The sequence below is a fragment of the Helicobacter magdeburgensis genome (assembly GCF_000765825.2).
Classification (GTDB): domain Bacteria; phylum Campylobacterota; class Campylobacteria; order Campylobacterales; family Helicobacteraceae; genus Helicobacter_C; species Helicobacter_C magdeburgensis.
The window spans coordinates 1-57,671 of record NZ_JRPE02000009.1; the positions used below are offsets into that span (position 1 = coordinate 1).

Annotated in this window: 61 protein-coding genes and 1 tRNA gene (1 of these 62 running past the window's edge); 30 read left to right on the top strand and 32 right to left on the bottom strand. The window is 39.8% G+C overall.

The genetic code is table 11. The features are described from left to right. Positions 1-237: 237 nt before the first annotated feature. From miaA to ccoG, 7 genes are all read right to left on the bottom strand, one after another. Positions 238-1,245 (bottom strand): tRNA (adenosine(37)-N6)-dimethylallyltransferase MiaA, encoded by a 1,008-nt coding sequence (gene miaA / locus LS74_RS06780; RefSeq protein ID WP_034588493.1) that lies wholly within the window; start codon positions 1,243-1,245, stop codon positions 238-240. 19 nt (positions 1,246-1,264) lie between these two features. Next, positions 1,265-2,410 carry a pyridoxal-phosphate-dependent aminotransferase family protein gene (locus LS74_RS06785; protein WP_034588489.1) on the bottom strand — a complete coding sequence of 382 codons (1,146 nt, stop codon included), beginning with the start codon at positions 2,408-2,410 and terminating at the stop codon, positions 1,265-1,267. Positions 2,411-2,460: 50 nt separating this feature from the next. Then, positions 2,461-3,480, bottom strand: coding sequence for a pseudaminic acid synthase (pseI, locus tag LS74_RS06790; RefSeq protein ID WP_034588487.1), 1,020 nt, complete (start codon positions 3,478-3,480; stop codon positions 2,461-2,463). Then, on the bottom strand, positions 3,477-5,027 hold the full coding sequence (gene pseH, locus LS74_RS06795) for a UDP-4-amino-4,6-dideoxy-N-acetyl-beta-L-altrosamine N-acetyltransferase (RefSeq protein ID WP_034588484.1): 1,551 nt from the start codon (positions 5,025-5,027) through the stop codon (positions 3,477-3,479). Before pseH ends, pseI begins: the two co-directional genes overlap by 4 nt. Before the next feature lie 123 nt (positions 5,028-5,150). Continuing rightward, the gene (locus tag LS74_RS06800; protein WP_034588482.1) at positions 5,151-5,558 is read right to left on the bottom strand and encodes a hypothetical protein; all 408 of its coding nucleotides are present in this window, start codon (positions 5,556-5,558) and stop codon (positions 5,151-5,153) included. A gap of 9 nt (positions 5,559-5,567) precedes the next feature. Continuing rightward, a complete protein-coding gene (locus LS74_RS06805; RefSeq protein ID WP_034588480.1) occupies positions 5,568-6,260 on the bottom strand; it encodes a Bax inhibitor-1/YccA family protein in 693 nt (230 codons plus the stop codon). Between the two features lie 130 nt (positions 6,261-6,390). Next, on the bottom strand, positions 6,391-7,767 hold the full coding sequence (gene ccoG / locus LS74_RS06810) for a cytochrome c oxidase accessory protein CcoG (RefSeq protein ID WP_034586746.1): 1,377 nt from the start codon (positions 7,765-7,767) through the stop codon (positions 6,391-6,393). 228 nt (positions 7,768-7,995) lie between these two features. Between ccoG and abc-f the strand changes: the two genes are divergently transcribed. Both abc-f and LS74_RS06820 read left to right on the top strand, forming a co-directional pair. Further along, entirely contained in the window at positions 7,996-9,606 is a 1,611-nt protein-coding gene (abc-f, locus tag LS74_RS06815; RefSeq protein WP_034586748.1) for a ribosomal protection-like ABC-F family protein, read from the top strand. A gap of 3 nt (positions 9,607-9,609) precedes the next feature. Beyond that, positions 9,610-10,359: a hypothetical protein gene (locus LS74_RS06820; protein ID WP_034586751.1), complete on the top strand. Its 750-nt coding sequence runs from the start codon at positions 9,610-9,612 to the stop codon at positions 10,357-10,359. Positions 10,360-10,456: 97 nt separating this feature from the next. Here the strand turns inward: LS74_RS06820 and LS74_RS10915 are convergent, their stop codons facing one another. Together LS74_RS10915 and LS74_RS06825 are read right to left on the bottom strand one after the other, a co-directional pair. After that, positions 10,457-10,618: a hypothetical protein gene (locus LS74_RS10915; RefSeq protein ID WP_167480471.1), complete on the bottom strand. Its 162-nt coding sequence runs from the start codon at positions 10,616-10,618 to the stop codon at positions 10,457-10,459. A gap of 114 nt (positions 10,619-10,732) precedes the next feature. Continuing rightward, complete coding sequence (locus LS74_RS06825) at positions 10,733-11,260, bottom strand: hypothetical protein (RefSeq protein WP_052086393.1); 528 nt, start codon at positions 11,258-11,260, stop codon at positions 10,733-10,735. 129 nt (positions 11,261-11,389) lie between these two features. Between LS74_RS06825 and LS74_RS06830 the strand changes: the two genes are divergently transcribed. From LS74_RS06830 to LS74_RS06870, 9 genes are all read left to right on the top strand, one after another. Beyond that, positions 11,390-11,797, top strand: a complete 408-nt coding sequence (locus LS74_RS06830) for a helix-turn-helix domain-containing protein (RefSeq protein WP_034586755.1) — start codon at positions 11,390-11,392, stop codon at positions 11,795-11,797. Between the two features lie 139 nt (positions 11,798-11,936). Further along, positions 11,937-12,566 (top strand): class II aldolase and adducin N-terminal domain-containing protein, encoded by a 630-nt coding sequence (locus tag LS74_RS06835; protein WP_034586776.1) that lies wholly within the window; start codon positions 11,937-11,939, stop codon positions 12,564-12,566. A gap of 8 nt (positions 12,567-12,574) precedes the next feature. Then, a complete protein-coding gene (locus LS74_RS06840; protein ID WP_034586759.1) occupies positions 12,575-13,942 on the top strand; it encodes a zinc-binding metallopeptidase family protein in 1,368 nt (455 codons plus the stop codon). 2 nt (positions 13,943-13,944) lie between these two features. After that, complete coding sequence (gene argC / locus LS74_RS06845) at positions 13,945-14,991, top strand: N-acetyl-gamma-glutamyl-phosphate reductase (RefSeq protein ID WP_034586761.1); 1,047 nt, start codon at positions 13,945-13,947, stop codon at positions 14,989-14,991. A gap of 6 nt (positions 14,992-14,997) precedes the next feature. Beyond that, positions 14,998-15,894: a metallophosphoesterase gene (locus LS74_RS06850; protein ID WP_034586764.1), complete on the top strand. Its 897-nt coding sequence runs from the start codon at positions 14,998-15,000 to the stop codon at positions 15,892-15,894. A gap of 20 nt (positions 15,895-15,914) precedes the next feature. After that, a complete protein-coding gene (locus tag LS74_RS06855) occupies positions 15,915-16,844 on the top strand; it encodes a chemotaxis protein CheV (protein WP_034586778.1) in 930 nt (309 codons plus the stop codon). A gap of 43 nt (positions 16,845-16,887) precedes the next feature. Continuing rightward, positions 16,888-19,260, top strand: coding sequence for a hybrid sensor histidine kinase/response regulator (locus tag LS74_RS06860; protein ID WP_034586767.1), 2,373 nt, complete (start codon positions 16,888-16,890; stop codon positions 19,258-19,260). A 2-nt stretch (positions 19,261-19,262) separates the two neighbouring features. Further along, complete coding sequence (locus tag LS74_RS06865; protein WP_002955773.1) at positions 19,263-19,760, top strand: chemotaxis protein CheW; 498 nt, start codon at positions 19,263-19,265, stop codon at positions 19,758-19,760. A 25-nt stretch (positions 19,761-19,785) separates the two neighbouring features. Continuing rightward, positions 19,786-20,952 carry an FkbM family methyltransferase gene (locus tag LS74_RS06870; protein WP_236096851.1) on the top strand — a complete coding sequence of 389 codons (1,167 nt, stop codon included), beginning with the start codon at positions 19,786-19,788 and terminating at the stop codon, positions 20,950-20,952. Here the strand turns inward: LS74_RS06870 and LS74_RS06875 are convergent. From LS74_RS06875 to LS74_RS06880, 3 genes are all read right to left on the bottom strand, one after another. Further along, on the bottom strand, positions 20,949-21,707 hold the full coding sequence (locus LS74_RS06875) for a glycosyltransferase (RefSeq protein ID WP_236096852.1): 759 nt from the start codon (positions 21,705-21,707) through the stop codon (positions 20,949-20,951). The genes LS74_RS06870 and LS74_RS06875 overlap by 4 nt on opposite strands. Beyond that, on the bottom strand, positions 21,695-22,030 hold the full coding sequence (locus tag LS74_RS11360; RefSeq protein ID WP_236096853.1) for a glycosyltransferase family protein: 336 nt from the start codon (positions 22,028-22,030) through the stop codon (positions 21,695-21,697). Before LS74_RS11360 ends, LS74_RS06875 begins: the two co-directional genes overlap by 13 nt. 88 nt (positions 22,031-22,118) lie before the next feature. Further along, positions 22,119-22,931 (bottom strand): methylenetetrahydrofolate reductase, encoded by an 813-nt coding sequence (locus tag LS74_RS06880; RefSeq protein ID WP_034587685.1) that lies wholly within the window; start codon positions 22,929-22,931, stop codon positions 22,119-22,121. A 92-nt stretch (positions 22,932-23,023) separates the two neighbouring features. Here LS74_RS06880 and serB point away from each other — a divergent pair, with 92 nt between their 5' ends. The 16 genes from serB to LS74_RS11365 all read left to right on the top strand — a co-directional run bounded on the left by serB (position 23,024) and on the right by LS74_RS11365 (position 39,496). After that, positions 23,024-23,674, top strand: coding sequence for a phosphoserine phosphatase SerB (gene serB, locus LS74_RS06885; RefSeq protein ID WP_034587687.1), 651 nt, complete (start codon positions 23,024-23,026; stop codon positions 23,672-23,674). 22 nt (positions 23,675-23,696) lie between these two features. Beyond that, positions 23,697-25,124 (top strand): mannose-1-phosphate guanylyltransferase/mannose-6-phosphate isomerase, encoded by a 1,428-nt coding sequence (locus LS74_RS06890; protein WP_034587689.1) that lies wholly within the window; start codon positions 23,697-23,699, stop codon positions 25,122-25,124. A gap of 11 nt (positions 25,125-25,135) precedes the next feature. Beyond that, a complete protein-coding gene (locus LS74_RS06895) occupies positions 25,136-25,972 on the top strand; it encodes a DNA ligase (protein ID WP_034587691.1) in 837 nt (278 codons plus the stop codon). Positions 25,973-26,107: 135 nt separating this feature from the next. After that, entirely contained in the window at positions 26,108-26,521 is a 414-nt protein-coding gene (gene ndk, locus LS74_RS06900; protein WP_034587693.1) for a nucleoside-diphosphate kinase, read from the top strand. Between the two features lie 30 nt (positions 26,522-26,551). After that, positions 26,552-26,914: a DUF177 domain-containing protein gene (locus LS74_RS06905; RefSeq protein ID WP_034587695.1), complete on the top strand. Its 363-nt coding sequence runs from the start codon at positions 26,552-26,554 to the stop codon at positions 26,912-26,914. A gap of 2 nt (positions 26,915-26,916) precedes the next feature. Next, on the top strand, positions 26,917-27,066 hold the full coding sequence (gene rpmF, locus LS74_RS06910; RefSeq protein WP_002955785.1) for a 50S ribosomal protein L32: 150 nt from the start codon (positions 26,917-26,919) through the stop codon (positions 27,064-27,066). Positions 27,067-27,088: 22 nt separating this feature from the next. Continuing rightward, a complete protein-coding gene (gene plsX / locus LS74_RS06915) occupies positions 27,089-28,087 on the top strand; it encodes a phosphate acyltransferase PlsX (RefSeq protein ID WP_034587697.1) in 999 nt (332 codons plus the stop codon). 26 nt (positions 28,088-28,113) lie between these two features. After that, positions 28,114-29,190, top strand: a complete 1,077-nt coding sequence (locus LS74_RS06920; protein ID WP_034587699.1) for a beta-ketoacyl-ACP synthase III — start codon at positions 28,114-28,116, stop codon at positions 29,188-29,190. After that, positions 29,187-31,436: a heavy metal translocating P-type ATPase gene (locus tag LS74_RS06925; RefSeq protein WP_034587701.1), complete on the top strand. Its 2,250-nt coding sequence runs from the start codon at positions 29,187-29,189 to the stop codon at positions 31,434-31,436. The genes LS74_RS06920 and LS74_RS06925 overlap by 4 nt, the downstream gene beginning before the upstream one ends. Before the next feature lie 9 nt (positions 31,437-31,445). Continuing rightward, positions 31,446-31,646: a copper ion binding protein gene (locus tag LS74_RS06930; RefSeq protein ID WP_138128946.1), complete on the top strand. Its 201-nt coding sequence runs from the start codon at positions 31,446-31,448 to the stop codon at positions 31,644-31,646. Between the two features lie 19 nt (positions 31,647-31,665). Further along, entirely contained in the window at positions 31,666-33,378 is a 1,713-nt protein-coding gene (locus LS74_RS06935; RefSeq protein WP_138128948.1) for an ABC transporter ATP-binding protein, read from the top strand. Positions 33,379-33,600: 222 nt separating this feature from the next. Further along, entirely contained in the window at positions 33,601-34,371 is a 771-nt protein-coding gene (locus LS74_RS06940) for a fumarate reductase cytochrome b subunit (protein WP_034586927.1), read from the top strand. Next, positions 34,372-36,348: a fumarate reductase flavoprotein subunit gene (locus tag LS74_RS06945; RefSeq protein WP_034586931.1), complete on the top strand. Its 1,977-nt coding sequence runs from the start codon at positions 34,372-34,374 to the stop codon at positions 36,346-36,348. Beyond that, positions 36,348-37,091 carry a fumarate reductase iron-sulfur subunit gene (locus tag LS74_RS06950; RefSeq protein ID WP_002955796.1) on the top strand — a complete coding sequence of 248 codons (744 nt, stop codon included), beginning with the start codon at positions 36,348-36,350 and terminating at the stop codon, positions 37,089-37,091. Before LS74_RS06945 ends, LS74_RS06950 begins: the two co-directional genes overlap by 1 nt. Before the next feature lie 52 nt (positions 37,092-37,143). Continuing rightward, entirely contained in the window at positions 37,144-38,706 is a 1,563-nt protein-coding gene (locus tag LS74_RS06955) for a phospholipase D family protein (protein ID WP_034586934.1), read from the top strand. Between the two features lie 160 nt (positions 38,707-38,866). Then, entirely contained in the window at positions 38,867-39,496 is a 630-nt protein-coding gene (locus LS74_RS11365) for a hypothetical protein (RefSeq protein ID WP_236096854.1), read from the top strand. Positions 39,497-39,745: 249 nt separating this feature from the next. Here the strand turns inward: LS74_RS11365 and LS74_RS06965 are convergent, their stop codons facing one another. The 6 genes from LS74_RS06965 to LS74_RS06990 form a co-directional block, all read right to left on the bottom strand. Further along, positions 39,746-39,967 (bottom strand): YdcH family protein, encoded by a 222-nt coding sequence (locus LS74_RS06965; protein ID WP_002955800.1) that lies wholly within the window; start codon positions 39,965-39,967, stop codon positions 39,746-39,748. A gap of 112 nt (positions 39,968-40,079) precedes the next feature. Next, positions 40,080-41,291: a bifunctional glutamate N-acetyltransferase/amino-acid acetyltransferase ArgJ gene (gene argJ, locus LS74_RS06970; protein WP_034586936.1), complete on the bottom strand. Its 1,212-nt coding sequence runs from the start codon at positions 41,289-41,291 to the stop codon at positions 40,080-40,082. Then, positions 41,284-42,411 carry a potassium channel family protein gene (locus tag LS74_RS06975; RefSeq protein WP_034586938.1) on the bottom strand — a complete coding sequence of 376 codons (1,128 nt, stop codon included), beginning with the start codon at positions 42,409-42,411 and terminating at the stop codon, positions 41,284-41,286. The genes argJ and LS74_RS06975 overlap by 8 nt, the downstream gene beginning before the upstream one ends. Before the next feature lie 20 nt (positions 42,412-42,431). Beyond that, complete coding sequence (gene rpmB / locus LS74_RS06980; protein WP_002955803.1) at positions 42,432-42,620, bottom strand: 50S ribosomal protein L28; 189 nt, start codon at positions 42,618-42,620, stop codon at positions 42,432-42,434. 65 nt (positions 42,621-42,685) lie between these two features. Next, on the bottom strand, positions 42,686-43,672 hold the full coding sequence (locus LS74_RS06985; RefSeq protein WP_034586941.1) for an HlyD family secretion protein: 987 nt from the start codon (positions 43,670-43,672) through the stop codon (positions 42,686-42,688). A gap of 9 nt (positions 43,673-43,681) precedes the next feature. Next, on the bottom strand, positions 43,682-45,058 hold the full coding sequence (locus LS74_RS06990; RefSeq protein ID WP_034586943.1) for a TolC family protein: 1,377 nt from the start codon (positions 45,056-45,058) through the stop codon (positions 43,682-43,684). Between the two features lie 109 nt (positions 45,059-45,167). Here LS74_RS06990 and LS74_RS06995 point away from each other — a divergent pair, with 109 nt between their 5' ends. After that, the gene (locus tag LS74_RS06995; RefSeq protein ID WP_138128950.1) at positions 45,168-46,028 is read left to right on the top strand and encodes a TIGR02757 family protein; all 861 of its coding nucleotides are present in this window, start codon (positions 45,168-45,170) and stop codon (positions 46,026-46,028) included. Position 46,029: 1 nt separating this feature from the next. Here the strand turns inward: LS74_RS06995 and LS74_RS07000 are convergent, their stop codons facing one another. The 5 genes from LS74_RS07000 to fabD are packed head-to-tail and all read right to left on the bottom strand — an operon-like array spanning position 46,030 to position 49,096. Then, on the bottom strand, positions 46,030-46,455 hold the full coding sequence (locus LS74_RS07000) for a type II secretion system protein (protein WP_034587727.1): 426 nt from the start codon (positions 46,453-46,455) through the stop codon (positions 46,030-46,032). After that, positions 46,442-46,927, bottom strand: coding sequence for a prepilin-type N-terminal cleavage/methylation domain-containing protein (locus tag LS74_RS07005; protein ID WP_268903683.1), 486 nt, complete (start codon positions 46,925-46,927; stop codon positions 46,442-46,444). The genes LS74_RS07000 and LS74_RS07005 overlap by 14 nt, the downstream gene beginning before the upstream one ends. Beyond that, the gene (locus LS74_RS07010; RefSeq protein ID WP_034587725.1) at positions 46,924-47,457 is read right to left on the bottom strand and encodes a SixA phosphatase family protein; all 534 of its coding nucleotides are present in this window, start codon (positions 47,455-47,457) and stop codon (positions 46,924-46,926) included. The genes LS74_RS07005 and LS74_RS07010 overlap by 4 nt, the downstream gene beginning before the upstream one ends. Further along, positions 47,458-48,153 carry a 5'-methylthioadenosine/adenosylhomocysteine nucleosidase gene (locus tag LS74_RS07015; protein WP_034587723.1) on the bottom strand — a complete coding sequence of 232 codons (696 nt, stop codon included), beginning with the start codon at positions 48,151-48,153 and terminating at the stop codon, positions 47,458-47,460. It lies immediately after the preceding gene. Between the two features lie 13 nt (positions 48,154-48,166). After that, a complete protein-coding gene (fabD, locus tag LS74_RS07020) occupies positions 48,167-49,096 on the bottom strand; it encodes an ACP S-malonyltransferase (protein WP_034587721.1) in 930 nt (309 codons plus the stop codon). A 193-nt stretch (positions 49,097-49,289) separates the two neighbouring features. Here fabD and LS74_RS07025 point away from each other — a divergent pair. Further along, positions 49,290-49,380 (top strand) — tRNA-Ser (locus LS74_RS07025). A gap of 49 nt (positions 49,381-49,429) precedes the next feature. On the opposite strand, the gene LS74_RS07030 is transcribed toward LS74_RS07025, so the two are convergent. From LS74_RS07030 to LS74_RS07065, 8 genes are all read right to left on the bottom strand, one after another. Next, positions 49,430-49,795, bottom strand: coding sequence for a hypothetical protein (locus LS74_RS07030; protein WP_034587718.1), 366 nt, complete (start codon positions 49,793-49,795; stop codon positions 49,430-49,432). Continuing rightward, positions 49,792-50,727, bottom strand: coding sequence for a 16S rRNA (cytosine(1402)-N(4))-methyltransferase RsmH (gene rsmH, locus LS74_RS07035; protein WP_034587716.1), 936 nt, complete (start codon positions 50,725-50,727; stop codon positions 49,792-49,794). The genes LS74_RS07030 and rsmH overlap by 4 nt, the downstream gene beginning before the upstream one ends. A 14-nt stretch (positions 50,728-50,741) precedes the next feature. Continuing rightward, on the bottom strand, positions 50,742-51,323 hold the full coding sequence (locus tag LS74_RS07040) for a PIN domain-containing protein (RefSeq protein WP_034587714.1): 582 nt from the start codon (positions 51,321-51,323) through the stop codon (positions 50,742-50,744). Next, a complete protein-coding gene (locus tag LS74_RS07045) occupies positions 51,316-51,864 on the bottom strand; it encodes a hypothetical protein (protein ID WP_034587712.1) in 549 nt (182 codons plus the stop codon). The genes LS74_RS07040 and LS74_RS07045 overlap by 8 nt, the downstream gene beginning before the upstream one ends. Before the next feature lie 3 nt (positions 51,865-51,867). Beyond that, positions 51,868-52,893: a hypothetical protein gene (locus tag LS74_RS07050; protein WP_034587711.1), complete on the bottom strand. Its 1,026-nt coding sequence runs from the start codon at positions 52,891-52,893 to the stop codon at positions 51,868-51,870. 99 nt (positions 52,894-52,992) lie between these two features. Beyond that, complete coding sequence (locus tag LS74_RS07055; RefSeq protein ID WP_034587710.1) at positions 52,993-53,643, bottom strand: lysophospholipid acyltransferase family protein; 651 nt, start codon at positions 53,641-53,643, stop codon at positions 52,993-52,995. Then, positions 53,630-55,003, bottom strand: coding sequence for a tRNA (N6-isopentenyl adenosine(37)-C2)-methylthiotransferase MiaB (gene miaB / locus LS74_RS07060; protein ID WP_034587707.1), 1,374 nt, complete (start codon positions 55,001-55,003; stop codon positions 53,630-53,632). The genes LS74_RS07055 and miaB overlap by 14 nt, the downstream gene beginning before the upstream one ends. A 27-nt stretch (positions 55,004-55,030) precedes the next feature. After that, positions 55,031-55,282 carry an HP0268 family nuclease gene (locus LS74_RS07065; RefSeq protein ID WP_002955821.1) on the bottom strand — a complete coding sequence of 84 codons (252 nt, stop codon included), beginning with the start codon at positions 55,280-55,282 and terminating at the stop codon, positions 55,031-55,033. A gap of 18 nt (positions 55,283-55,300) precedes the next feature. On the opposite strand from LS74_RS07065, the gene LS74_RS11625 reads away from it, so the two are divergent. Continuing rightward, complete coding sequence (locus tag LS74_RS11625) at positions 55,301-55,435, top strand: hypothetical protein (protein WP_268903684.1); 135 nt, start codon at positions 55,301-55,303, stop codon at positions 55,433-55,435. Positions 55,436-55,439: 4 nt separating this feature from the next. Here LS74_RS11625 and LS74_RS07070 read toward each other — a convergent pair whose 3' ends face one another. Then, positions 55,440-57,671: the 3' portion of a molybdopterin guanine dinucleotide-containing S/N-oxide reductase gene (locus LS74_RS07070; RefSeq protein ID WP_138128953.1), read on the bottom strand. Its footprint extends 255 nt past the window's final position; 2,232 of the gene's 2,487 nt are visible here — the last part of the coding sequence; the start codon falls outside the window, past its right edge; its stop codon occupies positions 55,440-55,442.

A 57,671-nucleotide genomic window follows, 5' to 3' on the forward strand; every position in this document is an offset into this window, starting at 1 on the left:
TTAAAGCGTCGTCGGGTGGGGGATACATAAGGGGGAGGGGTGACTTCGCGTGTAGCGAAGCAAACCCGTTTTACGCAAATTCAAACCCCTCCCCCTTATAAAAAAATAATAAAAGAAAAGAAAAACTTAGAATCTAAAAAACATAAATATTTCGCTCACGCTCAGTATGACAATATTGTGATTTAAAAGCGTGAGATTCTAGAATCTAAATCCTTTTAGATTCTCATATCCTTGTAATCAAGTAGCTAAAAGTTTATAAATCTCTTTTTGTAAATCTTGTTTAGGTAAAAGTGTGATTTTATGGAATTGTGTGCGGTTAAAGGTAGCTTGGCGTTTGGCTAATTGACAGGTGTGGAAAAATAGCTCTTGTTTTAGAGATTCAAGGCTTGTGAGTTTGCCTTGCAAAAATGCTAGGCATTCCTTTGGACCAATGGCATTTAAAGGCGGTATGCCCTCCCCATAGGCTTCTACAATCTCTTTTATCTCTTCCACAATGCCTTGCTCTATCATCTTTTGACTTCGCTGTAAAATATCCGCTCTTAACTCATCTTTTGGCTTATCTAGGGCAAAAATCTCTAAAGGCAGGGGAAAAGGCAGAGGCTTATGTGTAGCAAAATACTCGCTAGGCTTTAGTTGCGTGGCTTTATAGAGGCTTAGGGCTTTGTGGATTCTGTATGTATCTTGTGGGGCGATTTTTTGAGCAAATTCTTTATCAATAGAGCATAAAAAGGCGTAGCACTCCTGCAAACTTCCTAGAGATTCTATCCACTTTTCATAGCCCTGCAAGTCTGGCATAGGGCTTAAACCTTCTATGATGCTTTTTAGAAAAAAGCTACTGCCCCCAACGATGAGCAAAGGCGTATCGGGCTTAAGATGAAGCACACATTCGCATAAAAGTGTAAAAAAAAGCATAGCATTGCTTTTTTCACTTGGATTTAAAACATCTAACGCGTGGTAACGCACTTGTGTTTTTTCTAAAGGTGTGGGCTTGGCGGAAGCTATATCAAAGCCTTTATAAACCCCCAAAGAATCAAGACTAAAAATCTCACAGCCCTTTTGCAGGGCTATATCGTGGGCAAGGGCGGTTTTGCCACTCCCACTTGCTCCAAGGATAGCGATGATTTTAGGCTTGGAATCTAAGGCTTTGTTTGCAAGAGTCTGCAAAGCCTTATTAAAGCGCTGGTGCAGAGATTCTGTGCTTTGTGCAGAATCTTTAAAACTAGAATCTTGCGTATTTTGTGGCACTTTTTAAACTTTGTAAAACTTAATCTTGCAACGCATAATAAGATTCTAAAAATACCTTATTTGCTTCACCTGTAAAGTCCCGTAATCCAAGTCTCTGCAAGGCAAGTTCAAAGGCATTGACTACCCATAGGCTTTGAGATAGCGGGATAAGCCCCATTTGATTAATCCGCACAATGCTCGTCTTTAGCCTATCTTGCCCCCCTGCGACATTGAGATTAAACTCTGTCTTTAGCACTTTGCGTAAATTCGCCGCATTTTTTTCATCATAAATAGTATTCATCGCTAGAGCTGGGGATTTTGGATAGATTTTTAGCCCGATAGATTCTAGGGCTTTTTGCGTTGATAGACTTCTGGCTTTTGTATCTTTATAAACTCGCTCCATTCCATTTTTTTGTCCGCCATTTTGGGACACAAGCTCAAAATACTTCGCAAGTCCGGTGATAATTGTCGTTGGGGCAGTCCAAGCGGTGGTGTTTTTGACTTGATTTTTCAGCTCGGTTTTAAGATTAAAATAAAAGCCCACATCGCGTTCTTCAATCTTTTGTATCGCTTGGGGTGATAGCCCAATAATGCTTAAGCCCGGTGGCAGCATAAACGCCTTTTGTGAGCCGCCAATAAGGGCGTCAATATGGCTTGTGTCAATGGCTTCAACGCCCATTGCCGTAATGGCATCAACCACCACAATAATATTTGGATTATACTCTTTAATCGCCTTAGCTATGGCTTCTGCTGGGTGTCGTAAGCCTCCTGCGGATTCACACATCTGCATACAAAAGCAATCAATATCCTTATCATTTTGCAAAATCTCAAGCACAGATTCCACACTCGCTGGGATATCCCACTCATTTATAATCTCTGTATATGGAATCTTATGAGCCTTGGCGATTTTGCCAAAGCGTTCGCCAAACTTCCCGCTATTGACACTTAGCATTTTTTTAGCACTAAAAGTCAGCACACAAGCTTCCATAGCCCCACTGCCGCTACTTGCAAGCATTAGCACTTCTTTCATTCCTAAAAGCTCTAAAAGCCCCTCCCTAGCTTTGGCAAAAATGCTTTCAAACTCTGGGGTTCTGTGGTGGAGTGTAGGCTCACTCATCGCCTGACGCAAAGATTCTGGCACGGGGGTAGGACCGGGTGTAAAAAGTAATGGAGTAGATGGCAACATAGACTTCCTTTTTAACTTTGGGATTTGAAATGGTGATTATACCCTTAAAGTTATAATTTATGCTTTATGAGTGGTGTGGCGGCTTTGTAATCACGCTCTGCCTTTGTGTTAAGAATCTGTGAAAAATACCGCGGGTGCATTCCGCCATTGGGACGCAAGATAGCAATATTTTCCTTTGTGAAACGCTCCCCCTTAGCAATATCTTTTGTAACCCAAATGCTTCGCGCAAAGACTCTTCGCTTTTTAAGTGTGCTTTTAGGCACTTGCGGATTCTTTTTGCCAAGGGCTAGGGCAGTGTTGCGGACTTGCTCCACCATTGCACTAAACTCATCTTTATCCATACTAAAGGCACTATCCACGCCTCCTAAGGACTTATCAAGGATAAAATGCTTTTCAATCATACACGCCCCAAGGCTTGTAGCGATAATGGGGCAGAGGCTGCCAAGCGTATGATCTGAAAGTCCAACTTTAATATTGTATTTTTTATATCTTTGCTTTAAGCCTAGCATTGCCTTGATATTTGCGGATTCCAAAGGGGCTGGATACTCACTCACACAATGCAAAAGCGTAATATCCTTGCTCCCATATTTATGACAAAGTGCAAGGGCAGATTCAATCTCTTTGTGCGTGGCAATGCCGGTGGAAAAAATAATAGGCTTTTTAGTCTTAGCAATCGCAGCAATCAGCTCATAGTGCATAATCTCAAAGCTTGCAACCTTATACATAGGGCATTGCAAAGATTCTAAAAGCTTCACGCCTTTTATAGAAAAGGGGGAACTAAATACGATTAGTCCTAAACTTCGTGCAAGTGAAAAAAGTTCTTTGTGCCATTCCCACGGCGTTTGGGCTTGTTTATACAAATCATACAAATAAGTATTATCCCATAATGTCCCGCCGCTAATAGCAAAGGGCGGATTTTTAGAATCTAGCGTTAAGCAAGAAGGTGTGTAGGTTTGTAGCTTCACGCCATCAGCTCCACTTTTGGCAATGGCATAAATAGAATCTTTAGCAATTTGCAAGTCTTGCTGATGATTGGCACTTAGCTCGGCGATGATAAGTGGGGGCTTCATACACGCTCCTTATACATTAAGATGACATTGTGATATATGCTTTGTGAATCTTTTATCTCGCGTATAAAATCGTGCAAAATCCCCTCTTTTGTATAGCCCATTTTTTCATAAAATGCTATGGCTTGGGTGTTGTGTTCTAGCACTTCAAGGTGCAAGGTGTGCAAACCTAGCTCATTAAAAGCATAAGATTCTAAAAACTTGAGAATCTTAGCTCCCTTGCGTAAAATGTTAGAATCTACATTTTTATAGATTCCAATAAAGGCGTGGCGATGGGTGAGATTTATCCTTGTGAGTGAGCCTACGCCGATATACTCATCATTTTCCTGCAAGAGCCAATATCGCCTTGTATTATCATTTGCAAGGTTTGCTAGAAAGGCGGTGTGAGATTCTGGGCTAATATGCGTCGCATACATCCATTTAGCAATTTCTGGGTGATTTCGCATTTGCAAGATGGCTTGAGACTGCGTAGGATTAAGCTTTGGAAAAGGTAGGGCTTGAATCTTAGCTGTTTCATTTTGAGCTGTGCTGTGGGGAGCGGCTAGGTTTTGAATAAGGCTTAAAAGGGCATATTCTAGCTTTGAGCCAAGAGTTAGATTTTGAAGATTTTGCTTTAGAATCTTGGGGGGATTTTCCTGCCAAGAGAAAAGCGTTTCAAGGGCAGAGGGCAAATCTTTTGCGTAATAAATCGCACCTTTTTTCTGCCATTGCTCTATGTGAAAAACTTGATTTTGTGCGGTTTGTAAAATGATGCTTGGGATTTTAAGCCTTAATAATTCAAGCATACTGCCGCCTCCGGCACTTAAGGCGTAATCACAAGTTAGGGCTAAGTGTAAAAACTCGCTAGGTGTGAGATTGTGATACATACTCACAAAATTTTCAAGGGGCTTTGGAATGGCGATTTTATGGGGATAGCCACCGCCTAACACGAGATGAAAATGACACTGCTGTGTAAGCTCTCTCACAAGCAAATCAATAAAGCTTTGGGAGAGATTATTAGAATCTACACCGCCAAAATTCACAAAGATTTGCTTATTTTGATTATGGGCTGTGGGCTTGGAATCTTGTGTAGATTCTAATGGTTTAGATTCTATGTGTTGGGGCAAAATCATATATTCTTCCCCACACCACAAGTGAGAATACCCCTTAAAATACGACTTGGAATCTGGCGTGGGATTTAGAATATAGCAGTCCTTTGGATACGCATCACGCAGGGTATCATCAAGGCAGATGAGTGCCTTGCTGTGCTGAATTAAACGATGATAGAACCACTCCTGTGCCTCGTAGCTATCCACAATGGCGAGTTCAAGCATTTCAGGCTGGGTGGATAGCCACTCATAGTTTTTACACTCAAGCTCAATATGTGAAGGTGTGGAATCTAGCAGAGTTTTTAGAGGCGGTGGGGTGTAGTCGCCGCGATTATGCAAAGTAATGGCGTGGGTATAAGGGGGCTTTGTCAATTTTACAAATATGGCGATGAGTTTCAAAGAGCGGTAGAAATGCCCTAGCCCATAGCCCTCCCCACTCTCGCAAAAAATATCAATACGCATTTTATACCTTTTAGTTTTTAGATTTATGGGGTGGGTAGCAAAGTTAATTCCAAATTATGCTGTGGCTGTAATTTTACTCTATGCTAGATTCTATACTTTACTTATGTGTTGTTTGTGAGTGCGTTACTGACGAAGTGAGCTGCAGTAGGCTTGAAAATATTGTTTTTCAATGTCATAAAGCTCATAGCGAATCTGCTTAAAAGCGTGGGTATTGCCTAGATGTGGGGCGAGTTTGGTATATTCTTCTAAAACACGAGCGGATTCTTGAGCGCGTTTAAAATTAGCCATAACAAGGGCGTTTAGATTTTCTCTTAACAGCTCATCTTTGCTGCTTTGTTTTGCTACATCGCCTTGAATATCTCTATAATCAAGCAAATCTAGTGAAGTAGAAAGTTTAAGCTTATGTCGCAGTGTTTTACATAAGAAAGAAAGTGTTTTATCATTATGAAAGTAGCGGAGCGTATCCTCTATGACACGGATACCCTCCCTTAAGCGATTGAGATTAGCATCTATAACTCTGCCAACCTCCATTTATTCCCCTTAGTCTCTGCTTGATAGACCGATAAGGGCAAGTAGATTCATAAAAATATTATAGAAATCAAGATAGAGGCTAATTGCCGCATCTACCGGACTTGTGTAAAGCCCACGGATAATATTTTGTGTATCATACGCCACATACATACTAAAGAGAATAACCGCCGCACTTGAAATCAGCACTTGAAACATAGAGCTTCCAAGGAAAAGATTCACAAGTGAACAAACAAACACAACAATCAAAGTGATAAAAAGCATTTTGCCCATACTTGCCAAGTCTTTTCTTGTCCTAATGCCAAAAATACTCATCACACCAAAGACAATTGTCGTCATTGCAAATGCCATAGCCACTGCTCCCGCTCCTGCCTTTGCTGCTACCATAGCCACAAGTGGCGTAGCTACCAAACCTGTAAGTGTGGTAAAGATAAAGAGCATCGCAATATTAAGTCCGGGCTTTGAGCGAGAAAACATAAGCCCAAAGAGTGCTGCAATCTCAGCTACAAACAGAAGCATACGATTTTCAAAAACAAGTTGAAGATTGTAAAAGCCAATCATCGCACCAATAAAGGCAAAAAATAAACTTGCCCCAAAGAAAATGTAAGTCGTTTTGACAAATTTCACAAGGGCGGTATCTTGTGCCGCTGCATACTCTGCGGTTGCATTTGCATTGTTTGTATAATTTCTATCATAAAGTCCCATTTTTATCTCCTTTTTTTAAGATAGGGTGGAATAATACCACATTTTGCTAACAAGGCAAAATTTTCTCCGTTATTACAAAATTGCCACAAGCCCATATTTTGCTTAAGAATAGGCTTTGAGAAGCAAGATTCTAATCTTTAAAGAGCTTAGAATCTGGATAGACAAACTTTGTAGGACGCTCAACTTGAATACTTTCTTTTGCGTCTGTGGCATACGCACGGATAGTAATATCATAATTCCCCTGCCCTAGATTCTCTCTTGTGCGGATTGTAACTATCTGCTTGACTTTCTTTCCAGCCTTGACATTAAAAGGGGCTTTTGGCGAGATAATCTCTAAAGACTTAGCAATATCCCCGCCCTTGTTATCAAGGATTTCAAAATGCATTTGATGATCAGCAGAATCCGTGTTGTGGAAAAGCATTGTGTAGTGATTATCCACGATATGATTCTTTTTAATCTCATACAGTTCGGTGGTGCGGTTAATATCAAGGAGCATACTCTCTTTTTTGCTGCCTACAAAAAGCAATAGCACAAATACAAGGGCTAAAATCACCATATAGCCGATAGTTTTAAACCTAAACACACGCACTTTGCCATTATTATCTAGCGAGGCAGAGGACTTCCACATCACAAGTGAAGGGCGATTAAGCTTACTCATCACAGATTCACACGCATCGGCACATTCAAGGCAGTTAATACACTCTAGCTGCATACCCTTTCTAATATCAATATGCGTTGGACACACACGCACACACGCGTTACAATTGGTGCATTCATTATTTGGATCTTGCTTTTTAGGTGCGAGTTCAAACTTCATTCCCTTTGTGTCATACACCGCCCCACCGCGTTTATAGTTATACACCGCCGTAATCGTGTCATCATCAAAAAGCACACTTTGAATCCGGCAATACGGACACATATAAATACAGAAATTTTCCTGTATAAAAGCAATATCAAGAATGAAAAATAGCCCAAAGCCTAGCCAAAAACCAAGCAAGATTCTGTGATTAAGCGGATCGCTCATATAGGCAAAAAAATCGCTCGGTGGTGTGAAAAAGAACATCAAATTTGCCGCTGCCACAAGACAAAGCACAGAGATAATTAAAAACGCCAAAACCGCCTTAATCTTCGCCCCAAAAGTGCTTAAGTCCATTTTTTCCTGCTTATTTGAGATTCTCTTTCGCAAACCAAAAATCTTTGTCTGCAACAAATCCCTATATAAAATGCGGAAAATCGTCTGCGGACACGCCCAGCCACACCATATACGCCCCGCAAGTGTTGTCATAAAAAAGATTCCCACAAACATAAGAATCAGCAAAAATGGCATTAAATACAGCTCCTGCATATCAAACACAACACCCATTAAATGAAGCTGTTTGTGATCAAATGAGAGTAGGAAAAGCTGATTACCATTGATTTGTATAAAAGGAAATACAAGAAGTGCTAAAGTCGCTATGGCATAGACAATGTAACGCTTTTTGCGATAAGAGTGAGTGTTGTTTTGCATACTATCCTCCTTATGAAACACACCTTATTTGTTGAAGTTTGCATTGTATAACTTTTTTGACTTAAATTAAATAAAAGATGAGATTTTTTACCATTTTTTGTAAAATGATGAGAATTTTTTTGCATTAAAGCCACAAAAGCCCATCTCCTATTTTGACTACCCATTGACTACACAAATGCTATTTTATGCTAGAATCCACGCCATTATTCACAATCACAAGGACACACAATGCTACAAACAATCAATCTTTCAATGCGTTATGCGACAAAAAAGCTCTTTGAAAATGTCAATATCAAGCTAGATTCTGGCAAACGCTATGGGCTTATCGGGGCAAATGGTGCAGGGAAATCCACATTTTTAAAAATCCTAAGTGGGCAGTATGAGGCAAGCAGCGGCGAAGTGGTGATAGAAAAGGGCTTAAAAATGGGCGTTTTAGGGCAGGATCAATACGCTTTTGAAGAGCTTAGTCTAAAAGATGCGGTGCTGCTAGGCAATAAGCGATTATATGACGCCATAAAACGCAAGGAATATCTCTATGAAAATGGTGATTTAAGCGATGATACGATCAATGCCGAGCTAGGTGAGCTAGAGATGATTTGCGCTGAAGAAGACCCGATGTATGAATGCGAGGTGGTGATTGAAAAGATTTTAGAAGATTTAGGCTTTGATTCTAGCACGCATAATGAACTAATGAAAACCCTAACCGGTGGCGATAAGTTTAAGATTCTACTCGCTCAAGTGCTATTCCCCAAGCCTGATATTTTGCTCCTAGATGAGCCGACAAACAACCTTGATTTACACTCTATATCGTGGCTTGAAGACAATCTCAAACGCCACCAAGGCACACTTGTCGTCATCAGCCACGATAGGCATTTTTTAAACAGCGTTTGCACACATATTTTGGATATGGATTTTGGCTCTGTGCGGGAGTTTAGTGGGAATTATGATGATTGGTATATCGCCTCTACTTTGATAGCTAAACAGCAGGAAATGGAGCGAAACAAAAAGCTTAAAGAAAAAGAGGAGCTAGAATCCTTTATCGCGCGATTTTCTGCTAATGCAAGTAAGGCGCGTCAAGCTACAAGTCGCCAAAAACAGCTTGAAAAGCTCAATATTGAATCCTTAGCGGTTAGCTCTAGGCGAGATCCTAGCATAGTCTTTAAGCCCAACCGCACGATTGGCAACGAAGCCCTAGAATGTGAGAATATCTCAAAAAGTTATGGGGATTTATGCGTGCTAAAAAATGTGAGTTTGAAAATTCTGCCCGGGGATAAAATCGCTATCATCGGTGCAAATGGCGTGGGTAAAAGCACTTTGTGTAAGATTCTAGTAGAAGAGTTAAAAGCGGATTCTGGGCTAGTCAAGTGGGGGGCGACAACGCAAAGGGGCTACTTCCCACAAAATGTAAGTGAAGAGATAAGCGGGGAAGAAAGCCTGTATGAGTGGCTAAGGGGCTTTGATAAGAAAAAAGAGAGTGGCGAGATACGCAACGCACTAGGGCGAATGCTCTTTAGCGGGGAAGAGCAAGAGAAACCCATAAACGCCCTAAGCGGTGGGGAAAAGCACAGAATGGTGCTAAGCAAACTTATGCTAGAAGGGGGGAATTTTTTAGTGCTTGATGAGCCTACAAACCACCTTGATTTAGAATCCATTATCGCGCTTGGCGAGGCGTTGTATAAATTTAGCGGAAATGTGATTTGTGTCAGCCACGATAGGGAGCTGATTGACGCGTATGCTAATAGAATCATTGAGCTAAAGGCGGATTCTAGCGGTGGTGGAGCAGAAATCATAGACTTCCGCGGGAGTTATGAAGAGTATTTGGAATCCCAAGGGGAGTGATAGATGAGTGGGCATAAAGAAAAGATGAAAGAGCTTTATGACAGGATTTTGGGAATATACAATAGCAATAAATATGAAAACTACCGAGAGCAAGAAAAGGTAATTGAAAATATTTTTAGTAGCGAAGACATTTTTGAAAGAGCAGATGAAACGCAACAGATACAAAAAGACAAGACTTTGCAAAATGTGCTGCTAAAAGTTTCTGTGCTAGATAGCTTCTATAGCACAAATCTTACAAGATCAAAATTTGGTGTTTATAAAGTTGCTAAACATATTACCGAGCTAGAATCTAACAAACAAATTCACCAAAAAATACGCAACGCCACCCTACAAAATTACAATGAATTAAAGGATATTGTTAAACAAATTGCAAAATGTAATCTAGAAAAAACTATCAAAGACAAAGTCATAATCATAAATCCTTACTCCTTTGCGACAAAATATTGCTTCCACCACAATCAAAACGCCTTTAGAATCTATGATAGCTTTGTGCGTGAAGTGTTGGTATTTTTTAACAATGGCAAAAGCGATAAAAGCAATGCAAAGTTTAATATACCTAGTAAGCTAGTAGGCACAAATTTTTATGGAAAAAAGCTCACAAACAAAGAGCTTAAGGACTATGACACATACAATACATTTCTCCAAGCTATTGATGAGTTTGCCAAACACTATGGGCTTGAAAATGAAAACACACGAGATTTAGATCATTTTTTGTGGATTCTAGGGAAAGAAAAGAGCGGAGCGGAGCAATAATTGATTAGCAGAAAATAGCTTTTATAAAAGTGGATTCTAGCCCTAAAGCCTTTTGAGCTTTAAGGGTAGTAGATCAAGGTAGGCAGATTCCTAGAATCTACTTTTTGTTTTGCTGATTTGGGTTAAGCTGCTTGCCCCTGTTGCCTTGATTTTGGTCGTATTGGCGATTTGTGCCACTTGTGCCTTTGTTGGGATTTTGCATATTAGCACTATTGCCCTTTGGTGTAACTTTGCCTTGATTAGAATTAGCCTGTGCCATTTTGACTCCTTTAAAAAAATTAAGGGAGTATTATGCGTTTTTTTTTTTTTTTGATTTAGCTTAAATTTAAGACAGATAACACTTTTACAAAATCCCTTAAAACCTTAAAAGTTGCTAAAAACCATAACGTAATGTGTTGTTTAATTGTTGCATTTGAAACAGCATTTGATTGTTGTGGTTTTGTTGCTGAATTCTTTGATTTGTTTGATTAAGTTGTTGATTTACATTGTGAATTGCTTGTTGGGACTGTTGATACTGAAATTGCATCTGTTGCTGTTTCATCTGTTGAACCTGAAATGCAAACTGCATATCTTTCTCTAAGTCTGGGTGTTCGGGTCTTTGTAATGTTAGCATTACTCCTTTTGGGAATTCTTCAAAAACATCACTGATATTGTCTGGAAACTCTATTCTAGCTCCACTTATCCAGACAGTTTCACAGGGTTCAATCCTAAAATTATGCTCCTTTAATGCTTTTTTATTGTACTCCAAATTGACGGGAGAATATCCTTGATTAACTCCACCACAAATAATGTTTGCACCAATAGGATTTGTATTGAATGTAACGGCATAGCTGCAGCCACTTAAACCTAAAACTAGCAACCATAAGACACAATTCTTAACAACAAAATTTTGCACTATCATAACAACCTCCCATTGTTTTAATGAAATTTTTGTGCTTAATTATAGATAACAAATACTTAATTTATACTTTTTCTATAATTTACTGACTAGAATCTACATCTTTGATAAACCTTATAAAAAGAAAGCGGAATGAAAGTTATTGACAAAATAAATGAGATTCTAAAAGCAAAAAATCTAAGCAAAAAAGAGCTTGCTAATCGCCTTATAGACTTAGGCTTGCGTGCAAATAAAACGGGCGAAACGCCCACAATCTCTAGCATTTATGCCTATCTTAATGGCAATATTGAGCTAAAGGCAGATATGATTCCATTCATCGCTGATGCTTTGGGCGTGTATGAGCAGGAGCTTTTCTCCCAAAGCTCACCGCACAAAATGCTTCAAAGATTCTGCTTACAAGACCCAAATCTCGCCAAATATAGCCACATTGTAGAACTCCTAGAATACATCAGCCCAAAGTCCCTAGAAACGCTTGAAAAAACGCTCCTTAGTCAAAAAGAAAAGACAATCCAACTCAATGAAATCCTACAAAATCTCTAAAAATACCCCGCATATTTTTCACACGCTAGAATCTGTCATTATAAGATTCTAAAAAAACATCACAAGATTCCACAAAAGCACAAGGGCTAATTTTGGCTTTATTCTCTGTGTGTTACCACAAAATGCTATACTCCCCCTTATGAATATCCATACTACTCAAGTAAGCCAAGAGCTTATACAAAACATTGCCAATGTCTCTCTCTCGCTCTTTAGGAAGAACTTTTTTGGAATCTTCCACGGAGCGATTTCTGCGCGTGTGAGTAAAAACCGCTTTATTATCAACAAACAAAATGCTATTTTTGACAATATCAACGCAGATTCTATGATTATGCTCTATCAAAAGCAGGACTATCGCTGGAATGAAGCAAGTCTGCACGCTCCCATTCACGCTGCGATTTATGAGAGCTTTTCTGAAGCAAAATTTATCGCTTATGCTATGCCACCTTATCTTGTGTCTTATACGCTGAAATACGATAAGCTAGAGCCAAAGGATTATTTTGGGTATAAGTTTTTAGCTCCAAGTATTGAGATTTTTAATCCTAAAGATTATGAGAGCTGGGCGGAACGGGCTGATACGGATATTCCACGATATTTTAAGGAGCATTCCCATAGCTTTATGCTGATTAAGGGCTATGGCGTGTATGTGTATGCTAGGGATTTACACACATTAGCCAAGGTGATTGCTTTGCTTGAAAATTCCTGCAAGATTCTGCATTACAACGCCGATTTGGGCGAGATTTTTGAAACGAGTGCGAAATATGATGTCTAAGGGATACAATGAGTGATTTTTCTACCCGTGCTTTAGAGATGTTTTATAAACTCTGTGAGATTCCACATTGTAGCTATCACACGCAGGATATGCACGCTTTTCTTTGCTCTAGCTTAGAATCTCAAGGCTACACATTAGCTGTGGATTCTGCTTTTAATATTTACGCTAAAAAGGGCAAACCTAGAATCTGCTTGCAAGGGCATTATGATATGGTGTGCGTTGGGGATTCTACCAAGCACAAGGGTGTTACACCTATACAAAAAGATAGTTTTTTATACGCTAAAGATTCTAGTCTAGGGGCGGATAATGGCATAGCTTTGGCGTGTATGTTAGCTTTGAAAGAATCTCATATTGAACTACTTTTCACAAACGATGAAGAAGTAGGAATGATAGGGGCAAATAATCTTAGTCTAAAAATAGAATCTCCTTTGCTTTTAAACCTTGATAGCGAGGATATACACGAGATTGTGCTGGGCTGTGCTGGGGGCGTGGATATAGAATGTGCCATTGATTTAAAAAGCGACTTAAAGCCCCTAGATTCTCTTTTGCCCTCTTATCCATATATGTATAAAATCACAAGTTCAGGCTTTTTGGGGGGGCATTCGGGGATTGAGATTCACAAAAATAAAGAGAATGCTTTAAGTGAGTTTGGATTTTTTTTATCAACGATTGAAGCTTATATCATCACACTTAATGGCGGGGAAAAACGCAACTCCATACCCGTGGGGCTAGAGGCGATTATCGCTTGTGATAAAAGGCTAGATTCTATCTTTTATACGCCAAATGGAGCGTCTTTTGACATTACACCTTTGGAATCTTTAGAATCTAGCGATTATACAAAGGCTTATCATAAAAATGCGATTGTTCCTTTGCTGTGTGGGATTCATAGCGGTGTGTATGCTGGAGATAAGCAGGGGGTGCTGTCATCTTTAAATCTTTCACTTATCACGCAAAAGCAGGAGAGCTTAGAGCTAATCCTAATGGCTCGGGCAAACACGCAGGACTTACTCAAACGCACTTGTGAGCGTTTGGAAATAATGCTACCCTATCTCAATCCACATTGCTCTATGAAAACAAGCGGATATTACGCCCCTTGGGAGAGAAGCATAGAGCCAACACACAAGGCTTTAACGCTTTTAAACACGCTGTATGCCAAACACAATATCACACCTCATCTTACACAAATCCACGCTGGGCTGGAATGTGGGATTCTAAAAAAGCAGATTCTAGCTCACTCACATATCAAAAATTTTGAGATTCTCTCCATTGGTCCAACTATTCACGCTCCACATAGTTGCAATGAAAGGCTTGATTTAAAAGATTTTGAGATTTTTTGCGATATTTTACAAGATTTTGTAACACTCTATAAGGAATAGCTATGCGACAAATCAAAGTGGGAATCATCGGTATTAGCGGCTACACGGGCTTAGAACTTGCTAAAATTTTGCTCCATCACCCTGTATTTAAACTTAGCTACATAGCCAACACGCAAGGGGATAGCACATTAGAGCAAGTCCATACGATGCTAGATTCACTCCCCTTGGGCAATCTCCCTATCCATAAAGCAAATGCACAAGAGGCTTTAGATTGTGATGTGCTATTTCTCGCCCTGCCCCATAAAAGTGCTATGGCAATGACACAGGAGATTTTTACATTAAGCAAGGCTAAAAACAAGCCTATTAAAATCATAGACTTATCGGCTGATTATCGCTTGAGTGTGGAAAACTATGAAGCAAACTACTGCACCCATACTGATAAAGAAAATCTCACAAACGCCATTTATGGGCTAGTAGAATACAACCGCCAAAGCATACAAAACGCCACGCTTGTGGCAAATCCGGGCTGTTATCCTACCGCTACGCTTTTAGGGCTATTGCCTTTTGTAGATTATTTGCAAGATTCAAATCCTGTGTTTATTGACGCTAAAAGTGGCGTGAGCGGGGCGGGAAAGACATTGAGTGAAAATACACATTTTTCACATATTAATGAAAATCTTTTTGCCTATTCCCCCCTTGCCCATCGTCATCAAATAGAAATTGCTGAAAAGTGCGTTACACTTGGAAAAAAAGAGCTAGATATTCACTTTGTGCCACATTTAAGCCCTATCACTCGCGGTATGCTAGTGAGTATTTTTGCGACTTTAAAAACCCCTTTAAGCACAAAAGAGACAAGGGGGATTTTAGATTCTATATATGGGAGTGAATCCTTTGTGCGTGTGAGAGAAACGCCTGTGAAAATGAGTAGCGTGATAGGGAGTAATTTTTGCGATATTTTTGTAGCGTGTAAAAATAATGGAATCTTTATTAACACCGCTATTGATAATCTCTTGCGAGGGGCTAGCTCACAAGCGGTGGTAAATGCCAATCTTATGTGCGGATTAGATGAATCTTTAGGAATCCCACAAATCCCCTATGGGCTATTTTAACAAGCGATGAAAAAAACTCAATCACTTTGGCAGAATGCCCCGCAAATACATAAAGATGCGATTTTTATTGCAGATTCACATTTTATGCCCCTGCATTTACAGCCTTTGCCAGAGCAGGGCGAAATTGCTTCAAAAGCTTTGCTTGATTATTTTAAGACGCTTTTAAAAAATCCCGCTCAAATACCAAGCCAAATTTTCCTTATGGGTGATATTACACATTTGCTTTTAGGTGGGGTAAAATCTAGTGTTGATACGCATAAAGAGCTTTTAGATTCTATCTGCACTCTTTCACAAGTTAGCCAAGTATGGTGGTTTGAGGGCAATCACGACTTTGGACTAAACGCTTTACAAAAAAGGGTAGAGTTTTCAAAGATTCACTTTATCCCTCGCTCAAAACAGCCCCTTGCCTTTAGCTACATTAATGAGAGTGCTTCACATCTAGAATCTACAAAAGAATCTCAAAATGTCCTACTCGCCCACGGGGATTTGTTTTTAAACACAAAATATGAGCTATACATTAGATGTATGCAGACAAAAATAATGCGTTGGATTTTAACTTTGCTAGATTCTGTAACTTTTGGTAATCTCTACACTTTTATTGTAAAAAAGGTAAATCACAATACAATTAGACAAGGTAGGGCCGATATTGAAAGCTTTGCAAAAAAGCGGATTTGTGCCTACAATGCCTATTTGCAAAATGCAATCAAAAAAGCCCAAGCCCTTGCAGATGAGCAAATAGATATGATTATAGAAGGGCATTTTCACATCGGCAAAGCATATAAAGGGGAGAGTTTGTATATCTCCTTGCCTTCATTTTATCTTACTAGAAGTATTTTTAGTATAGAATCCGCAACTTCTAATGAAGCAAAATCCACTATACAATCCACAAAGGAGAGCGATTGAAGACAGATAAAGTCGATATTATGCGAATTGCAAGCAACGAAATGGAGCTTGTAGATTTTAGACTCTTTGAAGATAAGAATGGGGAGACTTATGAAGGGGTATATGGCATTAATGTTGCCAAAGTAAGCGGGATTGTCGCTTATCCTGAAGAAATCTTTGAAACTCCGGGCAGCCCTGATTATATGCTTGGTATGTTTGATTTGCGTGGGGATATTCTGCCTCTTATTGATTTGACAAAGTGGATGAATATCAAGCCAAAAGAAGATGCTGTGCGTGATAAGAAGGTTATTGTTACAGAATTTAACAATAAGCAGCTTGGCTTTGTGGTGCACGCTACAAGGCGGCTAAGGCGTGTGAGCTGGGCGGATATAGAATCTGCTATGTTTAGCCTTAGCAATGATGACCAGCGTGGGAAAATCACAGGAACAACGCGTATTGAAGATGGGCGGACATTATTGATTTTGGATTTAGAGGGGATTATTGATGATCTTGATTTCCAAATGCCAAATGGTGGCGATAGAGTGGATATTGAGCAATTTAAGCCTAAGGATAAATTTGAAGGCAGTGTGCTTATTCTTGATGATAGCTCTATTGCACGCAAACTTCTTTGCAATACACTCAGTGAGATTGGCTTTGATGTGGTTGATGCTATTGATGGAGAGGCAGGATTAGAGCGTTTAGAGCAACTCTATGAGCGTTGGGGGGAAGATATAGCAAAACATCTTAAGCTTATTATTTCAGATGTTGAAATGCCTAAAATGGACGGCTTTCACTTTGCTGCACAGGTTAAAAATGATGCAAGATTCAATAAGATTCCACTCATTTTTAACTCATCAATCAGCGATAAGTTTAGTGCAAGTAAAGGAAAAGAGATAGGGGCGGAAGCTTATCTTGTCAAATTTGATGCAAAACTATTTTATGATGAAATCACTAGAATTTTATCAAAATAAATAGTAGAATACTTTTTTAAAATTTCGTGCGAGAGGATTCACAATGGACGATATGCAAGAGATAATGGAAGACTTCTTAGTAGAAGCTTTTGAGATGATAGAGCAGCTGGACCAAGATTTGGTAGAGCTTGAAAACAACCCTGAAGACCTTGATTTATTAAATAGAATATTTAGAGTAGCCCACACAATCAAAGGCTCAAGCTCATTTTTGAACTTTGACATTCTCACGCGTCTTACACATAATATGGAAGATGTGCTTAACAAAGCAAGGCGTGATGAGCTAAAGATTACCCCTGATGTTATGGATGTGGTATTGCACTCCATAGACTTGATGAAAGCGCTTCTTGCTGCTATACGCGATAGTGGGACTGATGCTAATAGTGGCATTGAAATTGATGACACCGTCTCTCGCTTACAAGCCATCTCAAGTGGTGGAACAGGTGGAGAGAGTGCAGAATCTCCAGCTCCACAAGCTGCACCTGCACAATCTGCAGCCCCAAGCACTCCGGCTGATAGCAACAATCCTCTTGCTGATGAACCAGAGCTTGACTACTCAAATATGAGTGCAGAAGAAGTTGAAGCCGAGATTGAAAGGCTACTTAAAAAGCGTCAAGAAGCTGACAAACAAGCTCGTGCAGCACAAAAAGCAGGTGGCGTTGCCCCAAGTGTGCAAGCTCCAAAAGCCCCAGATTCAGCTCCAGCAGCTCAAGCTACGCCAAAACCTGCTCCCAAACCTACTCCAAAGAAAGCAGGGGGTGATGAAAAAGCTCCAGCAGCGAGTGTAGAGCAAACCGTGCGTGTTGATGTGAAAAGACTAGATCATCTTATGAATCTTATCGGTGAGCTTGTGCTTGGTAAAAACCGCTTAATCAAAATCTATGGCGATGTGGAAGAGCGTTATGATGGGGAAAAATTCTTAGAAGAGCTTAATCAAGTCGTGGCTTCTATCTCATCAGTTACTACAGATGTGCAACTTGCGGTTATGAAAACGCGTATGCAACCTGTTGGCAAGGTGTTTAATAAATTCCCCCGTATGGTGCGTGATCTCTCTCGTGAGCTTGGCAAAAATATTGATCTTATCATCACCGGTGAAGAAACAGAGCTTGATAAATCAATCGTTGAAGAAATCGGTGATCCACTTATCCACATTATTCGCAACTCTTGCGACCACGGGATTGAAAAACCTGAAGACCGCCTAGCCCTAGGTAAGCCAGAAACCGGAACAGTAACGCTCAAAGCCTATAATGAGGGCAATCACATCGTTATTGAAATTGCCGATGATGGCAAGGGTCTAGATGCACAAATGCTCAAACAAAAAGGTATCGAAAAAGGCGTTATTAGCGAGAGAGAAGCGGATACAATGAGTGATAAAGAAGCCTTTGGCATCATCTTTAAGCCCGGATTTTCAACCGCTGCCACTATCAGCAATGTCTCTGGGCGTGGCGTGGGAATGGATGTTGTCAAAACAAATATAGAGAAGCTTAATGGTATCATTGATATAGAATCTGAAAAAGGTGTAGGCACAACGCAGAAGCTTAAAATCCCGCTCACTCTTGCGATTATCCAAGCCTTACTTGTTGCGGTGCAAGAAGAGTATTATGCCATTCCGCTTTCTTCTGTTATTGAAACGGTGCGTGTAAGCCAAGATGAGATTTATACCGTTGATGGCAAAAGTGTGCTAAGACTGCGAGATGAAGTGCTTTCAATCGTGCGTTTGGCAGATATTTTCAAAGTAGATTCAGTGTTAGAGAATACTAATGAAGTGTATGTTGTTGTCATTGGTTTGGCGGAGCAAAAAATGGGTGTGATTGTAGATTATCTCGTTGGGCAAGAGGAAGTTGTTATCAAATCGCTTGGCTATTATCTTAAAGGCACAGAGGGTATTGCAGGGGCGACTGTGCGGGGCGATGGTAAGATTACAATGATTGTTGATGTTGCCGCGATGATGGAAATGGCAAAAGAAGTGAAAGTTAATATCACAAAACTTGCCGAAGAAAATGCTGTGGCTAAAATCAAAAATTCACCAAGTGATTATGTTGTCCTTGCTATTGATGATAGTAATACTGATAGGGCGATTATGAAAAAATGTCTTAAAACACTTGGTGTTACAGTGCTTGAAGCGGCAAATGGCGTGGAAGGGCTTGATATTGTTAAGAATGGAGATAAGCAGCTTGATGCCGTGCTTGTGGATATTGAAATGCCAAAAATGGACGGCTACACTTTTGCATCTGAAGTGCGAAAATATAATAAATTTAAGAATCTGCCCCTTATTGCCGTTACAAGTAGAAATAGCAAGACAGATAGAATGCGTGGTGTAGAATCTGGTATGACGGAATATATCACCAAGCCATACACGCCAGAATACCTAGTTAATGTTGTGAAACGCAATATAAATCTCACAATTGAGGGAGAGTAAGAATGAGTGAAAATAAATTAAAAGAAGTCCTTGAGAAACAACAAAATAAAGGCGTGGGTGAAGCAGCCGCGGTGGAAGAAACACTCCATATCATCGGCTTTATGATTGGTAATGAAGAATTTGCGGTGCCTATTCTTAATGTGAAAGAGATCATTAAGCCCATTGAATATACACGCGTCCCTGCTGTGCCTGATTATGTGCTTGGGGTGTTTAACCTTCGCGGGACGGTGCTACCGCTTATCAATATGCGTCTTAAGTTTGGACTTCCAGCCATTAAGCAAGATGGCGATACGCGATTTCTAGTGATTAGTCAAAAAGATGAGATGATAGGCTTTATGATTGATAAACTCACGGGGGCTGTGCGAATACCAGAATCTGATATTGACCCCATTCCAGAATCTTTTAATGAAAATCAAAATCTCCTGCAGGGTATCGGCAAGAGAGAAGATCGCTTGATTACAATCTTACGCGTGGAAAATCTCCTTAAACGCACTTTTTAATGAATCTATTAAGAGAGATGTTCTTATGAAATTATTTAGAATCTACGAATACAAAGGTGGTTTTGTCCGCACAAGAATCTTAGGTTTGCCCATTGTCAAAAAAAACTATGTCCTAACTCTTCTCGTTGCCGGGCTACCCGTCGCACAAAGAAAGACATATCTTACACAAACAACGGGGGGGGGGGTAATATATGATTTTGTCTATCGTATTTTTGGCCTTCCCTTATTTAAAACCTCAAAGTATAAAAAGATAAGCCACGATACTCTTTCCCTTCGTCACAACTATCTCCTTGACCAAACATTTTTCAAAATGTCGGATTCTGAAGTTTTTGAAAAGGCCCAAAAACTTTGTGAAAATATGGATTTAGAGAGCCAAAATATTGTGTATCAAATTATTTCCCGCACAAAAGCAGTAGCCCTTTCACCCACGCAGAAGATTTTTCACTTAACCCAACTTGAAAAAACCGCTCTACAACATATTGAAAATGATTTTTTTACAAATATATGTGAACTTTCACCTGAAATTTTTTACTATCAAGGCTATTTCTTACCAATCAAGCATTTTGAAATATCTGTCTTTTGCTACAAACACGGGTTAGATTCATTTTCACCACAGACTTTAGCAAAAATTAAGAATCTTGATGTGATTGATGTAGGCGGATTTATCGGCGATAGCGCACTTATTTTTCAATCTTTCACAAATAAAAACATTTATAGCTTTGAAGCTACAAGCCATAATTACAACCTTATGCTACAAACGCTTCAGCTCAATAATACAAATCGCATAGTGCCGGTGAAAAAGGGCTTAGGGAGTGAGAAAACAAAAATGACTATAAGTGTTTTTGGCTCTGGCTCCAGCCTTGCTCGTGATAATGCTATATATGGTTGCACACAAAGTGAAGAAATAGAGCTTATTACCCTTGATAGCTATGTCAAGGAGCATAATCTTAAAATCGGACTTATCAAGGTTGATATTGAAGGCTTTGAAATGGAATTTCTTAAAGGGGCAAAAGAAACCATTTGCTCTCAAAAACCAGCTATGATTCTTAGTATTTACCATCAAGCAAGTGATTTTTTTGATATAAAGCCAATGCTAGAATCGTGGAATCTAGGTTATACATTCCGCATTTATAAACCTATTGACTACAACATTTCCCTTGAAACAACGCTAATGTGTGAGGTTTTAGACTAAGTCTGCTCCATAGATTCCAAACACTCATCAATGCAGTATTTTGGGCGAGATTTTATCTCCTGATACATCTTGCCAATATATTCCCCAATAATGCCTAATCCCAAAAGCTGCATACCACTTAAGAAGCATAACAAAATAGCTAGTGAAGTCCAGCCCGGCAAAGCAGAATCTGTAAAAATTTTTACCCACAGCACATACATACCAAAAGCGATTGAAAGCCCAAAAAGCCCAATTCCCATAGCACTCACAAACCGCAAAGGTGCTATTGAAAAACTTGTAATGCCATTCCACGCAAAAGAGAGCATTTTCTTAAGACTATATTTAGAATCTCCAGCATATCGCGGCTTCACATCAAAATACACAATTTCAGGCTTCTGCCCCATATCCAGCACAATAGCGCGCAAAAATAAATGTGTCTCCTTATAAGCAGATAAATTTTTCAATGCCCTTTGACTAAGCAAACGATAATCAGCGTGATTTTTGATGATTTTTACCCCAAAAATATTCATCATTTTATAAAAGAAAATCGCACTATATTTCTTAAAAACAGAATCTGTTTTCCTATCATACCGCACCCCTAGAACTATATCCGCCCCATTTTGAAACTTCGCCACAAATTCATCTAGCTTTTCTTCATCTTGCTGTAAATCACAATCAATGCTTACTGCACAATCGCATTTATCACATACAAAATGTAATCCCGCCAAAAGTGTGTTTTGATGTCCAAAATTCCTTGATAGTTTTAAAGCATACAAATGTGGTTGCTTATCTTTTTTGCTATGAAGCAACGGGGGGGGGGGGCAGAAGTTAAAATGGAAGTGGAAGTAAAAGTGGATTTGCTAGATTCAGTAGTTTTAGTAAAATCAACACCTTTAACAGACTCCATAAACTTAGCAAAATCCGCAGCATTGCTAGAATCCATAGCATAGCGTTTATTAAAGCTTTGTGTGAGAATATGCCAAGTGCCATCGGTGCTACCATCATCTACAAACACCATTCCGCTTTTTTCAGTAATTTTGCCCCTTTCTATCATACTTGAAAGCTTCTTGCTTAGTATCTCTATACTTTTTTCTAGCACCTGCTCTTCGTATCACAAGTAACAAAGTCGGCTTCTCCCTATTCATTTTTATCCTTTTTTTTGTAGCCTTTATCAATCTCTTTTGCATCTAGCACAATCCATTCCCATACGCCCTTAAGTCATTATGCTTAGGAGTAGAAAGATATAAAGATATATCATATTCCCTAGCCAAGCCCTGCATATCCTGCCACAAGGATATAAAAGTCTCTTTTACCCCGCTTTGTTCTAATGCTTTTAAATACGCTCTTGGAATCTCAAAGCCAAGATGAGTTTCATTAATGCGATATGCACTCTCCGCACTAAAGATTCCAAATACGCCAAGCGAAAGTTGTGCTTGAATCCCAAGCCTTTCTTGCAATACATAAAAATGCTCCACGCACTTTTTAGCCGATTCCATACTAAAAATAGGCTGTGTGATGATTCTATCTACACCCGCTTGTAGCTTTTGTGTTAGCCTTTGCTCTATCTCTTTTTCCCATATCTTAACCCCACTGCCACTCACAAGGCTCACTTCTCCGCCTAAAATCTCCCTTGCCAACGCAATAAGTTTAACTCCATCTAGCTCCCCATTATCCCCGCCAATCAACGCCACAGAGCTAAACCCACCATACTTCACACCAAGAATCTGTGATTGAATCTGTAGTCTATCTAGCCCAGCCCCGCTTATTGTCGGCACAAATTCCACCACAGAGCTAAACCCAGAATCCACACTCATAGAAAATCTTTCACGCAACGCATACGCCCCAAGCAGTGAGCTTACACTTGCTTTATTAACAGGATTGCTAGGGATAAGCACAAAATCCACTTCCTGCCCTAGATTCTCCCTAGCACCTTGTATCATAGCCTTTAAGCATTCCATATCTTCACATATCTCTTGTGGTAAAAACTCAATCCCAAACATTTACACCCCATAGATTCTAAAATTATTTAACTCCTAAATGCTATAATCCTAACATTTTTTACCCCACATATACCAACAAAGGACACACCGCAATGAAAAGCACAGATAAACTCATTGTGTTTGATTTTGATTCTACACTAATGAATGGCGAGACCATAGATATTCTAGCCAAAGCCCACAATGTCCATAAGCAAGTGGAGCAAATCACACATAAAGCGATGAATGGGGAGCTTGACTTTTATGAGAGCCTTAAAAGTCGTGTTGCCCTGCTTCAAGAACTAAGCTTACAAAAAGCCCTAGATATAGCTCATAATCTCCCCCTTATGTCAGGGGCAAAGCAATGTATCAAAGCCTTTAAAAACGCCAATTACAAAGCGGTGTGTTTTAGTGGAGGCTTTCACATCGCCACGGATCATTTTGCTAAGATTCTAGGGCTTGATGCGAGTTTTGCTAATATTTTACACCACAAAGATGGCATTCTTACAGGGCAAGTGGGCGGAGAGATGATGTTTAGCGATTCTAAAGGGCAGATGCTCCAACGCTTACAGAATCTGCTGCATATCACGCCTAGCGATACCATTGTGGTAGGCGATGGGGCAAATGATTTAAGTATGTTTAAATACGCTGATACACGCATAGCATTTTGTGCTAAAGAAGTGCTAAAAAAAGAGGCAACACTCATCATTGACACGCAGGATTTGACACAAATCCCTAAAGCATTGCATATCCCTATATCCCATTAAAAACACATAAAAGGAGAATCTAATGACAATTTCAATTCTATGCGGTGGGAGTGGCACACGGCTTTTCCCTTTATCTCGTGAGCTTATGCCAAAGCAGTTTGCCGACATTCTCCCATCAAATCAAGGGCAATCACATTCACTTTTCCAAGAGACACTCTTACGCAACGCCTTTCTTATAAAAGAGCATAACGCCAAATTCCAAGTCATCACTAATGATAATCACTACTTCATCACCCAAGAACAAGCCCAAAAATGCGATATTCCCTTGCAGGATTTCATTTTAGAATCTTATGGTAAAAATACCGCCCCAGCCCTTACATTTGCCGCCCTTTGCGTTTTAGAATCTTATGAGCTTGATACAATTGCTGATGATATTATCCTAGCCCTGCCAAGCGATCATCTCATTAAAAATACACAAAACTATCAAGATTCTATCAAGCAAGCCATTGAACTCGCTAAAAAAGGCTTTCTTGTAACCTTTGGTATCAAGCCAGATTCCCCCCATACAGGCTATGGCTACATTAAATCAAAAAATCATATCGTGGAAAAATTTATTGAAAAGCCAAGCCTAGAAGATGCTAAAACTTATCTTAAAGATGGAGGCTACTTGTGGAATAGCGGTATGTTTTGCTTCCGTGCAGAAGTATTTTTAAAAGAGCTAAAAGAGCATAATGCAGAGATTTATGAGCTATGCAAACTCACCCTTGAATCTTCAAAGCCACAAACACACTCACCATTTTTACGCCTAGATTCTACAATGAGTGAGAAATTGCCAAATATTAGCATTGATTATGCCCTTATGGAAAAAAGTCAAAAGGTAGCCTGTGTGGCGGGGGACTTTGCGTGGAATGATGTGGGGAGCTTTGAATCTTTAAGCCTTGAATATCCTAAAGATAGCACAAATAATGCGAGTAAAAATGCCTTTGTAGGCAAAGATTGCACAAATAACTTTATCATTGCTGATAAGCAAGTAGTGGGGATTGGGCTAGAAGATTTAATGATTATAGATGAAAATGATTGTCTTTTAGTAGCTAAAAAGGGTTATTCACAGCAGATTAAAGACATTGTAGCCCTACTCAAAGAGCAAAATCCCGAACTTACAAAAGTCCATAGGAACGCACATCGCCCGTGGGGAAGCTATACGATTTTACTAGAATCTCAAAATTATAAGATTAAACAAATTATTGTGAATCCCAAAGGTCGCTTAAGCTTACAAAAGCATCATCATCGCAATGAACATTGGATTGTAGTGAGTGGCTCGGCGATTGTTACCATTGGCGAAAAGAGTAGCTTTTTAAAAGCTAATGAATCTACCTATATTCCTATGGGTTGTGTCCATAGGCTAGAAAATCCCGGAATCTTGCCGCTTGTGCTGATTGAAGTGCAAATGGGCGAGTATCTAGGCGAAGATGACATTGTGCGATTGAGTGATGACTACAAGCGAAATTAATTGAATCTAAAATGAAACACACACTTTTTAGGGCTTTGCTTTATGGCTTGCTGCTATGGGGAGTAGCCCTCTACGCAAAGGCTTTTGAGCCTATGCTTTTAAGTGAGTTTGAAAAAACACAAGCAGATTCTCAATGGCTTGTGAGTGAAAAGCTTGATGGTGTGCGGGGGCTATGGAATGGGCAAAAGATGTATTTCCGCAGTGGCAAGGTAATGAATCTGCCAAGTGAGTTTGTGAAAGATTTCCCACCTTTTGCCCTTGATGGAGAGCTATATAGCCCAAAACTGCACTTCTCTCAAATTATCTCTATCCTTAAAAATCCGCAAAAGCAAAATGAAATTTTAGGGTTAAAATTTTATGTTTTTGATGTGCCGCATTCCCCCAAAGATTCACTCACGCAAAGGCTTGATGAGCTAAGGGCATATCTTAAGTCTAAGCCAAATATGTATATTGAGATAATCCCCCAAAGGCTTATGCAGGGGCAGGATTCTATTGATAGGGAGCTTCAAGCGGTTGTGGATAATGGTGGAGAGGGACTTGTCTTGCGAATGCCAAATATACCCTATCAAAAAGGACGAAGCAAGTATGATTTTAAGCTCAAAACAAGGCAGGACGCGGAATGTAAGGTCATAGGACACACGCAAGGTAAGGGCAAGTATGATTCTATGCTAGGAGCGATTATCTGTGAATACAATGGCAAAAACTTTAAAATCGGCAGTGGCTTGAGCGATACGCTAAGACGCAATCCTCCGCCCATTGGTTCAATCATTAGCTTTAAGTTTCAAGGGCTTACCCACAATGGCATTCCACGCTTCCCAACCTTTTGGCGTATGAAACAAGAAGAATAAGGCGTAAAAGTAGAATCTTACCTTTTTATAAAAGCAACGAAATAAGTTTGCGTTTTGCAAATTTAGCTTTAAGCAAGTTTTTTTTAGGTAAAATCCGCACTTTTTGTATCATCACACTTTTTTAAAGGAAAACAAATGGAACAAACACTTTCAATTATTAAACCAGATGCTGTAAAAAAGGGCGTTATCGGCAAGATTATAGACAGATTTGAAAGCAATAATCTCCGCATTGCAGCGATTAAAAAACTTCAGCTTACGCAATGTGATGCACAAAGTTTTTATGCCATTCACAAAGATCGTCCATTCTTTAAAGACTTAGTGGATTTTATGATAAGCGGTCCCGTGGTGGTTATGGTGCTTGAAGGGCAAAATGCAGTGGCTAAAAATCGTGAGCTTATGGGTGCGACAAATCCAAAAGAGGCAGCTGCTGGAACAATTAGAGCGGATTTTGCCGATAGCATTGATGCAAACGCTGTGCACGGCAGTGATAGCCTTGAAAATGCTAAAAATGAAATCGCATTTTTCTTTGGTGCTAGAGAAATTTGCTAGATAAAAGATTGCCAACTCGAGATTCACTCATTGAAAATCGCATTTAGAAAAATCGCCAACACCCCAAAAGATATTGCCCTAGAGATTGAGGGTGTGTCCTTGCAGGGGCAACTTGAGAGGGTAGATTCTCAAATCGTATGCTTAAAAGGCAAACTTGTTGGCGATATTGAACTGATATGCGATAATAGCGGGGAAGAATACACATATCATCTTAACACACCTTTGGTTTTGTATATTGCAGATGGAATCTGGGATTCACAAAGCCAAAGCAGAAAGCTTGATAGCTTTGAAGTTATAGAGTTTTTTGATGGCTTTATTGATTTACATTATATTTTGGAAAGTGAGATTGAATCTATACGAAGCGATTATCACACCAAAGATTTAAAGGAGTAAAAATGGCAGTCCCAAAAAGACGCGTAAGCAAAACAAGAGCGGCAAAAAGACGCACACACTACAAAGTAGCTCTAGCAAAACCTATTAAAGACAAAGATGGTAGCTGGAAAATGCCTCATCATATCAACACTTTCACAGGCAACTACAAATAATCCATTGACGCAAGGAGCGTAAATGCTAAAAATAGCCATTGATGTTATGGGTGCGGATAATGGAGTAGCTCCCATTGTTGAAGGTGTTATACAGGCATTAAAAACGCGGGATTTTCACGCCATTATTGTTGGTGATGAAAAGCAAATTGCCCCACTCATTCCTAGCAGTGTGGCAAATCGCGTTGAGATTGTGCATTGTGCGGATTATATCAAAATGGAAGAATCTGCTTCAAGTGCGAACAAACGCAGTGAAACTTCAATTTACAAAGCTGTAGAGCTAGTCAAAAATGGTGAAGCAGACGCTGTTGTCTCGCCCGGACATAGTGGGGCTACAATGAGTCTAGCCACACTTAAAATTGGACGCATTAAAGGTGTATCTCGCCCTGCTATTTGCACCACTATGCCAAATACCACAGATAAGCCTAGCATTATCCTTGATGCAGGGGCAAACACAGATTGCAAACCTGAATATCTCGTGGATTTTGCCATTATGGGGTATGAATATGCTAAAAATGTTGTGAATCTTGAAAATCCACGCGTTGGGCTTTTAAGCAATGGTGAAGAGGACAATAAGGGCAATGAACTCACAAAGGCGACTTTCAAACTGCTACAAAAATTCCCTTTTTTCAAGGGCAATGTTGAGGGGCGGGATATTTTCAATGGCAGTGTAGATGTGATTGTGTGTGATGGATTCAGTGGGAATCTCGTCTTAAAAGCAAGTGAAGGCGTGGCAAGTGCTATCTCATCTGTGCTAAAAAAAGAGATAAAATCTTGTATTTGCTCTATGTTTGGAGCGTTATTTTTGCGAGGTGTTTTCAAACGATTAAAGAAAAAAATGGATCATAGTGAATATGGTGGTGCGCCACTACTTGGAGTGCAAAAGGTAGTCATCATTAGCCACGGAAGCTCCAATGCAAGGGCGATTGAATGTGCGATATATCAAGCCTTACACGCCATAGAATCCGATATTTGTGTTAAACTTACAAATGCTTTTGCTAACAAACCGCAAGATGAAAACTAGCCTATACTAACCATAAAGGATTGCCTATGAGATATGCTACACTCAAATCTATCGCTTCTTATGTTCCGCCAACTTGTGTTACAAATGCGGATTTTGAAAAGATTCTTGATACGAGTGATGAGTGGATAGTTAAACGCACAGGCATTAAAACACGATATTTCGCCTTGCCCTCACAAAACACAAGCGATTTAGCCTATGAAGCGGGAAAAAAGGCAATGCAAAGGGCGGGTGTAAGGGCTGAAGATATTGATGCGGTTATTGTAGCAACGCTAAGCCCAGATTATCTCACAATGCCTAGCACAGCGTGTATCACTTCTTATAAACTTGGCATTGAGAATAAACCTGCTTTTGATATTAGCTCTGCTTGTAGTGGCTTTATCTACCTGCTTTCTCTTGCGAAGTCTTTTATTGAATCTGGCACATACAAACGCATTCTTATTATTGGTGCGGAAAAGGTTAGCTCTGTGCTTGATTTTAGCGACAGAAGCACTTGTGTGCTTTTTGGCGATGGGGCTGGGGCGTGTGTGATAGAATCTACAGAAGATAAAAAGGCGGCTATTTTAGATGTCCATACAAGTGCTAATGGCAGACATCAGGACTTTCTTTGCACTCCTAGAGCAAATACTTCACAAAATATTTCGCAAGGGATTTTTGGAGAGCTTCTACAATCTAATGCACCCCATCTACAAGAATCCCCCTATCTACAAATGAAAGGCAATGAAACTTTTAAACTCGCGGTTAAAACGCTTGTGAATGATGTCAATAATATTCTTACAAACAATGCCTTGCAACCGCAGGACATCGCCTACTTTATCCCTCATCAGGCAAATCTGCGTATTATCAATGCCGTAGGAGAACAGCTAAGTTTTAATGAAAAGCAGCTTGTCATCAGCGTTCAAAAATATGGCAACACTTCAGCAGCTTCTATACCGATGGCGATGAATGACTTGTATGAAGAAAATAAGCTCAAATATGGTGATCTTATGCTCCTTGATACCTTTGGTGGTGGGCTAACTTGGGGATCAGCACTTGTGCGTTTTGGCGGAAAATCTTGTAAGGAATGTCGCTACTCCACACATTATTCTTATAGGAATTCACAATGAAAGAAGCTTCTTTTTTTATTGAAAATATGAGTTGCCAAGCTTGTTCTAGTGGGATTGAGCGAAGTTTCAAACGCAAGGCATTCTGCCAAGATATTCAAGTCCATCTTTTAAGCAAAAAAGCACATATCACTTATGATGAAAGCCAAACTAGCCTTGAAGAGATTTTTGCTCTTATTCGCAAAATGGGCTATGAGCCACATCTGCAACCTTATGACTGCAACACTGAACCCCCCCAAGATTCAAAAGCAAAAGCCTTGAGCCTTACATACCTTAACTCACTTATAGAATCTTTTGATGCTCACTTTTTGCCTAAAAAGCTTAAGCTTTATCTAAGCTCTACAATATCCATACTTGTGCTGATACTTTCTTGGGGGGAAATGTTTAATATAGCCAAACTCCCTTCTATGTGGCATTTTGGCATTTTACTTTTTCTTAGCCTTATTGTTATGCACATAGGGCGGGATTTTTATATCCGTGGATTCAAAGCCCTTTTTAGCAAAAATCCAAATATGGATTCGCTCATTGCCATAGGCACAACAAGTGCGTTTTTGTATAGTCTGCAAGGGGCTTTTATGCCACACGCCCATTTGTATTTTGATAGCGTATGTGTGATTATCACGCTTGTGCTTGTGGGTAAAAGCATTGAGACAAATTCCAAAAATTCCGCTCTGCAAAGTGCCTCCACACTTTTAAGGCTCAATCAAAAAATCGTGCAAAAAGTCCTTACAGAATCTGCTCCAAGCCTATCCCAAGCACAGATTCAAAGTCTCCCCACACAAGAAATCAAACAAAATGATATACTTAAAGTCCTGCCGGGTGAAATGATTATGGTAGATGGCATTGTGATTGAAGGGGCTTCTAGCCTTGATAAATCAGCCATTAGCGGTGAATCCTTGCCTATCCTTGTAAAAAAAGATGACAAAGTGCTTTCAGGCAGTTTGAATCTTGATAGCGTTTTGTATATTAAGGCTACAAAAAATGCTAAAGATTCTACGCTTCATAAAATCTTAGAGCTTATCCAAAAAGCACAAGAAAGCAAAGCCCCCATTGCTTCACTTGCGGATAAAATCGCTGGAATCTTTGTGCCGCTTGTGATATTTCTAGCGTTGTGTGCGGGGGCATTTTGGTGGGGAATGCGAGATTTTGAATTTGCTTTAAGCATTTTTGTAGCAACGCTTGTTATCTCCTGTCCTTGTGCCTTAGGGCTTGCCACGCCAATGGCAATCCTCCACGCCCAAGCCATTTCAAACAAAATGGGCGTGTTTTTTAAAGATTCTAAAGCTTTTCAAACTTTAAGTGAAATCACACATATCGTGTTTGATAAAACAGGCACATTGACACAAGGACTTGAGATTAAGCAGATTGAAAATCTCTCTTCTCTCACAGAGCAAGAAGTCTTTAATCTCGCCTATACTTTAGAATCCACAAGCATTCACCTTATTAGCAATGCTTTTAAATCTCATCATTTAGCCCATAATGCGACACTCTATCCCATTACAGATTCACAAAATATCATAGGCAAAGGTGTGAAAGGCACAATACAAGGGCGTGAGTATGTTATCGGCAATATTGATATTCTGCCCCCACATTTAGCCCATAGCTTTCACACACAAAACAATAAAATCACACTCTTTCTTGCCACAAATGATGAGATTTTAGCGTTATTCTCTCTGCAAGATAGGCTAAAAATGGACGCCAAGCAAACCTTAGAACTTTTTAAACAGCACAACATCAGCTCAAGTATCATTAGCGGGGATAATGCCATAAATACGCAAAATGTAGCACTTTTACTTGATATTACAGAATCTTATAGCAAAGCTCTGCCAGAAGATAAAATGCAACTTTTAAAAGAAAAATCAAAACAGCATAAGATTCTAATGGTGGGCGATGGGGCAAATGACGCCCCTACCCTTGCCTATGCGCACGCCTCTATGGCGTTTGCCTCTTCATTTGATATTGCTTCGCAAAGTGCGGATATTATTAACTATAATGAAAACACAATAAGCATTTACAACGCCTATGCTTTGGCTCGTGCGAGTATTGTAAATATAAAACAGAATCTTGTTTTTGCTTTTTGCTATAATATCGCTTTTATTCCCTTAGCAATGGGTGTGCTTGGGGGATTTGATATTTTTTTGCACCCTATGTTTTGTGCTTTTGCGATGAGCCTATCAAGCCTTAGCGTGATAGCAAATGCAGCAAGACTGAAAAAATTTAAATGTATAGAATCTCAAAATAGAATCTAAGGAGCAAAAATGAGAGTAGAACTTAATGTAAGCGGAATGCGTTGTGGTAAATGTGTAGATAAGATTGAAAAATTTGTAGGCGAGATTGAAGGTATTAGCCTTGTTGATGTGAATTTACAAGATTCTAAAGTCATAGTGGAGTTTGAATCTCCAGCTACACAAGAGCTTATCACAGAAGCCATTCTTGATGCAGGGTTTGAAGTGAAATAGACAAGGAACCTTACACTTTATGCGAACATTTTTTGATTTTTTTAAAAAATATCTTCCCTATATTAAAGGGCATACATTTTCATTTATTATCGCTATTAGTGCTTCACTTATAGTTGCTGCCTGCACAGCGGGGATTGCCTATCTCATTGAGCCACTTTTGGATACTCTGCAAGGTAAAACGCCACGAGCTACGCCATTTTTTAGCTTTGAAGAATTAGCACAAGATGGCAAGATGGCATTAGCTATGATGCTTATGATTATTGGTGTGTATTTTGGTAAATCTGTGGGGACATATATCCAGACATACTTTATGAATCTCATTGGACAGGACATTGTGCGGCAGCTCCGCGATAGAATGCTAGATCATATGCTTTCTCTTGAAATGGCGTTTTTTAATAAAATGCGTGGAGGGGAGCTGATTGCTAGAATCACAAATGATATTGGGCTTATCCGTTCAGCTGTGTCAAACTACATCACAGAATTTGTGCGTGAAGGTATAAGTATTATTGGGCTTGTTGTGATTGTGATTTACCAAAGTCCAAAGTATGCGCTCATTGGGCTTGTTATTATGCCACTAGCCATTATTCCGCTTAGTTTTATCATCAAAAAACTCAAAAAATATTCACGCAATATCCAAGAAAAAAATGCGGATATTACTTCAAAACTCAATGAAATTTTTAATAATGTAGAAGTGATTAAGGCAAGTAATGGTGAAAAGCTAGAATATGAAAATTTTAAATCACAGAATCTGCATTTTCTTAAAATCAGTATGAAAGCTGTGCGTGTAGGGGAGCTAAGCACACCTTTAATGGAGCTTTTGGGTGCGATAATGCTAGGCTGTGTGCTGTATATGGCAATTGTTGATATTTCGCAAGGGGAGCTAAGTGCGGCACAATTCTCATCATTTGTGGGAGCATTGTTTCTTATTTTCACACCTTTTAAACGCCTTGTCAATCTCTATACACAAATGCAAACTGCTATTGTCGCAAGTGATAGAATCTTTGAAATCCTTAATCAAAAACAACAGATAAAAGATGGGGATTTGGTGCTACAAGCCCCCATTCATAGTATTGATTTTAACAATGTGCATTTTCACTACAATGAAGAAACTCACGCCCTAAAAGGTGTGAATCTTAACTTTAGAAAAAATAAAATCACTGCTCTTGTAGGAAAAAGTGGCAGTGGCAAAAGCTCAATTATCAATCTCATTTTGCGACTTTATGAAGCAAATGAAGGGCTTATCACCCTTAACAATCGCAATATTAAAGACTACACGCAAAAAAGTGTGCGTGATAATATGGCGGTGGTAACGCAAAGAATTTTCATATTCCACGATAGCATTCTTCACAATGTCGCTTATGGAAACAAGATAGATGAAAAAAAGGCTATTGAAGCACTCAAATATGCACACGCTTGGGATTTTGTCAGTCAAATGCCAGATGGAATCCATACAATTCTTGATGAGTTTGGCACAAATCTTAGCGGAGGGCAACGCCAGAGAATCGCCATTGCTAGAGCGATTTATAAAAATCCTGAAGTTTTAATTTTTGATGAGGCGACTTCTGCACTTGATTCACAAACTGAAGAGGCGATAAAAGAGAGTATAGAACAACTAAGGCAGGATAAAATTATTATTATCATCGCTCATCGTCCAAGCACCATAGAGCTTGCCGATGAAGTCTTTCATCTAAAAGAGGGGAAAATCATCAAAACAGAAACTCGCTCACAATAAACTTATACTGCATACGTGGCTCATAGTCGCCTTAATTTGCTACTTTCCAGCATTAGCCTAGAAACTTTAGTCCTCTTAAAATAAAATAAAAAAACTTTAATCTATATTTGCCTATAATACCACCCAGCCTTTTAAAAGCCACAAGAATCTTAGTATTTGGAATCTTTAATGTTAGGATTCTTGCTATGGGCTTGATAGGTCAAACTACAAATAGGAGGATCCATGCGAGAGGATAAAGTGATTGAGAGTTACACGGGCGTAACACCTCAAAGGAAAAAAAGTAAAATCCCAGCCAAGCTTGATTTTTGGCAGAGTGCAACAGGGCTATTTTTGGGGCTGTTTATGTTAGCTCACTTGCTCTTTGTATCAAGTATTTTAATCAGTAAAGAAGCGATGTATAAGGTTACAAAGTTCTTTGAAGGGAGTTTTATTTTTGGTGAAGCAGGAGAGCCAAGAATTGTTTCTGCGATTGTTGTGATTGTCATCATCGCACTTGTGATACACGCGTTTTTGGCAATGAGAAAATTCCCCATTAACTACAAGCAATTCTTAGCACTTCGCGTTCATAAGGATTTGATGAAGCACGGCGATACGACATATTGGGTGATTCAAGCTGTTACGGGCTTTGCTATTTTCTTCCTTGCTATGCCACACGTTTTCATTATGCTTACCCAGCCAGAAAACATCGGTCCTAGCGCGTCTTCATATAGATTCTATCATCAAGACTTCTATATTCTTTATGCACTTTTACTTTTCGCGGTGGAATTCCACGGATCTATCGGGCTTTATAGACTTTGTATTAAGTGGGGCTGGTTTGAAGGCTTAGGCACAAAAACATTACGAGCTATCAAACTTGCACTCACAGCCTTTTGTCTTGTGCTTGGCATTGCATCTTATATTGCCTATATGCAAATTGGACACAGACTAGATTCTAATAAAAGCATACAAGAATACAGAATACTAGATGAACACACACAAGGGAAAGGAGCATAAATGAAAGTAGTATATAGCGATGCCTTGATTATTGGGGGCGGATTAGCAGGGCTTAGAGCTTCTATTGCGGCAAAAGAGGCAGGATTAAACACAATTGTATTAAGTCTTGTCCCAGTAAAAAGAAGCCACTCGGCAGCAGCTCAAGGTGGTATGCAAGCAAGTCTTGGAAACTCTGTTAAGAGTGATGGCGATAATGAGGATTTACACTTTGCTGACACGGTGAAAGGAAGCGATTGGGGTTGTGATCAAGATGTAGCAAGAATGTTTGTTACCACCGCTCCAAAAGCAATTAGGGAATTAGCAGGATTTGGTGTGCCTTGGACTAGAATCCAAAAAGGCGATCGTCCGGCAGTTATCAATGGCGAAAAGGTAACAATTACAGAAGATGACTTCCGCCACGGCTATATCCATTCACGCGACTTTGGTGGCACAAAAAAATGGCGAACTTGCTATACTGCCGATGCGACAGGACATACTATGCTTTATGCGGTGGCAAATGAGGCTTATAAGCTTGGTGTGGATATACAAGATAGAAAAGAAGCTATTTCTATCATTCATCAAGATGGCAAGTGCTATGGTGCGGTTGTGCGTGATTTGGTAACAGGTGAGCTTATAGCCTATGTGTCTAAAGGCACATTACTTGCCACAGGTGGTTATGGCAGAGTGTATAGAAATACGACAAATGCGGTAATTTGTGAGGGTATTGGTGCAGCTATTGCGATGGAGACAGGTGTTGCAAAACTTGGCAATATGGAAGCTGTGCAGTTTCACCCAACACCACTTGTGCCTAGCGGAATCTTGCTTACAGAAGGTTGTAGGGGTGATGGTGGAATCTTGCGTGATGTTGATGGCTATCGCTTTATGCCCGATTATGAGCCGGAGAAAAAGGAGCTTGCAAGCCGTGATGTTGTGTCTCGTAGAATGCTTGAGCATATCCGCAATGGTAAAGGTGTAAAATCACCTTATGGTGATCACTTGTGGCTTGATATTTCAATCCTTGGTCGCGCACACGTTGAGCGAAACTTGCGTGATGTGCAGGATATTTGTAAGACATTTGCGGGAATTGATCCTGCCACACCGGGTGTTTGGGCGCCTGTGCGACCAATGCAACATTACTCTATGGGCGGTGTCCGCACAAACTACAAGGGCGAAACTTACCTTAAAGGACTATTTGCCGCAGGTGAAGTAGCGTGTTGGGATTTACACGGATTCAATAGACTTGGTGGAAATTCTGTAAGTGAAGCGGTGGTATCAGGTATGATTATCGGTGGGTACTTCACAGAGCATTGTCAAGGGGCAAATCTTGATGTGCAAACTGCTACATTAGAAAAATTTGTTAAAAAAGAGGAAGAATATCTTGCAGCATTGCTTAATAGCACGGGCAATGAAGATGTCTATGAGCTTAAAAATGCAATGAAAGACATTATGGATAATGATGTGGGAATCTTCCGCGATGGCGATGGACTAAGAGAAGCGGTTGATAAGCTTGAAGAGCTATATAAACGCAGTAAAAATATCCGTGTGCAGAATAAAAAGCTCCATAGCAACCCAGAGCTTGAAGATGCCTACCGCACACCAAAAATGCTTAAAATTGCATTATGTGTAGCAAAAGGTGCGCTTGATAGGACAGAATCTCGTGGAGCACACACACGCGAAGACTACCCAAAACGCGATGATGCAAATTGGCTAAAACGCACACTTACAAGCTGGGAAGATCCAAACCAAACATTACCAACGGTAACTTATGAAGATTTGGATATTATGAAAATGGAGATTGCTCCGGGATTCCGCGGATATGGTGCTAAGGGTATGATTATAGAACATCCAAATAGTGCTATAAGACAAGCTGAGATTGATAAAATCACACAAGAGATTCAGGCTAAAGGTGGCGATAGATATGCATTGCAAGAAGCTCTTATGCCTTTCAATCTCCAGCCACAATACAAAGCAAGAAATCAACGACTAGGAGATAAGTAATGAGTGCAACACAACAAAAAGGAAGAACATTAACTATTAGGGCGTTGAAGTTTGACCCACAAAGTGCGGTTTCTAAGCCTCATTTTAGGGAATATCAAGTGGAGGAAGCTCACTCTATGACGGTTTTTATCGCCCTTGGTATGATTAGAGAGCAACAAGACCCGGATTTGAGCTTTGACTTTGTATGTCGTGCTGGAATCTGCGGTAGCTGTGCGATGATGATTAATGGGCGTCCGCGTTTGGCGTGTAAGACACTCACACAAGACTTCCCTGATGGCGTTATCACACTTATGCCACTCCCTGCATTTAAGCTTATTAAAGATTTGAGTGTAAATACAGGCGACTGGTTTGCAGGAATGACAAAGCGAGTTGAAAGCTGGATTCACACGCAACACAAGCCTGATATTTCAAAGCTTGAAATGCCAATAGAGCCTGAAGTGGCTGATGAAGTTTTTGAGCTTGATAGATGTATTGAGTGTGGGTGCTGTATCGCAAGTTGTGCTACAAAGGTTATGCGTGATGACTTCGTAGGTGCTGCGGGAATGAATAGAATCGTGCGATTTATGATTGATCCACACGATGAACGCACTGATGAGGATTATTATGAGCTTGTGGGAAATGATGATGGTGTGTTTGGCTGTATGAGTCTTATTGCCTGCCACGATACTTGCCCCAAAGAGCTACCGCTCCAAAGCAAAATTGCTTACTTACGCCGAAAAATGGTAAGTGTAGGTATGAAATAATCCTTATCTATTCTCCCCAAATGCGGGGGAGGATAGATTCTAAAGAAAGTCTATGCAGTTTATTCAATCTTTTTTCTTTTCATCAACAAACTTCGCTCTCATCGCACTTGTATGCCTTTTTATTTTTGCTGGTTGCTCCTCTATTGTAGCATCTACCAAAGATATTAAAGACTCCCAAGCCTTGCAGTCAAACCCTGCGCCAACATTTGATCCCTTGCAAACACAGCTTGCCACAACCTATAAAGAACAGCTCAGTCAAAATCCAAATCTCACAGCGGCAGTGCTTGTGAGTGATGGTATTGATGCGTTTCTAAGTCGTGCCTATTTGGCTAGAAACGCCCAAAAAACATTAATTTTACAAACCTATATCTACAAAAATGACATCGCTTCACGCATTCTTATGCACGAGGTGTGGTTGGCTGCCCAGCGGGGTGTGATTGTCAAAATGCTGATTGATGATAATGGGCTAGATTCTGATTTATCGGATATTATCGCGTTAGATTCTCACCCAAATATTGAAGTTAAGATTTTTAATCCTTACAAAAATCGCTCTCGCATTTTACGCTATCCGGAGATGGTGTTTGACTTTAATCGCATAAATCATCGTATGCATAATAAACTTTTTATTGCCGATGATATAGCACTCATCATAGGCGGACGCAATATTGCAGATAACTACTTTGATCAAAACAATAATGTCAATTTTGTGGATACAGATGTGCTGTTTGTTGGCAAAGTTGCTAAAGATGCACGAGATAGCTTCTACACTTATTGGGATTTTCACCGCTCTATCCCTGTGGCACTTCTGCCGCTAAAATCACCCCTTAAAAAATTCAAAGCCTCGATTGAAAAGCTCAAAGCCAACCCGGAATGGAAACATTACGAGCGTGAGATAACTGCTTTAAGCCAAAAGTATGAGAGAAAAGATTTTAAAGTCCATTGGGGTAATGCCAACTTTATTGCCGATAATCCACGCAAGATTGAAGATTCTTCACTCCCAAGTCCCATTGCCAATGCACTAGGTGAAATTCTCAACCACACACATAAAAATCTCTATATCTCCGCAGCTTACCTTGTGCCAAGCAATGAAGGAATGAAACGCTTTGCGAAACTTGCTCAAAATAATGTGGATATACATATTTTGACAAACTCTCTTGCTTCCACAGATTCCCTTGTGGTATATGCGGCGTGGGAGCGATACCGCTCTAAGCTCATCAAAATGGGGGCAAAAGTCTATGAGTATCAATACCACGGCAAGGGCAAGTCTAAACTCCGTGATAAAATGTCAAAGTCTAAAGCCTCCCTGCATAGTAAAAGTATCGTTTTTGATGATAAAATTGCGTGGATAGGCAGCTTTAATCTTGACCCACGCTCGGCAAATCTCAATACAGAATCTGTGGTTGTCTTTGACAATCCAGAATTTGCCAAAGTTTTAAAAAATGATTTGGTAGAAGATATGCAAAGTGCGTGGCGTGTGTATTTGGATGGGAGAAAAACACGCTGGGAAGGGGAACATAATGGCACAAATGAGATTCTTAAACACCCACCAGACACAGGCATATGGACAAGATTCTTAAAAACACTCTCTAAAATGCTCCCTGAAGATCAAATTTAGTTTTAATTTTTAGAATCTCAATACCGAGATTCTAAAGATCACAACTCTTACTATCACTTTTCTTAGCTTTTGCCCACTTTTTTTGTCATTTTTTTTTGAACTTAAGCTGTTTTTTTTGTTTAGAATACCTGTTTTACTTTTCTATACAAGGAGTTTTTGAATGAAAAAATTACTTTTCATTGCTGGAATCAGTATGGCGGTTTTGGCTAATTTTGGATTAGCTGATGAGCAGAAAAATACTCAACAATCTAAAAATACATTCAAGGTTAATGAAGAAGAGGCCGTGAATATGAGTAAGCAAGATTGGATTAATTTGCGTAATCGAATGAATGAAAATCAAGAATCGCATTTCCAAGCCGCCTTGCAACTTGATGATGCAGAAGAGAGAAAGCTTCATCGTGAGGCGGCTAAAAACCTTGATGAGCTAAAAAAGAAAATAGATCATCGTCGCTGGATTGAAAAAGAAGGTGGCTGGGGCATTGCCGGATCTTTTGATTATATGAATCTTACGCAATTCTCTGGTGATCAAAGTGGTATTTTGGAGATAGGCATAAAACTTGGTGTGAGCAAAAGACAATTTCATCCAAATGTAGAGCTTCGTGCTATGGCTGGGATTGGCTGGACAAACTTTGGTAACAGCTACTATATTCCGTTAAATTTTGAGATAGCATATGCACACGATTTTCGACGAAATCCTAGCTATTACTTTGGAGTAGAATATGATTATTCTCCACTTTACAACAAAACATTGCTCTATGTAATCGCACAACCCCACCATTTCTTGATATAATTGGAATTAAGCTTGGCTATGGACTTGATTCTAATTTACACATTAATGTTCTTGGCAAAACAATAGAAGCAGATGGTGGTAATTTCTGGACTCTTGGGTTCGTATCATCATTTTAAACCGTTTCTACCAACCCAAAGACTTGTGGTAGTCTTACTACAAGTCCAAGGTGTTGTACTTACATTTGTTGAATATCTAATCGATATTCAAGTTAAAGCGAAGGATATCGTGCAATGTTCTTTAAAAAGCATTTTAGTGAGATTTGCGATATTCCAAAATCATCGCATACGCCTCATCTTTAAGACGCAATTTTTGTTTTTTTAGCACCTCAAGCTCCATATCACTCATAAGCTCCTCGCCATTTTCAATCTTTTGAATCCTATCATCAAGCTCATTATGCTCATCAAAAATCTTTGCAAAATGTGCGTTGTTGGTCTTAAGTGCGGTTACCTCATCTCTGTATTCGTGAAACATACTTAACTCCTTGTGTGAAATAAAACCTTATTGTAAGATATTTTCGGTAATAACACCACGCTTTTACAAGAAATTTTAGGCGACTTTTGCAACCCCAAATCTCAATAAATCACTAGCTTCTATAATCAGCATTAATCTCCACATATCTATATCCCAAGTCGCAACCATACGCTACAAAGCTTCCTTCCCCCATACCCAAATCGCAAGTGATTTTAAAACTTTCTTGTTTCATCACTTCTGCCGCTTTTGCTTCCATTATCTCATCAAAGCAAATCTCACCCTTATCAAACACCACCACATCATCAAAAGCAATTTTCAATCGCTCCTGTGCTGAATCTACCCCACTAGCCCCAATAGTAGAGGCTATCCTACCCCAATTTGGATCGCCCCCAAAAATAGCCGTTTTGACTAAAAGTGAGTTTGATAACGCCTTTGCAGCTTTCATCGCTTGAGCTTCATTCATCGCATTACGCACGTCAAATGCCACCACACGCGTCGCCCCCTCGCCATCACGCACAATATCAAGGGCAAGTTTATGCATTACTATTTGCAACGCTTCCTTAAACGCATCTTTGTCATACACGCCACTATATCCATTTGCAAACAAAAATACAGAATCATTTGTGCTTGTATCGCCATCTACGCTAATGGCATTAAAACTATTCTTCAAACACTCTTGCAATGCTTCTTTAGCGTGAGATTCTACAATCTTAGCATCAGTTGTGATAAAGCAGAGCATTGTCGCAAGGGAGGGTTGTATCATACCCGCCCCCTTTGCCATAGCCCCGATGTGAAACTCCCCTTCTTCTAGCTTAACTTTTAAGGCTATTTCTTTACTAAAAGCATCAGTTGTGCGTATGGCATTAGCCGCCCTTGTGTGTGCGTCCTTATCATTTTCAAAAGGTTTAAAAAGCTTAAAACTTGCCTTAATTTTCTCCTTTGGCAGATACTGCCCTATCACGCCTGTGCTCGACATAATGGGATTTTCAACAAAAGGAAACTCTTGCTTTAAAGATTCTAGAATCTCAACCACATCTTGCACACCCCTTTGTCCTGTCATCGCATTAGCATTTTTGGTATTAATTAGCACAAAATTGCTCTTTTTGCCCTGCACATATTGCTTAAAATGCGTAATGGGCGCAGCAGGAAAGCGATTATTAGTAAAGCTCACAATGGGTTGCAATGGCTCTTTGCTATATAAAAAAGCAATATCTAATAAATCCACTCCACTAGAATCCTTGCCCTTTAGCCCCGCACTCACGCCATCAGCATAGAATCCTTGTGGTGCATTCACACCACCATCAATAGGAAAAATCTCAAACATAATCCACCTCCCTTGGCTTTTGCTTTCTCATAATAAGTCGCTTTGTGGCACGGATATTTTCACTTGAGCCAATCACAAGCAGTTTGCACTCGCTTGAGACAATCGTATTGCCATTTGGCATACTGATATATGTGCCATCTTTTTGCGTAAGTCCCACAACCGATACATTTGTAACATCTCTAAAATGCGCTTCTTTAAGCTTTTTTAGCACAAGCCAAGAGTAACGCGGAACAATAATCTCTTCTAAATCAAGGGGCGTATCACGGCGATATAAAAACTGCTCTAAAAGATTCTCCATATCCGGTCGCACCGCCATAGCCGAGATTCTCTGTGCCATAAGCTTAGAAGCTGAAATCACAGAATCACAGCCTAGTTTCTTAAGTTTCTTACTCTCTTCTTGAGAATTAGCACTCGCGATAATATAATAGGGCTTTCTGCCTAGCTCCTCTTCAAAAAGTCTCGCACTCACCACCATTGTGATATTATCTGCTGCGTTTTTAGAAAAGCTCACAATCCCCTTAGCACTTGAAAGGTGGGATTTAAGCATAGCAATATGCGTATGTGGGTCATCAATGATATAGTAGGGGTATTTATGCTTTTGTGCTTGGGCTTCAAAATCTTTAGAATTATCCACCACAACAAATGGAATATGGGCTTCCAAAAACTGCTGGGCGAGTTCTATGGTAAATTCATTGTGATAGCAAATCACATAGTGATTTTGCAAACGAGCGATTTTATACACCATTTTTTGCTCCTTAATTAAGCGGATAAGTGTGCCATTATTCACAACACTCATAATAAATGCCACGCTAAAGGTTACTACTCCCGCTCCACACACCATTAAAATAGCGGTAAAAAGAATGGTAATCGTGCCAAACTCTCTCTCCCCAAGTGAGCCAAAGCCGGTATTTGTAAAAGTATAAGAAGTTTGAAAAAATGCCTGCATTAAATCATAATCTTCTAAAATCAAATACCCCAAAGTGCCAAAAAGGAGAAAAAATTGAACGAGAATAAGCGGAAGTCTAAAAGGTTTGAGCTGCTCATACAGCTCACCTGCTAAAGAAATGTCTGGTTTTGGGTTATTGCCCCAATGAAGAAATTTTTTAAGCTTTGCAAACAAGATGATTGAAGCTTAGAATCTTAAGAGTGTTTTTTGAGTGTCCGCAAAGTAGAAGCGGCAACCTTAACTCTAATGCTGCTGCCATCTTCAAGCTTCAAGCGAATGCTACGAAGATTAGGAAGAGAGCGTTTTTTTGTTTTGTTATTTGCGTGGCTTACATTGTTGCCAACCATTGGACCTTTGCCTGTGAAGAAACATTTTCTTGCCATAATAAAACCTTTTTGATGAAATAAGCTTGGGATTGTAGTCAAAATTACCCCAAAACTACCTTAAATTATTCAATAAGCACACTCATACCCACGCGTAAGCCTTCAATAGGGCTAACAGGATAGGCTTCAACTTCAAAGGTGCGTATGTCGTAACCCTTCGTTGCACTTGTCGCCCTCCAAGTCGCAAAATCGCCCATCACAGAGACAAACTCCACCTTAAACTCCGCCTCTTTTTCAAGAGCGGGAATGTAAGCTTTAAAAGTTGAGCCTTTTGGAAAATCTTTGAGCCGATACTCTGGCAAATGAAACACAATCCACGCATCATTCATATCAATCATAAGCACAACGGGAAATCCGCTCGGTGCTAACTCTCCCTGATGGAGCAAGACATTGCTTACCTCGCCATCAGCTGGAGCGATGGCTTGAGTGTCCTTAGCATAGCTCTCCACCTCGCTTACTTGCCCTGCTGCGGCATCTTCTTTAGCTTGAGCGGCGATTTTTGTCTCGTGCGTTGCACCATCAAGGGCGATTTTATATTGCTGAAAAGCTACATTTTCATTATGCTTGGCAGTTGTGTAGTTTGCATAGGCTTCATCGCGTCTTTGCTCACTGACAACACCATCTTTATACAAAGATTCTAAACGCTCATAGGTGCTTTTGGCAAGATTTGCCATCGTTTTTGCCCCTTGCCACACATCTTTAGCTGATTGAATCGTCTCCACTCTCGCACCCTGCTTTGTTTCTGTGCTTAAGGCTTTAGCAGCTTGGTAACCAGCTTTTGCTTGTTCAAGCTTGGCTTCAAGCTCTGGAGAGTTGATCCCATATACCAAATCGCCCTTTTTTAACATATCGCCTTTTTTGACAAAGATATTTTCAACCCGCCCTGCCACTTTTGAGCTTATGGCATATTCACGCGCTTGGACTTGTGCGTAAATCTTATTTTCCTTTGGCTGATAGGCACGCACGAAACTCACAATCAGCCATAGCAAAAAAGCAAAAATAATAACAGCAAGGACTATAAACTTTAGATTCAATTTAACATTCAACTTCATAACGCTCCTTTAGTTAAAAAATCCATAGAATCTATCCACCTCATCACTTAAGCTCAAAAGTCTAGCAAGGGCGATAGCATAGTTATACGCCACACTTTGACGCTCAATAATTGCTAAAGCTAAAGCATTTTGAGCATCGCTCACTTCGGCACTTGTGCTCATTCCTTGCAAAAACGCCTTTTGACGCAGTTTTAGATTCTCATTTGCAAGTTCAATAGATGACTGCAAACTGAAATATTGCGATTTGAAAGACAGCACTTCATTATAGGTTTTCTCACATAAAGTTTTTAAATCTTTTGTGGCTTGAGATTTAGCAAGTTCAGCTTCAATGGAAGCGATTTTACTTGCTTGATACTTTTGGATTCTCCCTCCGGGTGTGATAAGCGACCACTTTGCACCAACCCCTGCAAACCAATTTGGCATAGCCTTATCAAGCACCGAGCTATTATCATTCATCATATAGCTACCAAATAGCCCCACTTCAGGCAAAAATGTAGAAAACTCAATGTGAGAGAGCTGCTTAGTAGATTTAATCTTATTATCCATAAGGCTTAGGGCAGGATAAACTTCAAGCGTTTTGTTAATAAAATACTCTAAACTTTCTAGTCTCGCATCTTGCTTAATATCAATCTGTTTTACAAGCTCCAATCTCTCTTTAGATTCACGATTAAGTATAGCATTGAGTGCCATATTTGCGATAATGAGATTATCACTTGCTTTTTTCACATCAATACTTGATTTGTCATAATTCACTTGAGCTTGGAGCGTTTCTAATCGTGCGATTTGCCCTTTATTTTGTAGCTTTTGTGCGTTTTGATAATGTATCAAATGCCCGCTATTAGCAGATTCTAGCGTGTTTAGAATCTGATTGTTTAACACCACGCCATAATACAATTTCACGCAATCTTCAAACAAACTTAACTCTTTGAGTTTAAGGACAAGATAAGAATCTTCAAGGGCGATTTGAGAAAGCTTATTAGCAAAATACCGCTTACCGCCGGTAAAAATGGGATATATGATATTAACAGCCCCAAAGATGACATTTTGATCTTGCAGGGTTACAGGCTGTCCTAAATGCTGTAATAGCGGGGCAAGAGCAGGATTCCCGCCGATATTCCCACTAAGATTGCCAAGCTGGGATTGATTGACTAGGTGCATATTCATCGGCTCTTGCAAACGCACATAATAAGCCCCAAGCGAGATTTGTGGGAGATAGAGCATTTTACTTGCGAGATTGAGTTTTTCTTGCTTCTGCACGGCGTGTTGCGTGGATTTTAACCCGTCATTGCTTTCTAAAACCTGCTTATAAGCTGATTGCAATTCCAAATATTCCGCTTTTCCGCTACTCATTGCGATACAAATAAGCAAGAATATCCATTTTTTCATTTATAAACCCTTTGTGTAAGCCTTTAACACAAATTTTTTGTGCTAGAATCAAGCGAGTATTCTAACGCAAATTAAATAACCACGAGATTCTAAATATAAAGCAGACACGATGACAAACAAGCAAAGACAAAAGATTCAAAAGCTCCTTGATACACAATACAGCTTAAGAAACACAGATGATGAGTTAAAGCAAACTAGCCCCGATCCGCTCCTTGTAGCTAGAATCTACAAAGAAGATTCTCATTTTGCCGAGATAGCCTTGATATGTGCGTTATTATCTTATGGTAACGCAAAGATGATTGTAAAATTACTCCAAAGCCTTGATTTTGGGCTTTTAACGCGTGGGATTGATAGAATACAAAAGGCTAACTTTCCGCATTATAGATTCCAAACAAGCTGGGATATACGGGGGCTTTTTATGCTCGTTAAGATTTTACTTGAATCTGGTGGGCTACTACAATGCTTTATGCAAGGCTATGAATCCTGCCCACACACAAAGAGTAAAAGTCAATGGAGTAAAAGCAATAATCCTAATCACGCTAAGATTCTAAGTGGAATCTATTATTGCATAGATACGCTTCACACTCTAGCTAACAGGCATAAAATCCCCATCACCCAAGGGCTAAGATTCTTGCTTGGCAGTTCCCATAGCACTTATTTAGCACAATATCACAGCATTCCTCATAATGCCTCGTGTCTCAAGCGGTGGAATATGCTCTTGCGTTGGCTCATACGCAAAGATAGGCTAGATGTCGGTGTGTGGGCTTGGCATCTGCATTCTTCAAATCTTATTTTACCCCTTGATACGCATACTTTTAGAATCTGCGGGAAGTTAGGCATTCTAAAACGCAAAAGCTATGATTTATCCGCCGCACTTGAAGCGACTGATACTTTGGCACTTTTTAATCCTAAAGACCCAATAGCTTACGATTTTGCACTCTATCGCTTGGGGCAGAATGGAATCTTATAGGCTATTTATCTAAGATTCTATCGCTAAACTCCTTGCAAAGTGGTTGGGAGAGATTGCACGAAATAATGGGATTAAGGCTTAAATCACTTGGCTGGATAGAAAAATATAGAATCTGTGAGTTTATAGTAGCTTTCAATGCGTTAGATTCTAAGCTAAAGCGGCAGGTTGGCGTAGAATCTAATGTAGCTGTTTGTAAAATCTGCCTTGCAATCTCGGGCTGAAAGGAATTTGCTTGTATAAAGGCTTGAGTGTAATATTTACTCAAAGCATTTTGCGTAAAAGCAAGTTTAGCTTTAAGCCTTAGCACACATTGCTTGTGCTGGATATGCCCCATATATTTTATACCCACACTTGCGAGTATGCCTACAATAATAATCACGCAAAGCACTTCAAAGGCACTAAAAGCACTCCGCTTAGAATATCGCATTTGATGTGCTAAGGGGGATTTCTTTGCGTGTAGGGTGGCGTTTTAGGAGTTTTTCACAAAGTGGAGAATCTGGCTTTGGTTGAATGGATAGAATGAGCTTACCATTTTCCTGCATAAGGCTTACGCAATCATTTTCCATATCAACACTGCCATTTTTGGCAAGTTTTATGCCATTATTTTGGGCTATCCAACGCGATGTGCTAAGCCCGGCTAATTCTAGAATCCTAGCCCCATCAATGCTATTTGGGGCGATATTTTGGCTAAAAACCTCTCTTTGCAGGGCATTAAGTGTGCTGATGATGTCATTTTCAACGGCAATAAGCTGGGCGTCCGATCTTGTAAGAGATAGGCGGGGCAGGGCAATGGCGGCTAAGATTCCAAGAATGATGATGACAAAGACAAGCTCCATCATACTGAAGGCTTTTCGCATTGCAAAAATTCTATGTGAATGGCGAGTTTGCGGTGTTTTCATTTTGTCTTAAAATCTTCAAGCACAAAAGGTGGGATAACAAAATCAATCACTCCACTTCCTTCAAAATCTTTTGCAAGACTTTTTGCACCCTGCTCTAAAACAAGGCGGATAAGCACACCCTTTGGCACAAGGGCATTAAAAGGTGGGGCGATATAAGTAGCAAAACTCTTTAAATCCGGCTGATGCCCGATGATAAGCACATTTTGAGCCTCCATAAAAGCTTTGTTTTGTGTGAGTTTCATATAGCCTTCAAGCCCACAATCAGGTGCAATATATTCACTTATCATAATGCAATTTTTAGGCAAAAACTTTTTCAAAGGCTTTAAAGTCTGCAATGTCCGCTTAGCAGGGGAGCAAACAACAAGATCAAAGCTTAAATGCTCTAGGGCAAACTTTGCGATATGCTTACTTTGAATCTTGCCAAGCTTGCTAAGTGGGCGAAACAAATCGCTTTTATCTTTTTTGTTTGTTAGGCGATATTCTTCCCTGCTTATCGTATCTGCGTGTCGCAAAAGCGTGATAGTTTTCATCTATGCCCCCAGCAAATTTTCGCACATTTTTAGCACAACCTCCGCACTTCGTTTAGCCGAACTCTCTAAAAACTCATCAAAGCTCACATCGGCACTGCCATCGGCACTATCGCTAATGGATCGTAAGATACAAAATGGCACTTGTAATAAATCACACACCACCGCCACAGAAGCCCCCTCCATTTCCACCGCATCGGCTTTAAAGTTTGAGATAATCCACTGCTTTTTCTCACTATCAGCAATAAACGCATCGCCAGATGCAATAATGCCCTGCTGCAAGTCAATGCCTTGTGCTTTGGCTACTTGTTTTGCCAAAGTATTAAGATTCTTATCTGCCTCTATATAGACTTTACTTTCGGGTATAAAGCCTAGCGGATGTCCAAAGGCGGTAATATCCACATCGTGCTGACATAGCTTCTCTGCAAGGAGCAAATCGCCCACTTTCAAATCCGCATTTAGCCCCCCAGCAACACCGCTAAAGATGATTGTCTCACATTGAAAATATAAAATCATTGTGCTAGCAGTAAGGGCGGCGTGCACCTTGCCGATTTTGCTATACGCGATAAAAATTTTATGCGTTCCTTGTGTGATTTCATAATAAGTATTGCCGCCCACTTGTATTTTTTTGTAATCTCCAAATTTTTCAAGCAATGGCGTGATTTCCTCCACCATCGCTCCTATGATTCCAAGCCTCATTTGCCAATCTCCTTTATGCTTTAATTGAATCTAGACATTCTTTTAATGTTGCAAGATTGCTTATATTCCAAGTTGGGCGTGAGCTTAGACGCTTATTTAGCCCACGCAAGACATTGCCATTACCAAACTCAATAAACACATCAATGTGATCATTAAGCTTTGCAATGCTTTGCTTATAATACACAGGCTGTGTAAGTTGCTTCCCTAAAAGCTCTTTTGCTTGGGCTTTTGTGTTATATGTTTCAAGTGTGGCATTTGAAAGGATAGGTGTGCTTAAATTTTCTTTCAAGCTCTTATCCAAAACCTCCATAAATGGCACAACCGCAGATTCTAATAAAGGACAATGACTTGCCACAGACATCGGCAAAAGCAAAGCCCTTTTTGCCCCAAGAGCTTTGATGTCCGCTTCACTTGCAGCCAAATCATCTTTGCTTCCCGCCAAAACAATCTGCCCTTCGCCATTGTAATTCGCACACCAAATGCTTTTGCCCTTATTTCGCGCTTCAGCACAAAAAGATTCCAATTTAGAATCTTCCACGCCCACAACGACCATCATACCGACATTTTTACCCTCACACGCCTTTGCCATAAGCTCACCTCTTTTTTGTGTGAGCTGAATGCCTTGTGCAAAGCTCATACCCTCACTTAGCACCACTGCACTCACTTCGCCCAAAGAATGCCCCAACGCCACGCTTGGCATAATGGGATACTCACTTTGTAAGATATTATGTGCCACCGCACTTACAAGAAAAATGGCAGGTTGCGTGTATTGTGTGAGATTAAGCTTATCATTTTCTTCAAATAAAAGCGATTTCATATCTAAGTTTAACGCATCAGAGGCTTGTTCAAAAAACTCTTTTGCGATAGCAAAATTATCATAGAGTTCCTTACCCATACCCACGCTTTGTGAGCCTTGACCGGGAAAAATAAAAGCATAATTCATCAAAATCCTTTGTGTAAATTGAGGGCTGATTGTAGCATTACTTTGCTTTATTTGTCTTTTGTGGCTCAAAAAGGAGATGAAAATATCAAAAATTTTACATTTTTTATAAGGATTCTAGAATCTGCAATGAAGTTAGGCTGTGTTAAGGGTAGTTTTATGAAATTTTTCTTAGAATGTCGTTCTTTTTTGACAAGGACAGGTGGGTGAGTTGGCTGAAACCACATCCCTGCTAAGGATGCATAGCCGCAAGGTTATCGAGGGTTCGAATCCCTCCCTGTCCGCCACTTGGCAGAATCTGCATTATCTCTTTTTAGCCTAGATTTTCTTACAGCCTTAAAACTCTTCTAAAATGATAAATTTATACTTCAAGCTCTCCAAATCGTGCTTTAATCGTTTATTCTCATCAAGCAACATATCGTGCTGGGTTTGCAAAAGGGCAATGTCCTTACTCAAATAATAAATGCTATTAGAAAGATAAATCTTTGGCACACATACTACAAGCACCGCACACAAAATAAGCCCTGCTATTTTTAGCTCCCTTTTGCCTAGCCCACTGCCCCGCATCAAATCCGCAGAATCTGTGGATTCAAAAGATTCAAATAGCATATCCTTTTCTTCTTCGCTCACACGCATTTTTACAGAATCTGGCAGGATAATATCATTAAGATTTATGGGCTTGTCTCTATTATAGTCATTCATATCTTTGCTCCTAGTTGAAAAATTCTTAGTTTCGCACTGCGGGAGCGTTTATTTTGAATAATTTCAGTTTCACTTGGCAAAATGGGCTTTTTAGTGAGAATGCTCCCTAAAGCGTTGTTATTCCCACACTCACATTTTAAAGCATTCTCTTCACATTTACAGCTTTTTGCCCATTGCTTAAAAGTTTGCTTGATGATTCTATCTTCAAGCGAGTGAAAAGAGATAATAGCTACCTTGCAATCATACAACACACCATTTATAAAGGCAGATTCTATACTTTGAAGTAAAGTTTGTAGCTGCTCTAACTCACCATTAACCTCAATACGCAACGCTTGAAACGCTAAAGTCGCAGGGTGAATCCCACCAATGCGTGGAAAATGCCTTTCAATCAACTCACTTAATTCCAAAGCACTCTCAAATGGCTTTTTCTCACGGGCAGAAACAATAATCTCTGTGAGTTTCTTGCTTTGCCGTATCTCGCCATAGATTCTAAAAATCTCTTCCAAACGCATTGCGGAATAGGTGTTTATAACCTTAGCTGCATTAAGATTCTGCGTAGAATCCATACGCATATCAAGATTATTTGAAGTAAAGCTAAAACCCCTGTGCTTATCATCAAGTTGCATAGAGCTTACCCCAATATCAGCCAAAATCCCTTTCACCTGTGCTAGTTGCTCATTGCCAAGTAAATCTAGGGCGTTAGCAAAGGCACTATGCCGAATATGTAAGCGTGAAGCATAAGGGGCTAGACGCTGCTTTGCCAAAGACAGAGCATTTTCATCTCTATCAAAAGCATAGATATGTATGTTTGGGTTTTGCTCTAATAAACTAAGTGTATGTCCCCCATAGCCCAAAGTGCAGTCGATAACCGCCCCACTCTCTAGATTCAGTGCTTCTAGCACTTCATTTTTTAAAACGGAAAAATGCTTCATATGGATTCTAGATTCTAAGGCTTAAAGGAATCAAAGCGGAGATTATTATCAAGAATGATTTGATGTTCTTTGTAAGCGGAGTTTTTAAGGCTTATCATCATCACAAAATAGATTTGTTTGCTTTTCTCATCAAATTCCATTTTTAATGGCAACTCAACTTTTGCAAAATAAGGCATCGTATTTGCCCAAACAATAAACTCTTCAATACTTTGAACAGAAGACGCATAGCCCTTCACCTGATAGCGTGTGTCAAAAATATCAAGCTCTTTTGTATTGCTGATAGCCTTAACTTCAAGGGCGTTGAAATGTCCTTGCAAAAGCTCTTGAAGCTTAAGCTCATCACCCTTATTATGAATGGCTGATAGGATATTGTAATTTTGCACCACAAGGGTTTTGAGCTGGGATTCTATAGCTTGATAGTCTTTGTTAATTTGATTAAAAGCAATTTTTGATTTTTTGGCTTCAAGGGCTTGTTTTTTATATTCTTCAATTTGTGGCAAAAGAAACTTAGTAATACCAAACACGCACACAGACACAAAAATCAAAAACCACACAAAGTTTTTTATTGCATAATCTGTGTTAAAGTCATTATTCATTACTCATATCCTTATCTTCTACATTGAGCGGTTTTAGGGCAGGATTAGTCTTACTCACTGATACAAAGTTAAACCACCCGCTTGTGAGAGGATAAAACTCTACCCTTGTTTGTGTGAAAACAGCTCTTAGCGGGGCTTCAAGTAGGAACTTATACACTTCTTTTGATGGCGTTAAACCACGCATTGTTAAAGTATTGTAATTTAGCTCAATGCTTCTTGCTGTGATTTGATCAGGGATAAGCTTTAAAAGGTTTGACACACCATCTTTTAGTGCCTGATTCTGTGCTTGAATCTCCGCCCCAAGCTTAATCTCATAATCTAATCGCTCTATATAATCTTTTACAACAATTGCCTTTAACTTCGCGCTTTGGATATCTTGCTCAATACTTGCTTGCTCATTGATTTTGGCGACACTCTGCCTTTCAAGCACTTTTGCAAAAGCCAAAATACATATAAATGCCAATACACTATAAAAAATCCAAATTTTCGTATAGCGTTTAAGAATACTCTTTGGTTTTGGCTGGATAAAACTATATGCCATTTTCTACCCTTGAGTGCCGCTAAGCTCGGCTTGTGCTAAGGCAATTAAGGCTTCTGGGATATTTAACGCCCTAACTTCAATATCAAGCATCAACGCATTACGCAAGTGATCAACAGCTTGTTCTGTAATGCCATAGGTATCTAAAATCACGATAGATTCTATAAATTGTGTGCTTGCATAAATGGGATTGCTATAAAACTCATTAATGGAGTTTTTTAGAATCTCAGCGGCATTTGAAGCACGAGCCAAGTCTCTTAAGCCCTCCAAGCGAGAGATTTCCATCTCTTGTTGCTCTTGCGTATCCACTTCTTGTGGAGCAAACTCTTTTCTAATAAGCTCCGCGTCTAAGTCCTCTAGCTCACCAATTTCATTAAGCTCATCAAGAGAGCCAAGGATAGAATCTAGACTGCTTATCTCCTGTAAAGAATGCACCTCAACCGCAGAGAGACTTTCATCTTCGCTTTGTTCCAGCTCCCCACCCATCATAAAAAAGCCACCAAAATACACACCCTTTTTATCCGCAACAAAAAGTGTAATACTCGCTCTCTCTTGTAAGACATAAAGTTTGAGTTTTGAACTTAGCCTTGTCTTAATATGCTCATACACAAGCATAAAAGGAGAAAAAAGATAGTCTAGTCCTAACGCACGGATATATTTCACGCGATTTTCATCAACCGCAAGTTGTTGGATATAAAAAAGCCATTGATTTGGCATTTCAACAATCCGTGAAGTTTTTGCATTTACGCCAAATTTGATTAAATCACCCTTTTTTGCACAATTTGCCAAGCCTTGATTATAAGTCTTGCTCATTGCACTAAGATAGGTAAAAGGATACCTACGCTTATAGCTTTTAATCAGCTTTGCCGCCTCCATAGGTAGCTCTTTATCTACGATTTTATAATCCTTACTTATGGTGCTTTTTATGCGTTTATTTTTCATCACAACAATTTTGAGTGAGCAGACTTTTGCGTCTAGATTCACGCCAATAAGCACGGTAGAAAAGAATGGTTTCAGTAGAAAATTTAACAACTTAGCAATCTCCGCAACATTTTAAACTCCACATTTTCAGGCTCATATTTTGAGTTATTGTAGCAAAACTTTAATGAAGTTTCCAAAATCAATAAGCATTTAGAGTTCCTTTTCTAAATGTGAAAGAAGCAAAGCCTTTGCATCATCTAGATTCATATCTCTTGGCACGACAAAACCATCTAACGCATAAAAGTCAATCCTTGAAAATGGCTTTGGAATCTTAAACTTATCCCAAGTCTTTAACTCCCAATACCGACTATACACCACACGCATAGGAATAATGCGTTTTTGCGTCTTTTGGCTCATTGCTATCACGCCATCACCTATGCTGTGATATGGTCCCTTTGGTCCATCAGGGGCAATACCTATATCGTAGCCATTTTTAAGCAATTTAAGAGAATCTATAAGCACTTTTAGCCCACCTCGCGTTGTTGAACCACGCAAAGGTTTGAGCTTAAAATACTCACATAAGCTCACCATTAATTGTGCGTCAAAATGATGGGAAGCAATAATGTAAAAGCCCTTATCACGCCCCTGCTGCATTTGTTTTCTTAGCTTTTTATACAAAAATGGTAGCATACAAAATTCCCCGTGCCAAAATGCACCGATGATATTTTCGCCACTTGTTTGTGGGCTAATAAAAAAGCGATGTCGGCTTAAAATATACAAAACCCACACAAGCACTAGCATCAGCGGTGGAATGATTTTACCTAGAATCTTACGCTTTGTTTCGCGACTAATCACTGCCATTTATACACTTTATATATACATTTGCTTGCAAGGCTTGTTCTAAACTTAGCTCTCTTACAAACTCCCCATACAGCCCACCGCCATCATTATGGGTAACCTTGACTTGAATAATTGAGCCAATGGAGCATTTTCTGCCTAGAATCTTTATAAGTTTATTTTGACTGCTCCGCCCCTCACTCCAAGTTTGCCCCTCATCATCGCGGTGATTTTCAATCAGCACTTCATAGATTGAGCCAATCTCTTTTTGTGCCTTTTTTTGTAGAATCTGCTTATGGAGATTCTGCAATCGGCTCAATCGCTCTTTAGCCATCTCTTGAGGCACAAGCATACTTTTATCGTAATTGTATGCACTTGTATGCGGACGCGGAGAATACACAAAGCTATAAAGTGTATCAAACTCAACAATTGATAACACTTCCATTGTGTCTTCAAAGTCTTGTTCAGATTCAGTGGGGAAACCTACAATAATATCCGTGCCAATGCCGACATTTGGGAGCAGGGATTTAAGCTTTGCGATTCTATCTAAATACCACTGCTTATCATAGCCACGCTTCATCATTTTTAGAATCTGGCTTGAACCACTCTGCAAAGGGATATGTATGCCTTTAGCAATTTTTGGATTCCTAGCAAATTCTTCCAAAAACCCATCGTCCATATGCAGGGGGTGCGGTGAAGTAAAGCGGATTCTATACAGCCCATCAATCTCGCTTAAAGTCGCTAGAAGCTCTGTAAAATTTGTCTTTTTATGCGGGGTAGAAAATCTCACGCCATAGTGATTGACATTCTGCCCTAATAAAAGCAGCTCTTTTACCCCGTTTGCCACAAGCTTTTTAGCTTCATTTACAAGCAAATCTGTTGGGATTGAAATCTCCTTGCCACGCGTGAAAGGCACGATACAATAGCTGCATTTTTTATCACAACCTATTGAGATATTAAGATGAGCTTTAATCCCCATATCTTGCGATGAAGCAAACACATAAGTGCTATCATCATAGTCTATATCCACCTCCACGGCTTTGGGACGCTCAAGCACTTCAGTAATTTTAGAAACATTTCTAGCTCCAAGCACAAAATCAACACTTGGGGCTTTTTTGATGATCTCTTCTCCTAAATGACTAGCCGTGCAACCGCAGATTCCAATCTTTGCTCCGGGCTTTTTCTCCTTAGCAAACTGCCCAATTTCCGAAAATAGCTTTTTTTCAGGCTTTTCACGCACAGAGCAGGTATTAATAAGGATTAAATCCGCATCTTTAGCATTATCAGTAAGTGTATATTGCTTCTTTTCTTGGAGTTCAGCAATCATATGGGCTGAATCTCGCTCATTCATCGCGCAGCCCAAAGTTTGTATAAAAAGCTTCATCATAAAATCTTTTGTAGATTCTAAAAACTATAAAATATGTAGCTCATAAATATAACTGCCCTCATCTAAGGCATAACGCACTTCATTGAGATATGTGCTATGTCCCGCTTTTTGAAAAAACGCACACGCCTTTTGCATATCTTTATGGGAATTTTCCTTATCAAAGTAAAAAATATTTTCCCCCTGCGTGAGTTTTTTAAGTATGTCTTCACAGCTTATTTTCACCGCATTTGTCTTATTTTTGGTATTGAGTGTGTTTTTAGCAAGTTTTAGCTCCATTTTCTCTCCTTTGGTAAATTGCAGATAAACAAATGGTTGCATTATAAGCTAAAATCACTCATTGATTGCTTAATCTATGGTAATTCCACAAAACTCCATATAGAATCTTGGTGGAATCTTAGCTATATTGCTAAGATTCTGGTTTTAGAATGAGAATTTAAGCACCTTTTGGTGGGGTGAAGATGCTTATTGGCTCAAGGCTACCCTCATATTTTTTAATATTCACAAGCCCTGTATGTACGATATTACCATTAGCAAGGGCGGAAGTTGGCATATCTAAAGTCAAAACATTTGGTGAGCCATTTTTACATATACTGCCGATTTTGCCCGGCTCTTGTGGGTCATACCACGCCCCTTCACACAAACGCACGACACCGGGCTTAATTGCGTCAGTTACAAACGCTCCCGCTAAGACTTCGCCCCTTTGATTACTCACACTCACAATATCACCTGTTTTAATGCCCTTAGCCTGTGCGTCTTTTGGATTAATCCAAATAGGCTCTTTATCGCCAATAGCATACTCTTTACGCAATGAAGTATTAGCAAGTTGAGAGTGCAATCTTAATGCTGGGTGAGAGGTAATAAGTGCAAATTCTGCCGGTTTATCTTTCATACCTAGCCATTCTATTGGCTCAAGCCAAGTGGGGTGTGCCGGGCAGTCTTTATATCCATATTTCTCAATCGTTTGAGAATAAATCTCAATCAAGCCTGAATCTGTCCCAAGCGGATTTAAAATTGGATCTTCTCTAAAGTCCGCATATCGCACAAATGCTTCAGATTCAGCTGGAATCTCAAACTGAAGTGGCTCATTTGCCTCCCAAAACTTCGCAAAATCAGGTAGCTCTAGCAATAAGCCTTTTGATTGAGTGAGGGCTTGATTATAAAATTCCTCAAGCCACTGCATTTCGCTTTTATTCTCGCTAAACTTATCATACACGCCAAATGCCTTTGCCAAATCACAAAAGACCTTATAGTCATCTACGGCTTCAAACTGCTTCTCTACAAGCTGTTTCATCGGCACAATATGGAGATTTGAGTAGTCCCCACTCATTGAAATATCATTGCGTTCATAGCTTGTGGTGATTGGCATAACAATATCAGCGTGTCGTGCTGTGGGCGTCCAATAGATTTCATTGACTACAATCGTCCTAGGCTTTTGCCACGCTTTAAGGAAAGTGTTTGTATCTTGATGATGCACGAGCGGATTCCCACCAGCCCAGTAGATAAAATCAATATCTGTAAAAGTGATTGTCTTACCATTATGTTGTATGCTTTTGCCCGGATTCAGTAGGGCATCGGCTATTCTTGCTAATGGGAAGTTGTTTTCACTGCCTTGCATAAGCCACTCTGCACCACCTTGACTGACATTACCAAGATTTATTCCACCTACAACCGGAGCTGTAGCCGTAGGTGAGCCACCATTGCTGTAATGATAAGACAAGCCAAATCCGCCACCGGGTAGCCCAATCTGCCCTATCATACACGCAAGCGTTACTAAAGCCCAGTGTGTTTGTTCGCCGTGGTGAGCGCGTTGCATTCCCCAGCCAGACATTAGCATTGTGCGATTTTTGAAAAAGAGTTTGGCTAAGGATTCTATTTTTTGTGCTGAAATACCGCAAATCTTAGACGCCCACGCAGAATCTTTGACTACGCCATCACTTTTGCCTAAAAGATATTGACTAAACTTATCAAAGCCCTGCGTGTAGTTTTCAATAAACTCTTTATCATACTGATTTGTCTTTAGCATTGTATGCATAATGCCAAGCATTAGTGCCACATCGGTGTTTGGCAAGGGAGCAATCCACTCCGCCCCCAAATAATCGCAAGTTATATTCCTTACAGGATCTATGCTAATGAGCGTTTTGCCTGATTTTTTAAGCTTTTCAAAAAAGTCAAGTCCCGTGCCTTCGTTCAAAGCCCAAGCATTTCGCAAAGTCGCCATAGGGTCAGCACCCCAGATAACAACCACTTGAGAGTTATCTAGCACCATAGAAAAGGAAGTTTGCTGCTCATACACTTCTATACTTCCCACGACATAGGGCATAATCACCTGTGATGCCCCAGTAGAATAATCTCCCGTTACACCCACATAGCCACCTGCCATACCCATAAATCTTTGCAATAAGATTCTAGAATTGTGCAGATTCCCGCTGCTTTTCCAGCCATACGAGCCGGCAAACACACCCTCTTTACCCTTTTGCTTATAGGTTGTCTTAAGCTCTTTGGCAATGAGTGCAATAGCCTCATCATAGCTTACTCTCACCCACTCATCAGCCCCACGCAATTCCGGCTTTGGAGAGGCGGGATTTTCAAGGTAGGATTTCCGCACCATTGGGTATTTGATACGCGTAGGTGTGTAGATTAAATCCGCAATCGTGCTATGCAAAGG

Coding starts and splice junctions, on each gene's coding strand:
- LS74_RS06785 (WP_034588489.1), bottom strand. CDS start 2,410: ATGTTGCCATCTACTCCATTACTTTTTACACCCGGTCCTACCCCCGTG.
- pseI (WP_034588487.1), bottom strand. CDS start 3,480: ATGAAGCCCCCACTTATCATCGCCGAGCTAAGTGCCAATCATCAGCAA.
- pseH (WP_034588484.1), bottom strand. CDS start 5,027: ATGCGTATTGATATTTTTTGCGAGAGTGGGGAGGGCTATGGGCTAGGG.
- LS74_RS06800 (WP_034588482.1), bottom strand. CDS start 5,558: ATGGAGGTTGGCAGAGTTATAGATGCTAATCTCAATCGCTTAAGGGAG.
- LS74_RS06805 (WP_034588480.1), bottom strand. CDS start 6,260: ATGGGACTTTATGATAGAAATTATACAAACAATGCAAATGCAACCGCA.
- ccoG (WP_034586746.1), bottom strand. CDS start 7,767: ATGCAAAACAACACTCACTCTTATCGCAAAAAGCGTTACATTGTCTAT.
- abc-f (WP_034586748.1), top strand. CDS start 7,996: ATGCTACAAACAATCAATCTTTCAATGCGTTATGCGACAAAAAAGCTC.
- LS74_RS06820 (WP_034586751.1), top strand. CDS start 9,610: ATGAGTGGGCATAAAGAAAAGATGAAAGAGCTTTATGACAGGATTTTG.
- LS74_RS10915 (WP_167480471.1), bottom strand. CDS start 10,618: ATGGCACAGGCTAATTCTAATCAAGGCAAAGTTACACCAAAGGGCAAT.
- LS74_RS06825 (WP_052086393.1), bottom strand. CDS start 11,260: ATGATAGTGCAAAATTTTGTTGTTAAGAATTGTGTCTTATGGTTGCTA.
- LS74_RS06830 (WP_034586755.1), top strand. CDS start 11,390: ATGAAAGTTATTGACAAAATAAATGAGATTCTAAAAGCAAAAAATCTA.
- LS74_RS06835 (WP_034586776.1), top strand. CDS start 11,937: ATGAATATCCATACTACTCAAGTAAGCCAAGAGCTTATACAAAACATT.
- LS74_RS06840 (WP_034586759.1), top strand. CDS start 12,575: ATGAGTGATTTTTCTACCCGTGCTTTAGAGATGTTTTATAAACTCTGT.
- argC (WP_034586761.1), top strand. CDS start 13,945: ATGCGACAAATCAAAGTGGGAATCATCGGTATTAGCGGCTACACGGGC.
- LS74_RS06850 (WP_034586764.1), top strand. CDS start 14,998: ATGAAAAAAACTCAATCACTTTGGCAGAATGCCCCGCAAATACATAAA.
- LS74_RS06855 (WP_034586778.1), top strand. CDS start 15,915: ATGCGAATTGCAAGCAACGAAATGGAGCTTGTAGATTTTAGACTCTTT.
- LS74_RS06860 (WP_034586767.1), top strand. CDS start 16,888: ATGGACGATATGCAAGAGATAATGGAAGACTTCTTAGTAGAAGCTTTT.
- LS74_RS06865 (WP_002955773.1), top strand. CDS start 19,263: ATGAGTGAAAATAAATTAAAAGAAGTCCTTGAGAAACAACAAAATAAA.
- LS74_RS06870 (WP_236096851.1), top strand. CDS start 19,786: ATGAAATTATTTAGAATCTACGAATACAAAGGTGGTTTTGTCCGCACA.
- LS74_RS06880 (WP_034587685.1), bottom strand. CDS start 22,931: ATGTTTGGGATTGAGTTTTTACCACAAGAGATATGTGAAGATATGGAA.
- serB (WP_034587687.1), top strand. CDS start 23,024: ATGAAAAGCACAGATAAACTCATTGTGTTTGATTTTGATTCTACACTA.
- LS74_RS06890 (WP_034587689.1), top strand. CDS start 23,697: ATGACAATTTCAATTCTATGCGGTGGGAGTGGCACACGGCTTTTCCCT.
- LS74_RS06895 (WP_034587691.1), top strand. CDS start 25,136: ATGAAACACACACTTTTTAGGGCTTTGCTTTATGGCTTGCTGCTATGG.
- ndk (WP_034587693.1), top strand. CDS start 26,108: ATGGAACAAACACTTTCAATTATTAAACCAGATGCTGTAAAAAAGGGC.
- rpmF (WP_002955785.1), top strand. CDS start 26,917: ATGGCAGTCCCAAAAAGACGCGTAAGCAAAACAAGAGCGGCAAAAAGA.
- plsX (WP_034587697.1), top strand. CDS start 27,089: ATGCTAAAAATAGCCATTGATGTTATGGGTGCGGATAATGGAGTAGCT.
- LS74_RS06920 (WP_034587699.1), top strand. CDS start 28,114: ATGAGATATGCTACACTCAAATCTATCGCTTCTTATGTTCCGCCAACT.
- LS74_RS06925 (WP_034587701.1), top strand. CDS start 29,187: ATGAAAGAAGCTTCTTTTTTTATTGAAAATATGAGTTGCCAAGCTTGT.
- LS74_RS06930 (WP_138128946.1), top strand. CDS start 31,446: ATGAGAGTAGAACTTAATGTAAGCGGAATGCGTTGTGGTAAATGTGTA.
- LS74_RS06935 (WP_138128948.1), top strand. CDS start 31,666: ATGCGAACATTTTTTGATTTTTTTAAAAAATATCTTCCCTATATTAAA.
- LS74_RS06940 (WP_034586927.1), top strand. CDS start 33,601: ATGCGAGAGGATAAAGTGATTGAGAGTTACACGGGCGTAACACCTCAA.
- LS74_RS06945 (WP_034586931.1), top strand. CDS start 34,372: ATGAAAGTAGTATATAGCGATGCCTTGATTATTGGGGGCGGATTAGCA.
- LS74_RS06950 (WP_002955796.1), top strand. CDS start 36,348: ATGAGTGCAACACAACAAAAAGGAAGAACATTAACTATTAGGGCGTTG.
- LS74_RS06955 (WP_034586934.1), top strand. CDS start 37,144: ATGCAGTTTATTCAATCTTTTTTCTTTTCATCAACAAACTTCGCTCTC.
- LS74_RS11365 (WP_236096854.1), top strand. CDS start 38,867: ATGAAAAAATTACTTTTCATTGCTGGAATCAGTATGGCGGTTTTGGCT.
- LS74_RS06965 (WP_002955800.1), bottom strand. CDS start 39,967: ATGTTTCACGAATACAGAGATGAGGTAACCGCACTTAAGACCAACAAC.
- argJ (WP_034586936.1), bottom strand. CDS start 41,291: ATGTTTGAGATTTTTCCTATTGATGGTGGTGTGAATGCACCACAAGGA.
- rpmB (WP_002955803.1), bottom strand. CDS start 42,620: ATGGCAAGAAAATGTTTCTTCACAGGCAAAGGTCCAATGGTTGGCAAC.
- LS74_RS06985 (WP_034586941.1), bottom strand. CDS start 43,672: ATGAAGTTGAATGTTAAATTGAATCTAAAGTTTATAGTCCTTGCTGTT.
- LS74_RS06990 (WP_034586943.1), bottom strand. CDS start 45,058: ATGAAAAAATGGATATTCTTGCTTATTTGTATCGCAATGAGTAGCGGA.
- LS74_RS06995 (WP_138128950.1), top strand. CDS start 45,168: ATGACAAACAAGCAAAGACAAAAGATTCAAAAGCTCCTTGATACACAA.
- LS74_RS07000 (WP_034587727.1), bottom strand. CDS start 46,455: ATGCGATATTCTAAGCGGAGTGCTTTTAGTGCCTTTGAAGTGCTTTGC.
- LS74_RS07005 (WP_268903683.1), bottom strand. CDS start 46,927: ATGAAAACACCGCAAACTCGCCATTCACATAGAATTTTTGCAATGCGA.
- LS74_RS07010 (WP_034587725.1), bottom strand. CDS start 47,457: ATGAAAACTATCACGCTTTTGCGACACGCAGATACGATAAGCAGGGAA.
- LS74_RS07015 (WP_034587723.1), bottom strand. CDS start 48,153: ATGAGGCTTGGAATCATAGGAGCGATGGTGGAGGAAATCACGCCATTG.
- fabD (WP_034587721.1), bottom strand. CDS start 49,096: ATGAATTATGCTTTTATTTTTCCCGGTCAAGGCTCACAAAGCGTGGGT.
- LS74_RS07030 (WP_034587718.1), bottom strand. CDS start 49,795: ATGAATGACTATAATAGAGACAAGCCCATAAATCTTAATGATATTATC.
- rsmH (WP_034587716.1), bottom strand. CDS start 50,727: ATGAAGCATTTTTCCGTTTTAAAAAATGAAGTGCTAGAAGCACTGAAT.
- LS74_RS07040 (WP_034587714.1), bottom strand. CDS start 51,323: ATGAATAATGACTTTAACACAGATTATGCAATAAAAAACTTTGTGTGG.
- LS74_RS07045 (WP_034587712.1), bottom strand. CDS start 51,864: ATGGCATATAGTTTTATCCAGCCAAAACCAAAGAGTATTCTTAAACGC.
- LS74_RS07055 (WP_034587710.1), bottom strand. CDS start 53,643: ATGGCAGTGATTAGTCGCGAAACAAAGCGTAAGATTCTAGGTAAAATC.
- miaB (WP_034587707.1), bottom strand. CDS start 55,003: ATGAAGCTTTTTATACAAACTTTGGGCTGCGCGATGAATGAGCGAGAT.
- LS74_RS07065 (WP_002955821.1), bottom strand. CDS start 55,282: ATGGAGCTAAAACTTGCTAAAAACACACTCAATACCAAAAATAAGACA.